This window comes from Agrobacterium sp. 22-223-1 (assembly GCF_053522385.1).
The window spans coordinates 1-55,754 of the sequence record NZ_JBNWCN010000009.1 but is presented as its reverse complement, the minus strand read 5'-3'; the positions used below and the strand labels follow the sequence as shown (position 1 = coordinate 55,754).

General features: G+C 60.6%; 55 protein-coding genes (1 of these 55 running past the window's edge). 35 read left to right on the top strand and 20 right to left on the bottom strand.

All coding sequences use genetic code 11. The features are described from left to right. The 10 genes from ACQZ60_RS25105 to ACQZ60_RS25060 form a co-directional block, all read left to right on the top strand. Positions 1-1,092 carry the 3' portion of an ABC transporter substrate-binding protein gene (locus ACQZ60_RS25105; RefSeq protein WP_020812279.1) on the top strand. The gene continues 222 nt to the left of window position 1, outside the view, so 1,092 of the gene's 1,314 nt are visible here — the last part of the coding sequence; the start codon falls outside the window, past its left edge; it ends in the stop codon at positions 1,090-1,092. A 262-nt stretch (positions 1,093-1,354) separates the two neighbouring features. Beyond that, positions 1,355-2,125 carry a galactitol 2-dehydrogenase gene (locus ACQZ60_RS25100; RefSeq protein ID WP_020812278.1) on the top strand — a complete coding sequence of 257 codons (771 nt, stop codon included), beginning with the start codon at positions 1,355-1,357 and terminating at the stop codon, positions 2,123-2,125. A 16-nt stretch (positions 2,126-2,141) separates the two neighbouring features. Next, entirely contained in the window at positions 2,142-3,152 is a 1,011-nt protein-coding gene (locus ACQZ60_RS25095) for a D-altritol 5-dehydrogenase (RefSeq protein WP_031234310.1), read from the top strand. Positions 3,153-3,268: 116 nt separating this feature from the next. Then, complete coding sequence (locus tag ACQZ60_RS25090) at positions 3,269-4,282, top strand: LacI family DNA-binding transcriptional regulator (RefSeq protein ID WP_003522707.1); 1,014 nt, start codon at positions 3,269-3,271, stop codon at positions 4,280-4,282. 260 nt (positions 4,283-4,542) lie between these two features. Next, on the top strand, positions 4,543-5,901 hold the full coding sequence (locus tag ACQZ60_RS25085) for an NAD(P)H-dependent oxidoreductase (RefSeq protein ID WP_020812275.1): 1,359 nt from the start codon (positions 4,543-4,545) through the stop codon (positions 5,899-5,901). Between the two features lie 17 nt (positions 5,902-5,918). Continuing rightward, positions 5,919-6,221, top strand: a complete 303-nt coding sequence (locus tag ACQZ60_RS25080) for a putative quinol monooxygenase (protein WP_035259684.1) — start codon at positions 5,919-5,921, stop codon at positions 6,219-6,221. A 12-nt stretch (positions 6,222-6,233) separates the two neighbouring features. Next, a complete protein-coding gene (locus ACQZ60_RS25075) occupies positions 6,234-7,136 on the top strand; it encodes an NAD(P)-dependent oxidoreductase (RefSeq protein ID WP_020812273.1) in 903 nt (300 codons plus the stop codon). A 22-nt stretch (positions 7,137-7,158) separates the two neighbouring features. After that, the gene (locus ACQZ60_RS25070; protein WP_020812272.1) at positions 7,159-8,154 is read left to right on the top strand and encodes a DctP family TRAP transporter solute-binding subunit; all 996 of its coding nucleotides are present in this window, start codon (positions 7,159-7,161) and stop codon (positions 8,152-8,154) included. 130 nt (positions 8,155-8,284) lie between these two features. After that, positions 8,285-8,836: a TRAP transporter small permease gene (locus ACQZ60_RS25065; RefSeq protein ID WP_020812271.1), complete on the top strand. Its 552-nt coding sequence runs from the start codon at positions 8,285-8,287 to the stop codon at positions 8,834-8,836. Between the two features lie 3 nt (positions 8,837-8,839). Beyond that, positions 8,840-10,120 (top strand): TRAP transporter large permease, encoded by a 1,281-nt coding sequence (locus ACQZ60_RS25060; protein ID WP_020812270.1) that lies wholly within the window; start codon positions 8,840-8,842, stop codon positions 10,118-10,120. A gap of 24 nt (positions 10,121-10,144) precedes the next feature. Here ACQZ60_RS25060 and ACQZ60_RS25055 read toward each other — a convergent pair whose 3' ends face one another. Both ACQZ60_RS25055 and ACQZ60_RS25050 read right to left on the bottom strand, forming a co-directional pair. Beyond that, on the bottom strand, positions 10,145-11,041 hold the full coding sequence (locus tag ACQZ60_RS25055) for a LysR substrate-binding domain-containing protein (protein ID WP_020812269.1): 897 nt from the start codon (positions 11,039-11,041) through the stop codon (positions 10,145-10,147). Between the two features lie 85 nt (positions 11,042-11,126). After that, a complete protein-coding gene (locus ACQZ60_RS25050) occupies positions 11,127-12,335 on the bottom strand; it encodes an MFS transporter (RefSeq protein ID WP_020812268.1) in 1,209 nt (402 codons plus the stop codon). A 123-nt stretch (positions 12,336-12,458) separates the two neighbouring features. Between ACQZ60_RS25050 and ACQZ60_RS25045 the strand changes: the two genes are divergently transcribed. Next, positions 12,459-13,313, top strand: a complete 855-nt coding sequence (locus ACQZ60_RS25045; RefSeq protein ID WP_020812267.1) for an AraC family transcriptional regulator — start codon at positions 12,459-12,461, stop codon at positions 13,311-13,313. Between the two features lie 190 nt (positions 13,314-13,503). Here ACQZ60_RS25045 and ACQZ60_RS25040 read toward each other — a convergent pair whose 3' ends face one another. After that, on the bottom strand, positions 13,504-14,400 hold the full coding sequence (locus ACQZ60_RS25040; RefSeq protein ID WP_196248047.1) for a helix-turn-helix domain-containing protein: 897 nt from the start codon (positions 14,398-14,400) through the stop codon (positions 13,504-13,506). A gap of 86 nt (positions 14,401-14,486) precedes the next feature. On the opposite strand from ACQZ60_RS25040, the gene ACQZ60_RS25035 reads away from it, so the two are divergent. From ACQZ60_RS25035 to ACQZ60_RS25010, 6 genes are all read left to right on the top strand, one after another. Continuing rightward, positions 14,487-15,758, top strand: coding sequence for an ABC transporter substrate-binding protein (locus ACQZ60_RS25035; RefSeq protein WP_448736351.1), 1,272 nt, complete (start codon positions 14,487-14,489; stop codon positions 15,756-15,758). A 257-nt stretch (positions 15,759-16,015) separates the two neighbouring features. After that, positions 16,016-16,876 (top strand): carbohydrate ABC transporter permease, encoded by an 861-nt coding sequence (locus ACQZ60_RS25030; RefSeq protein WP_448736350.1) that lies wholly within the window; start codon positions 16,016-16,018, stop codon positions 16,874-16,876. Then, positions 16,873-17,709, top strand: a complete 837-nt coding sequence (locus ACQZ60_RS25025; protein WP_137086249.1) for a carbohydrate ABC transporter permease — start codon at positions 16,873-16,875, stop codon at positions 17,707-17,709. Before ACQZ60_RS25030 ends, ACQZ60_RS25025 begins: the two co-directional genes overlap by 4 nt. Before the next feature lie 9 nt (positions 17,710-17,718). After that, positions 17,719-18,804: an ABC transporter ATP-binding protein gene (locus ACQZ60_RS25020; RefSeq protein WP_448736349.1), complete on the top strand. Its 1,086-nt coding sequence runs from the start codon at positions 17,719-17,721 to the stop codon at positions 18,802-18,804. 45 nt (positions 18,805-18,849) lie between these two features. Further along, on the top strand, positions 18,850-20,853 hold the full coding sequence (locus tag ACQZ60_RS25015; protein WP_448736348.1) for an aldo/keto reductase: 2,004 nt from the start codon (positions 18,850-18,852) through the stop codon (positions 20,851-20,853). A 316-nt stretch (positions 20,854-21,169) separates the two neighbouring features. After that, on the top strand, positions 21,170-22,402 hold the full coding sequence (locus tag ACQZ60_RS25010; protein WP_448736347.1) for a M24 family metallopeptidase: 1,233 nt from the start codon (positions 21,170-21,172) through the stop codon (positions 22,400-22,402). A gap of 8 nt (positions 22,403-22,410) precedes the next feature. On the opposite strand, the gene ACQZ60_RS25005 is transcribed toward ACQZ60_RS25010, so the two are convergent. The 3 genes from ACQZ60_RS25005 to ACQZ60_RS24995 form a co-directional block, all read right to left on the bottom strand. After that, positions 22,411-22,728, bottom strand: a complete 318-nt coding sequence (locus ACQZ60_RS25005; protein ID WP_448736346.1) for a cupin domain-containing protein — start codon at positions 22,726-22,728, stop codon at positions 22,411-22,413. Between the two features lie 42 nt (positions 22,729-22,770). Continuing rightward, complete coding sequence (locus ACQZ60_RS25000; protein WP_020812260.1) at positions 22,771-23,508, bottom strand: FadR/GntR family transcriptional regulator; 738 nt, start codon at positions 23,506-23,508, stop codon at positions 22,771-22,773. A 109-nt stretch (positions 23,509-23,617) separates the two neighbouring features. Further along, positions 23,618-24,415 carry an NAD-dependent epimerase/dehydratase family protein gene (locus tag ACQZ60_RS24995; RefSeq protein ID WP_448736345.1) on the bottom strand — a complete coding sequence of 266 codons (798 nt, stop codon included), beginning with the start codon at positions 24,413-24,415 and terminating at the stop codon, positions 23,618-23,620. A gap of 138 nt (positions 24,416-24,553) precedes the next feature. On the opposite strand from ACQZ60_RS24995, the gene kduI reads away from it, so the two are divergent. From kduI to ACQZ60_RS24970, 5 genes are all read left to right on the top strand, one after another. Further along, entirely contained in the window at positions 24,554-25,378 is an 825-nt protein-coding gene (gene kduI, locus ACQZ60_RS24990) for a 5-dehydro-4-deoxy-D-glucuronate isomerase (RefSeq protein WP_080820777.1), read from the top strand. Next, positions 25,375-26,118: a 2-dehydro-3-deoxy-D-gluconate 5-dehydrogenase KduD gene (kduD, locus tag ACQZ60_RS24985; RefSeq protein WP_078053632.1), complete on the top strand. Its 744-nt coding sequence runs from the start codon at positions 25,375-25,377 to the stop codon at positions 26,116-26,118. Before kduI ends, kduD begins: the two co-directional genes overlap by 4 nt. Positions 26,119-26,232: 114 nt before the next feature. Next, positions 26,233-27,144 carry a 5-dehydro-4-deoxyglucarate dehydratase gene (gene kdgD / locus ACQZ60_RS24980; protein ID WP_003522686.1) on the top strand — a complete coding sequence of 304 codons (912 nt, stop codon included), beginning with the start codon at positions 26,233-26,235 and terminating at the stop codon, positions 27,142-27,144. Positions 27,145-27,180: 36 nt separating this feature from the next. Beyond that, positions 27,181-28,317 carry a D-galactarolactone cycloisomerase gene (locus tag ACQZ60_RS24975; protein ID WP_448736344.1) on the top strand — a complete coding sequence of 379 codons (1,137 nt, stop codon included), beginning with the start codon at positions 27,181-27,183 and terminating at the stop codon, positions 28,315-28,317. After that, positions 28,314-29,192: an amidohydrolase family protein gene (locus tag ACQZ60_RS24970; RefSeq protein WP_448736343.1), complete on the top strand. Its 879-nt coding sequence runs from the start codon at positions 28,314-28,316 to the stop codon at positions 29,190-29,192. The genes ACQZ60_RS24975 and ACQZ60_RS24970 overlap by 4 nt, the downstream gene beginning before the upstream one ends. Before the next feature lie 41 nt (positions 29,193-29,233). Here ACQZ60_RS24970 and ACQZ60_RS24965 read toward each other — a convergent pair whose 3' ends face one another. Further along, entirely contained in the window at positions 29,234-30,160 is a 927-nt protein-coding gene (locus ACQZ60_RS24965; protein ID WP_020812254.1) for a helix-turn-helix domain-containing protein, read from the bottom strand. Positions 30,161-30,372: 212 nt separating this feature from the next. Between ACQZ60_RS24965 and ACQZ60_RS24960 the strand changes: the two genes are divergently transcribed. From ACQZ60_RS24960 to ACQZ60_RS24935, 6 genes are all read left to right on the top strand, one after another. After that, positions 30,373-31,254, top strand: coding sequence for a carbohydrate ABC transporter permease (locus tag ACQZ60_RS24960; protein ID WP_020812253.1), 882 nt, complete (start codon positions 30,373-30,375; stop codon positions 31,252-31,254). Positions 31,255-31,258: 4 nt separating this feature from the next. Next, positions 31,259-32,143, top strand: a complete 885-nt coding sequence (locus tag ACQZ60_RS24955; protein ID WP_020812252.1) for a carbohydrate ABC transporter permease — start codon at positions 31,259-31,261, stop codon at positions 32,141-32,143. 2 nt (positions 32,144-32,145) lie between these two features. Beyond that, complete coding sequence (locus ACQZ60_RS24950) at positions 32,146-33,246, top strand: ABC transporter ATP-binding protein (RefSeq protein WP_035264380.1); 1,101 nt, start codon at positions 32,146-32,148, stop codon at positions 33,244-33,246. 43 nt (positions 33,247-33,289) lie between these two features. Continuing rightward, positions 33,290-34,558 (top strand): ABC transporter substrate-binding protein, encoded by a 1,269-nt coding sequence (locus ACQZ60_RS24945; RefSeq protein ID WP_020809390.1) that lies wholly within the window; start codon positions 33,290-33,292, stop codon positions 34,556-34,558. A gap of 115 nt (positions 34,559-34,673) precedes the next feature. Next, on the top strand, positions 34,674-36,227 hold the full coding sequence (pglA, locus tag ACQZ60_RS24940) for a polygalacturonase PglA (RefSeq protein ID WP_031233593.1): 1,554 nt from the start codon (positions 34,674-34,676) through the stop codon (positions 36,225-36,227). Positions 36,228-36,235: 8 nt separating this feature from the next. Further along, complete coding sequence (locus ACQZ60_RS24935; RefSeq protein ID WP_020809391.1) at positions 36,236-37,360, top strand: glycoside hydrolase family 88/105 protein; 1,125 nt, start codon at positions 36,236-36,238, stop codon at positions 37,358-37,360. Positions 37,361-37,362: 2 nt separating this feature from the next. On the opposite strand, the gene ACQZ60_RS24930 is transcribed toward ACQZ60_RS24935, so the two are convergent. Beyond that, positions 37,363-38,625, bottom strand: coding sequence for an ATP-binding protein (locus ACQZ60_RS24930; RefSeq protein WP_448736342.1), 1,263 nt, complete (start codon positions 38,623-38,625; stop codon positions 37,363-37,365). Then, on the bottom strand, positions 38,622-39,353 hold the full coding sequence (locus tag ACQZ60_RS24925) for a response regulator (protein ID WP_003522672.1): 732 nt from the start codon (positions 39,351-39,353) through the stop codon (positions 38,622-38,624). The genes ACQZ60_RS24930 and ACQZ60_RS24925 overlap by 4 nt, the downstream gene beginning before the upstream one ends. Before the next feature lie 202 nt (positions 39,354-39,555). On the opposite strand from ACQZ60_RS24925, the gene ACQZ60_RS24920 reads away from it, so the two are divergent. The 4 genes from ACQZ60_RS24920 (at position 39,556) to ACQZ60_RS24905 (ending at position 43,829) form a co-directional block, all read left to right on the top strand. Continuing rightward, positions 39,556-40,197: a hypothetical protein gene (locus tag ACQZ60_RS24920; RefSeq protein WP_448736341.1), complete on the top strand. Its 642-nt coding sequence runs from the start codon at positions 39,556-39,558 to the stop codon at positions 40,195-40,197. Positions 40,198-40,324: 127 nt separating this feature from the next. Beyond that, positions 40,325-40,621 carry a hypothetical protein gene (locus ACQZ60_RS24915; protein ID WP_035264377.1) on the top strand — a complete coding sequence of 99 codons (297 nt, stop codon included), beginning with the start codon at positions 40,325-40,327 and terminating at the stop codon, positions 40,619-40,621. Positions 40,622-40,643: 22 nt separating this feature from the next. Further along, positions 40,644-41,867 carry an efflux RND transporter periplasmic adaptor subunit gene (locus ACQZ60_RS24910; RefSeq protein ID WP_448736340.1) on the top strand — a complete coding sequence of 408 codons (1,224 nt, stop codon included), beginning with the start codon at positions 40,644-40,646 and terminating at the stop codon, positions 41,865-41,867. A 3-nt stretch (positions 41,868-41,870) separates the two neighbouring features. After that, positions 41,871-43,829, top strand: a complete 1,959-nt coding sequence (locus ACQZ60_RS24905) for a MacB family efflux pump subunit (RefSeq protein WP_448736339.1) — start codon at positions 41,871-41,873, stop codon at positions 43,827-43,829. Positions 43,830-43,840: 11 nt separating this feature from the next. Here ACQZ60_RS24905 and ACQZ60_RS24900 read toward each other — a convergent pair whose 3' ends face one another. Beyond that, positions 43,841-44,077 (bottom strand): acyl carrier protein, encoded by a 237-nt coding sequence (locus tag ACQZ60_RS24900; protein ID WP_003520197.1) that lies wholly within the window; start codon positions 44,075-44,077, stop codon positions 43,841-43,843. A gap of 312 nt (positions 44,078-44,389) precedes the next feature. Between ACQZ60_RS24900 and ACQZ60_RS24895 the strand changes: the two genes are divergently transcribed. Then, positions 44,390-45,487: an acyltransferase family protein gene (locus ACQZ60_RS24895; RefSeq protein ID WP_448736338.1), complete on the top strand. Its 1,098-nt coding sequence runs from the start codon at positions 44,390-44,392 to the stop codon at positions 45,485-45,487. A gap of 370 nt (positions 45,488-45,857) precedes the next feature. Here ACQZ60_RS24895 and ACQZ60_RS24890 read toward each other — a convergent pair whose 3' ends face one another. The 10 genes from ACQZ60_RS24890 to ACQZ60_RS24845 all read right to left on the bottom strand — a co-directional run bounded on the left by ACQZ60_RS24890 (position 45,858) and on the right by ACQZ60_RS24845 (position 53,709). Continuing rightward, complete coding sequence (locus ACQZ60_RS24890) at positions 45,858-46,145, bottom strand: hypothetical protein (RefSeq protein WP_448736337.1); 288 nt, start codon at positions 46,143-46,145, stop codon at positions 45,858-45,860. A 548-nt stretch (positions 46,146-46,693) separates the two neighbouring features. Next, the gene (locus ACQZ60_RS24885) at positions 46,694-46,831 is read right to left on the bottom strand and encodes a hypothetical protein (RefSeq protein ID WP_020809401.1); all 138 of its coding nucleotides are present in this window, start codon (positions 46,829-46,831) and stop codon (positions 46,694-46,696) included. 96 nt (positions 46,832-46,927) lie between these two features. Then, positions 46,928-47,143, bottom strand: a complete 216-nt coding sequence (locus tag ACQZ60_RS24880) for a hypothetical protein (RefSeq protein WP_020809402.1) — start codon at positions 47,141-47,143, stop codon at positions 46,928-46,930. Between the two features lie 196 nt (positions 47,144-47,339). Further along, a complete protein-coding gene (locus ACQZ60_RS24875) occupies positions 47,340-47,549 on the bottom strand; it encodes a cold-shock protein (RefSeq protein WP_003520191.1) in 210 nt (69 codons plus the stop codon). A 281-nt stretch (positions 47,550-47,830) separates the two neighbouring features. Next, positions 47,831-48,001, bottom strand: a complete 171-nt coding sequence (locus ACQZ60_RS24870) for a hypothetical protein (RefSeq protein WP_020809249.1) — start codon at positions 47,999-48,001, stop codon at positions 47,831-47,833. Positions 48,002-48,336: 335 nt separating this feature from the next. Then, positions 48,337-49,572, bottom strand: a complete 1,236-nt coding sequence (locus ACQZ60_RS24865; RefSeq protein WP_448736336.1) for a Gfo/Idh/MocA family protein — start codon at positions 49,570-49,572, stop codon at positions 48,337-48,339. Between the two features lie 18 nt (positions 49,573-49,590). Then, positions 49,591-50,412 carry a sugar phosphate isomerase/epimerase family protein gene (locus tag ACQZ60_RS24860; RefSeq protein WP_448736335.1) on the bottom strand — a complete coding sequence of 274 codons (822 nt, stop codon included), beginning with the start codon at positions 50,410-50,412 and terminating at the stop codon, positions 49,591-49,593. 24 nt (positions 50,413-50,436) lie between these two features. Continuing rightward, positions 50,437-51,600, bottom strand: coding sequence for a dihydrodipicolinate synthase family protein (locus ACQZ60_RS24855; RefSeq protein WP_020809246.1), 1,164 nt, complete (start codon positions 51,598-51,600; stop codon positions 50,437-50,439). A gap of 10 nt (positions 51,601-51,610) precedes the next feature. Beyond that, positions 51,611-52,753, bottom strand: a complete 1,143-nt coding sequence (locus ACQZ60_RS24850; RefSeq protein ID WP_020809245.1) for a Gfo/Idh/MocA family protein — start codon at positions 52,751-52,753, stop codon at positions 51,611-51,613. 245 nt (positions 52,754-52,998) lie between these two features. Then, a complete protein-coding gene (locus tag ACQZ60_RS24845; protein WP_035264374.1) occupies positions 52,999-53,709 on the bottom strand; it encodes a TetR/AcrR family transcriptional regulator in 711 nt (236 codons plus the stop codon). Positions 53,710-53,826: 117 nt separating this feature from the next. Between ACQZ60_RS24845 and ACQZ60_RS24840 the strand changes: the two genes are divergently transcribed. Both ACQZ60_RS24840 and ACQZ60_RS24835 read left to right on the top strand, forming a co-directional pair. Further along, positions 53,827-55,116: an ABC transporter substrate-binding protein gene (locus ACQZ60_RS24840; protein ID WP_020809243.1), complete on the top strand. Its 1,290-nt coding sequence runs from the start codon at positions 53,827-53,829 to the stop codon at positions 55,114-55,116. 6 nt (positions 55,117-55,122) lie between these two features. Then, on the top strand, positions 55,123-55,754 hold a 632-nt coding region (locus ACQZ60_RS24835; protein ID WP_448736334.1), incomplete at its 3' end, for a carbohydrate ABC transporter permease.

The following is a 55,754-nucleotide window of genomic DNA, read 5'->3' as shown; positions in this document are numbered from 1 at the left end:
ACCAATGGCGGCCAGTTCGACATCATGACCATCGGCGGATACGAGGCGCCGATCTGGGGCAAGCAGGGCTGGCTGGCGCCGGTCGACGATCTCGGCGACGACTACGATTACGCCGATCTGCTTGATCCGATCAAAAAGGGCCTGACTGTCGACGGCAAGCTTTACGCCGTGCCGTTCTACACCGAAAGCTCGTTCACGCTTTACCGCAAGGACCTGTTCGATGCGGCCGGCCTGAAGATGCCTGACAATCCGACCTACGACCAGATCAAGGATTTCGCCGCCAAGCTGACCGACAAGTCTAAGCAGCAATATGGCATATGCCTGCGCGGCAAGCCGGGCTGGGGCGAGAACATGGCTTTCCTCGGCACCATGATCAACACCTATGGCGGCCGCTGGTTCGACATGGACTGGAAACCGCAGCTGACGAGCGAGCCGTGGAAAAAGGCGATCTCGGATTATGTGGCGCTGATGACCTCCTACGGCCCGCCCGGTGCGGCCGCCAATGGCTTCAACGAAAACCAGACGCTGTTTTCATCCGGCCGTTGCGCCATGTGGATCGACGCCACTTCGGCGGCGGGCCGCGTTTATGACCCCAAGCAGAGCCAGGTTGCCGACAAGACCGCTTTCACGCGCGCTCCGGTGGAGGCGACGCCGAACGGCTCGAGCTGGTCCTGGTCGTGGAACCTTGCCATTCCGAACACCACGAAGAAGCTCGAAACCGCCAAGTCCTTCGTGAAATGGGCGACCTCGAAGTCCTATGTGAAGACGGTGGGTGAAAGCGAAGGCTGGGTGGCGGTGCCGCCGGGCACGCGCAAATCCACCTATGAGCTGCCGGAATACAAGAAGGCCGCGCCTTTCGCGGATACGGTGCTGAAGGCGATCATGTCTGCCGATCCGTCCAAGCCGACCAAAGATCCGGTGCCCTATACCGGTGTGCAGTTCGTCGCCATACCGGAATTCCAGTCCATCGGTACGATTGTCGGCCAGCAGATCGCGGCTGCCCTTTCCGGCCAGCAGACCGTCGATGCTGCGCTCGAAGGCGCACAGAAACAGGTCGAGCGTGATATGACCCGCGCGGGCTACATCAAGTAGCCGCGTCCTCCCGGCGTGCCGCCCGTTCGCCTTTCGGGGGCGGGCGGCATGGGTGGGGATTGAGGGCCAGTTCTTCCCTCATTCCTGTGCCTGTCACAGGAATCCAGTCAGCCCAAGTCTTTGGGCTGGAAGGACTCTCTCGCCGCGCAGACGCGTGTCGGCTGGATTCCTGTGACAAGCACAGGAATGAGGCGAGTGAGGAAAAGCATCTAACAACAAACGGGCATGGCCAGATTACCCACCATGCATCACGGAGATCGACATGAGATTGAACAACAAGGTCGCGCTGATTACCGGAGCCGCCCGCGGCATCGGCCTTGGTTTCGCGCAGGCTTTTGCCGATGAAGGTGCGAAGGTGATTATCGCCGATATCGATATCGCCCGCGCGACGGCTTCCGCCGCCGCCATCGGCCCTGCAGCCAAGGCCGTGAAGCTGGATGTGACCGATCTTTCCGAGATCGACGCCGTGGTGAAGGCGGTGGATCAGGAATTCGGCGGCATCGACATTCTCGTCAACAATGCCGCGATCTTCGATATGGCGCCGATCAATGGCATTACCGAACAGAGTTATGAGCGGGTCTTCGACATCAATCTCAAGGGGCCGCTGTTCATGATGAAGGCGGTTTCCAATGTGATGATCGAGCGGGCGCGCGGCGGCAAGATCATCAATATGGCGAGCCAGGCTGGCCGGCGCGGCGAGGCGCTCGTCACGCTTTATTGCGCTTCCAAGGCGGCGATCATTTCGGCCACGCAGTCGGCGGCGCTCGCGCTCGTCAAGCACGGCATCAATGTCAACGCCATTGCGCCCGGCGTGGTGGATGGCGAGCACTGGGAAGTGGTCGATGCGGAATTCGCCAAATGGGAAGGCCTGAAGCCGGGTGAGAAGAAGGCGGCGGTGGCGAAATCCGTGCCGATCGGCCGTTTTGCGACGCCCGATGACATCAAGGGGCTTGCGGTTTTCCTCGCCTCTTCCGACAGCGATTATATTCTCGCCCAGACATATAATGTCGACGGCGGCAACTGGATGAGCTGAAAAGCCGGAGATGACCATGCATGCCATTCAATTCGTCGAGAAGGGACAGGCCGTTCTGGCGGAAGTTCCCGTTGCCGATCTTCCGCCGGGCCACGCGCTCGTGCGGGTCAAGGCTTCGGGGCTTTGCCATACCGATATCGACGTTCTCCACGCGCGTTATGGCGACGGTGCCTTTCCGGTCATTCCGGGGCATGAATATGCCGGTGAAGTCGCGGCCGTGGCCGCCGATGTGACGGGCATAAAGACCGGCGACCGGGTGGTGGTCGATCCCAATCTGCCCTGTGGCACCTGCCCGAGTTGCAGGAAGGGGCTGACCAATCTTTGCAGCACGCTGAAGGCCTATGGCGTTTCCCATAATGGCGGTTTCGCGGAATTCAGCCTGGTGCGCGCCGATCACCTGCATGGCATCGGTTCCATGCCCTATCATGTCGCGGCATTGGCCGAACCGCTTGCCTGCGTCGTCAACGGCATGCAGAGCGCGGGTATCGGCGAGAACGGAACGGTGGCTGAAAATGCGCTTGTTTTTGGCGCCGGTCCCATCGGCCTGCTGCTTGCGCTGTCGCTGAAAGCGCGCGGCATCGAGACGGTGACGATTGCCGATATCAACGAAAGCAGGCTGGCTTTTGCCGAAGGTCTCGGGCTTAAGGTGGCGGTTTCCGGTTCGGAAGCACTGCTGCGGCAACAGAAGTCTCTCGATGTCGTGGCCGATGCGACCGGCATTGCCCCCGTTGCGGAAGCGATGATCCCGCTGGTTGCCGATGGCGGCACCGCGCTGTTCTTCGGCGTCTGCGCGCCGGATGCCCGCATTTCGGTCGCGCCCTTCGAAATCTTCCGGCGTCAGCTGAAGCTTGTCGGTTCGCATTCGCTGAACCGCAACATACCGCAGGCGCTCGCCATTCTGGAAACGGATGGTGATGTCATGGCGCGGCTCGTCTCGCACCGGCTGCCGCTTTCGGAGATGCTGCCGTTCTTTACGAAGAAACCATCCGATCCGGCCACCATGAAAGTGCAATTTGCAGCCGAATGATCGTTTGGTGGTTGATAACCGCAGTCGACCGGCTTTTCGTGCGAAGGCCGGTCGATATAAAGTACCACATGTAATATCTCATGGGGGCAAGCACTTTGGCCAAATCTATCAGGACGATGGAAGAGTTTTCGGAATTCGTCGGCCTTTCGCGCCCGACTGTTTCGAAATACTTCAATGATCCGGCCTCGGTCCGCAAGAAGACGCGGGATGCCATCGAGGATGCGCTGAAGAAATCGGGCTTCAGGCCCAATATTTTCGCCGTCAATCTCAACCGCCGCCGCTCCAATATCATCGGCATCATCATCCCGAATTCCACCGATCCTTTCTATATGGCGCTGACGAGCCGCATCGAGCTCATCGCCAACGAGGCGGGCTTCCTTGCTTTCGTGCTGTCATCGGATGGCAAGGCGGAAATCGAAGACCGCGCCATCCGCACTTTCAAGTCGATGAATGTCGCCGGCGCGATCATCGCGCCGCTCGGGGTCAAATCCCACCGCGCCACGCTGGAGCAGCTCGCCGCCAGCATTCCGATCGTTTATGTCGATTCACCGCTGGACGAGACCTCGGCCTTTGTCGGCACCGACAACCGCCAGAGTGTCGGGCTGATGGTGGATTATCTCTGCCGCTCGGGCGAGCCGCCCTGTTTCTTCGACATGCCGCAGGTCAATACCAATGCCGCCACGCGTCGCACCGCCTATGAGGAGGCCATGCGGCGCCTTGGTTTTGAGCCGCAGGTGATCAACGTTCCGGATATTGTCACCTGGGATTTCGAGCGTTTTGCCTTCGATGAAGCGGGCAGGTTGCTGGAAGGGGCGGGGTCTCTGCCATCGCGCACCATTCTGTGCGCCAATGACCGTATCGCCTTTGGCGTCATCGCCGCCGCCTTCCAGAAGGGCATCAGGGTCGGCCATGGTGCGGATTATGACCTCAGGGTCGCAGGCCATGACGATCATCCGCTGTCGCGTTATGCCTGCCCGCCGATTACCACGGTGGCGCAGAACTATAACGAGATCGGCAGGCTGTCGATCGAGCTTCTGTTGCAGAAGCTCGATGAGGAGGCGGATGACACAACGCGGATGCGCGAGCGCATTCTCCTCAGCGCCGATCTGATGCTGCGCAAATCGGCCTGATAATTTGTTAGATAAGCTAAACAAAGAATCTGATTTTCTAAATAGAACTAATATTTGAACGCTCCTACTCTGTTCTCAAGGTTGCTTTGGGAGGCGACCGCGAGAGCCGGCGCAAAGGCGTGCCGGTATCCGGGAGGAACGTTGGATCGTCATGCCGTCGGTGCCGCGAGGGGAGCCTTCGCTGCCTCGGTGTCGCATGGCCTTCGCCGGGCTGACTGGACATTCTCGCCAGCAATTTCCCCAGCGAAGGATGTCAAAACATGAATCTCTATTCTCTTCTGTCAGAGCGTGCAGCCGGCGGCAGGCCTGTGCGGGTCGGTCTCATCGGCGCGGGCAAGTTCGGCTCCATGGTGCTGGCGCAGGCGCAGCGCATCGCCGGTTTCCACATGGTCGCCGTCGCAGACCTCAATGTCGGCAAGGCGAAGGAATCGCTGGATCGCGTCGGCTGGCCGAAGGAGCGTTACGATGCGAAGAGCTGCGCCGAGGCGCTGAAGAGCGGCAAGACCTATGTGACCGACGATGTGAACGAGCTTTTCGCCTGCGGCGAGATCGAATGCGTGATCGAGGCCACCGGCCATCCGCTGGCCGGCGCGCGCCATGCGCTGGGCGCCATCGACCACAACAAGCACGTCGTCATGGTCAACGTCGAAGCCGACGTGATGGTCGGGCCGATCCTTGCCGAGAAGGCCCGCGCCAAGGGCCTGATCTATTCGATGGCTTATGGCGATCAGCCGGCGCTGATCTGCGAACTGGTCGACTGGGCGCGCGCCACCGGTTTCGAGGTCGTCTCCGCCGGCAAGGGCATGAATTTCGAGCCGCGTTACCGTTATTCGACGCCGGACACGGTCTGGGGTTATTTCGGCTGGACGGACGAGGAAGTGGCCAAGGGCGACTTCAATCCGAAAATGTACAATTCCTTCACCGACGGCACCAAGGCGGCCATCGAAATGGCGGCCGTCGCCAACGGCACGGGGCTGGATTGCCCGGATGACGGTCTGGCCTTCCCGCCCGCCGGCCTGCACGATCTCGCCCGCGTCTTCCGTCCCGCTGCCGATGGCGGCCGCATGGCGCGCTCCGGTCTCGTCGACATTGCCGCAAGCCAGGAGCCTGATGGACGCGAGGTGTTCAACAACATTCGCTATGGTGTTTTCGTCACCTTCAAGGCGCATAATGAATATGCCCGCGCCTGCTTCAAGCAATATGGACTGCTGACTGACCCGTCCGGCTGGTACGCCTCCATGTGGCGCCCGTTCCACATCATCGGTCTCGAAACCTCAATCAGCGTGCTCTCCGCCGTGCTGCGTAACGAAGCCACCGGTTGCTCGAAAGAATTTCGCGGCGATGCCGTCGCCACGGCGAAGAAGGATATGCAGCCCGGCGAGATGCTGGACGGCGAGGGCGGATACGCGGTCTGGGCGAACGCCATTCCGGCCACCCGCAGCCTTGACATCAAGGCGCTGCCGATTGGTCTTGCGCATAATGTCAAGCTGAAGCGCGCGATCAAGAAGGACCAGATCGTCAGCTTCGACGATGTGGAGCTGGTGAACGACCTCGATGTGGTGAAGCTGCGTCAGGACATGGAAAACCGCTTCCGTCCGCAAAAAGACGCCGCTGCGTGATGGACGGAGAACGGGACATGCCGAAGGGAGCTTTCGTGGTAATCGCGGAATTTCGGGTAAAGCCCGGTTCAATGGATGCCTTTCTCGACGCCGCGCGCGATGACGCCACCCATTCGGTTCAGGATGAACCGGGTTGCCGGCAATTCGACGTGGTGCGGCCGGAAACGGGGAATAATGTGGTGTTCTATGAGGTCTACGACGACCGGCAGGCTTTCGACGATCACCTCAAAACACCGCATCTCGACCGGTTTCGCGAGGCGTTTCCCGCCCTTATCGATGAAGAACTGCCGGTGCGTTTCCTGAACCGGCAATGGCTTTGAAGGATGGGGACGATGGCAGATATTCGCCGGATCGCCGTTATTGGAACGGGTATCATGGGTGCTCCCATGGCGGCGCGTCTGGTGGAGGCCGGATTTTCCGTCAAGGTCTGGAACCGCAGCGCTGAAAAAGCTGCGGTTCTGGCGGAGAAGGGCGTGCTGGCGGCGGCAACGGCTGCCGAGGCTGTGTCTGAAGCGGATGCCCTGCTCTGCATGCTGAGTTCCGGGCCGGTCTGCAACGAGGTTCTGCTCGGCCCATCGGGCGTCGTTTCAGCCATGAAGCCCGGCGCGGTGTTGCTGGTCATGAGTTCCATTCCCGTCGAGACCGCAATGGAACAGGCGGAGGCAGCCAGGGCATGCGGGGTCAGATATGTCGATGCGCCCGTATCCGGCGGTGAAAAGGGAGCGATCGAAGGAACGCTCGCCATCATGGCCGGCGGCGAACAGCAGGATGTGGATGCGCTCCGGCCGCTCCTCGGTTGTCTGGGGCGCGTCACCCATGTCGGCCCGGTGGGCTGCGGTTCTCTGGCCAAGCTCGCCAACCAGCTGATCGTCGCCTCGACAATCTGCGCCGTCGCCGAAGCTCTCACCCTTGTGGAAGAGGGCGGAGCAGACCCGGCGCAGGTGCGCCACGCCCTGCTTGGCGGCTTTGCCGATTCCACCGTCTTCCGCCAGCACGGAAAACGCATGGTGGAAGGCGATTTCCGTCCCGGCGGACCGGCGAAATATCAGGTGAAGGATACGTCCACGGCGCTGGCCTTCGCCAGAAATCGGGGCCTCAGACTACCGGTTGGCGAGGAGGTTGACCGGCTGTTCCGCTCCATGGTCGAGCATGGCGCGGGCGAGCTTGATCACAGCGGTGTGATCCTTGAAATTAAGCGCATGAATGCGTTCGGAGGAACGCTCGAAACTGTTTGAGAGACAACAAAGGGAGGAACACATGAAAATTTCAAAACTTTACGGGCTGGCTCTGGCCGCCACCATGCTCGTGGCATCCATCGCACAGGCGGAAACGCTGACACTTTCGACACCCGATGCGGATACGTCCGAAATCACGCTCGCCGCCAACAAATTTGCCGAGATCGTTTCGAAAAAGACCGACGGCAAACTCAAGATCAAGGTGTTTCCGAACGGCACGCTTTATGGCGGCGATCCCTCGGCGGGCGTCAAGCAGCTGGCCGGCGGTTCGCTGGACATGCTGTTGAACTCGACCTCGCTTTACGCGACCTTCAATCCCAAGTTCACGGCCATCGCCATTCCTTACCAGTTCCGCGATATCGACCAGCTCAGGGTCTATCTCGACAGCGATCTCGGCAAGGAGCTTTCCACCGATCTCAGCAAGATCGGCATTCTCGGGCTCGATCTCTGGTCGCGGCCGCTGCGCCAGATCACCAATTCCAAGGCGCCGATCAAGTCGCCGGCCGATCTCAAGGGCATGAAGCTGCGCGTGCCGAACAATCCGCTCTGGGTCGAATTCTTCGGCGCCATGGGGGCGGCTCCGACGCCGATGGCCTTTGCCGAGGTCTATAATGCTCTCCAGCTCAAGGTCGTCGACGGACAGGAAAATCCGGTCAACGTGCCGGTCAGCGCCAAGCTTTACGAAGTGCAGAAGTATCTGACGATCAGCAACCATATTGCTGACGCCTGGGTGCTGGGAATGAACCCGGCCCGCTTCGAAGGTCTCGATGAGAACTTCAAGACCGCGCTGAAGGAGGCCGCCACCGAGACCGAAGCGTGGAAGGCGCAGAACGACGCTGCCGATATCGACAAGTCGCTCGAAACGCTGAAGAAGAACGGCATGGAGGTGAACACGCTGACGGACGACGAGCGCAAGGCTTTCGTGGCGGTGGCGGCCGGGCTTTCGGCAAAGTTCTCCGCACTGGTGAAAGATCAGGCGTTCTTCGACAAGACGCAGGCTTTCCTCAAGACGAACTGACGTTTTCGCACAGGGAAGGCCGGGTTTTTATCCGGCCTTCCCCAACGTCAGGCAGGGTTGTCTTGCCGTTAGGGCAGGGTGGCATTCGTTTTTACCGGATATCCGGTTTCAGCAGTGGAAGGGTATTGTCATGAACGATACGAAACCTTCGGTGCTCGGCACCATCGTTAAAGTCATCGCCGATGTGGCCGCAGGGGCGGCCTGTGCCGGCATTCTCATCGTCGTTCTTCTTCAGGTCATCGGCCGCCTTGCCGGCAGCCCGCTTCCCTGGACGGAGGAGGCGACGCGTTTCCTCTTCATCTGGATGGTGTTTCTCGGCCTCGCCGCCGGCTTCCGCACAGTTGAAAGCGCCCGTGTCGTGGTGTTTCTGGTGCTGTTTCACCGCTTCTTCCGGCGGCTGGCGGTGCCGATCTATGTCGGTTCCTCGGTATTCTTCTTCGGCATGATGGGCTGGACGGGTCTGACCCTGGTGCGCCAGCAGATCATGATGAACGAGACCGCCGCCACCTTGCCGATCCCCATGTGGACCATCGGCATTGTCTTGCCGGTCTCCGCCATCATCGCCGTGCTGGCCATCATCGAATCGCTGCGCAGCCGCCGGGAGCTCATCGCGCTTCCCGAACTTGGTCTGCCGGCGGATGAGATCGCCCATGCCGATATTTCCATTTCAGCAGGACATTGAGCCATGTCGGTCTTTCTTCTCGTCGCCTTTTTCGGTCTCAGCATGCTCGGCGTGCCGCTCGCCATCGCTCTGGCGCTCGCCAGTGTCGGCACGCTGTGGCTCTTCACCTCCATGCCCATGGACCTGCTGTCGCAGACGATGTTCTCGTCGATGAACTCCTTCCTCCTTGTCGCCGTGCCGCTTTTCATCCTTGTCGGCACCGTCATGGAACGGGGGCGTGTGGCGGAGCGCATCTTCGATTTCGCCGAGGCCATGGTCGGCTGGCTTCCCGGCGGGCTCGGCCATGTCAACGTCATCTCATCGGTGATCTTTTCCGGCGTCTCCGGCTCCTCCGTCGCCGATATTGCCTCGGTCGGCGCCATCGAGATCAAGGCGATGGAACGCCATGGATTTCCGAAGGGTTATGCCGTCGGTATGACGCTTTGCACCTCGACGCTCTCCTCGATCATTCCGCCCTCGATCCTGATCGTGATTGCCGGCTCCATCGCTAATGTGTCGATCGGCACGCTGCTGATCGCGGGTCTGGTGCCCGGCCTCTTCATCGCCTTCGCCTTTCTGGTCTTCAACCACTTCTATTCGGTGCATTACGGTTACAATCCGCCGACACCGTTCAATTTCCGCCTGGTGGTCGTCACGGGCCTGCGCGCCATCCTGCCGATGCTGACGCCGCTGATCCTCATCATCGGCATCGCCAGCGGCCTGTTCACGCCGACGGAGGCCGCAGCCATCGCGGTGGTTTATGTGGCGGTGCTCGGCGTCATCGTTTACCGCACCCTGCCGGTACGCGAGCTGCCGGAAATACTGATCTCGACGGCACGTATCTCGGGAACCATCCTGTTCATCGCCGCCACCTCGCAGCTCGCCGCCTGGGTCTTCACCTTCGATGGCCTGCCGGAACAGGTCGCTGATCTCCTGAAGGCCATGAACCTCGGGCCAATGACCGGCATGCTCGTCATCTTCGTGTTCCTGCTCATCATCGGCATCTTCATGGAAGCGATCCCGGCGATGTTCATCCTCATCCCGGTGCTGATGCCGCCGGTGGAGGCGCTGGGCATCGATCCGATCCATTTCCTGATTGTGACTGTTATGACGCTGACGCTCGGGCTGGTGACGCCGCCGGTGGGGGTCTGCCTGTTTGCGGCGGCACAGGTGGCGAATATGAAGATCGAGGATGTCATTCGCGGTTCGCTGGCGCCGATGACGGTGCTGACGCTCGCCATCTTCGCGCTGGTGCTTTTCCCGGTGCTGACGCTCGGGCCGATACGGCTGATGGGGCTTTATTGAAACGGGAAGAACGGAACTGAAAAATCAGACAACGCGACGGGCACGCCACTCGTCGCGTTGTTTTCGCATCCACTCCAGAAACAGCATGACTTTTCTCTGCCGCAGATGGGAATGCGGGCAGACGATCCATTGGGTGACGAGCTTGATGCGCGGTGCGTCCGTCACGGCCGGGATCAGCATTTTGTCCTGCAGCTCCCGCTCCATCATCAAGGTGCTTTCCAACGCCACGCCGATGCCGAGAACGGCGGCATCGATGGCCATGTGGCTGCGGTCGAACAGGACCCGCTGCCAGCGCTTTTCGGCTGTCACGCCAGCCAGCGGGAACCAGTGGTTCCATTGCGCCTGCGCCTTGACCGAATGAATCAGCCGCTGGTTCTGCAATTCCTCGGGCAGAAATTTACCCGCACCGGGATACTTCGGCGAACAGACCGGCAGGAATTCCTCCTCCACCAGCCCTTCCACGAAGAGGCCCGGCCAGCGGCCATCGCCGTGGCGCAGCTCTATATCGACAAGTTCCTGGGAAAAATCCGTCGGCTCGTTGGTGCCGTCGAGGCGCACTTCCAGTTCCGGGTGTTCCTCCAGAAACGAGCCGAGACGCGGCAGCAGCCATTTGTTGGAGATGGTCGGCGTCGCCCGGATCGTCAGCGTGGTGACCGAGCGGAAGCCGCGAATACTGTCGGTGGCGTCTGATATCTGTTCGATCTGGGCGGTGATCATCGAGAAATAGCGTTCGCCCGCTTCGGTCAATGTCACCTTGCGGCCGGTTCGCGCCATCAGGGTCGTGCCGAGCTGGCCTTCCAGCAACTGGATCTGCTGGGAAACGGCCGATGGTGTGACGCTCAGTTCCTCCGCCGCCCGGGAAATGCTGCCTGCCCTTGCCGCGGCGTGGAAAACGAGGATCGATTTTATCGGGATTTGCATGGGCAGGGCTTTGCTCAACGGAATACGGCGGTCACCTGAGTATCACAGGTGACCGCCGTGTTGAAAAGCGTTGAAGGCTCAGCTTTTAGCGGTGGCTCGGCAGTTTCGGCAGGAACACCGTGAGCAGGCCGAGCAGCGGCATGTAGGAGCAGATGCGGTAGACGAATTCGATACCTTCCTTATCCGCATAAACACCCAGAACCGCAGCGCCGATGCCGCCGAAACCGAAGGCGAAACCGAAGAACATGCCGGCGATGAGGCCGACGCGGCCCGGCACCAGTTCCTGCGCGAACACGACAATGGCCGAGAAAGCGGAGGAGAAGACGAAGCCGATGACGACGACGAGAATGGCCGTCCAGAACAGGTTGGCATAGGGCAGCAGCAGCGCGAAGGGAATGACGCCGAGGATCGAGAACCAGATGACGACGCGCGAGCCGAAACGGTCGCCGATCGGGCCACCGAAGAACACGCCGAGCGCCGAAGCCCCGAGGAAGAGGAACAGCAGAACCTGCGCATCCTGTACGCCAAGGCCGAACTTGTCGATGGTGTAGAAGGTGAAGTAGCTGGACAGGCTGGCGAGATAGGCATTCTTGGTGGCGGTCAGAACCACCAGCACCAGAAGCGTCATGATCACCGTGCCACGGGCAAGGGGAAGGGTGCGGCTGGCCGGCGCCTTGCCGACCGTTGCGCGGCGGTGGCGGGTGTACCAGACGCCAACCCAGGAAAGCACGCCAAAACCGACGAGCGCGATCAGCGAGAACCAGCTCAGACTCGACTGCCCGAGCGGGATGACGATGAAGGCGGCGAGCAGCGGGCCGATGGCCGTGCCGGTATTGCCACCCACCTGGAAGAAGGATTGCGCCAGACCATGGCGACCGCCGGATGCGAGACGCGCCACGCGCGAGGCTTCCGGATGGAAGATCGCCGAACCGATGCCGATGAGGCAGGCGCCGATCACCAGAACCTCGAAACTATGGGCAAAAGCAAGCGTGATGAGGCCGGCGCAGGTGGACAGCATGGCGACGGGCAGGGAAAACGGCATGGGCCAGCGATCCGTCACCATGCCAACGACCGGCTGCAGCAGCGAGGCGGTGACCTGAAAGGCGAAGGTAAGCAGGCCGATCTGCATGAAATCGAGCGCGTAATTCGCCTTCAGCAGCGGATAAAGCGACGTCAGCAGCGATTGCATGATGTCGTTCAGCATGTGGCAGAAGCTGGCGGCTGCGATGATCGAAAACGCCGTGCGTTGCGGATTGAACCCGGTGCTGGTGCTGGCGCTGGTAACAGTGGCCATGATGAAGTCCTCTTCGGTTCCCGGCGGAAGGCGGGAAACATGTCTTTATTTCTTCCCGCTTTTATTCATATTGTTTCTGGCCTGCATCTTTGCTCTGGACGATTTTCTTTGTGAGTGGGCCAAATGGCAAAAAACAATTCCATGATCTTCGGCTCCTTTTCTGCCGAAGACCACAACTACATGCTGAATTTGATCGATGGCACCAACGAGCCGGTGCTGGCGATTTCCCGCACCTATGCCAAGGGACATCGCGCACCGGTCCACAGCCATCTGCGGGCGCAGATCTGGCATGCTCGCAGGGGCGTGGTTCTGGTCAGCACCGCCGATGGTCGCTGGATGATACCCCCCGGCCATGGGCTGATTATTCCCGCCGGCCTGGAACACGAGTCGGAAACCATATCGACGGTGGAAATGCAATCGATCTATGTGCATCCCGACTTGTTTCAGGCGGAAGTGCCGCGGGTGGTGGAAATCACCGATCTCGCCTCAAGCCTGATTGCCGAATTGCTGGGCGAAGAGCATGAGCCACCCGCTTTCCATCGGCGCGGTCTGGTGCGGGCGCTGTTGCTGGACGAGATCAACCGCCTGCCGGACCGGCCGCTCGGATTGCCTTTTCCCGATAACGAGCGGCTGGCGGCGCTGTGTCGTGATTTCCTGAAAAAGCCGGTGGCGCGGGTGGAGATAGAGGACTGGGCGGCGGCCATGGGCATCAGCCGGCGCTCGTTTACGCGGCTGTTCCGCAAGGAATTGGGGTTAAGTTTCGTCACCTGGCGCCAGCAGGCCTGTATCTTCGCCTCCCTGCCGAGACTGGCGGCCGGCGAAGCGGTGACGAATGTGGCGCTGGATGCCGGTTATGAAAACATCCCGGCTTTCACCACCATGTTCCGGCGAATGCTGGGCAGTTCACCAAGGGCCTATCGGCAGGCGGCGCGGCAGCGCGGGGGAGCTTTTTCCGACTTGGAAGATATAGGAGACTAGGCTTAACGCTCCTCATCCCTGTGCTTGTCACAGGGATCCAGCCAGCCCAAGTCTTTGGGCTGAAAGGACTCTTCCCGCCGCGCAGACGCGCGTCGGCTGGATTCCTGTGACAAGCACAGGAATGAGGGGTGGAGATGGGACGCATCGGCACCATGTAGGTTGCTTACGGTACGGCTCCATTGGAAATACCCTAAGCCGCAGTCGCCCGCATGTCACGGCGGAAATCGGAAGGTGACATGCCGGCGATTTGGCGGAACGCCTTGTTGAAGGCGCTGACGGAGCCGAAGCCGCTTTCCATGGCGATCTGCAGGATATTGTCCTTGCCGGTCATCAGCATCGCCTGCGCACGCGAAAGCCGGAGCAGGGTCAGATATTTGATCAGCGTCATGCCGGTGGATTTTCGAAACAGGTTCATCGCATATTTCGGGTGCAGCGATGCGGCACGGGCAATTTCCGTCGCGTCGATATCGTCGAGAAAATTGGCGGCGATGAAGTCGCACATGCGCACCACGCCGATGGAGGGCGCCATGCCCTCGTCATCCTGTCTGCGTTTTCCATTCATGGCCGAGGATATGACGGAGTAAGGCTCCAGAAACATCCGCTCGACCCGCAGCAGCAATTCCTCCACCGCGTGCTGGGCTTTTGCCGGATCGCCCGAGGTGACGTAGCGAAACCAGCGGCCGAAATTTTCCGCATCCGCCCTGTCCGTCTCGGCACTCACCATCGTCGCACCGCCCATCAACTGGCTGGAGACGGCGGCCGGCAGGCGCATGCGGAAGAAATGCACGAGCGGCAGGTGCGCGCCGGCATAAAAGGAATCGTCGGAGGAATGGTCCATTTGGTGCGGCTGGCCACCCCAGAAGATGCACATCTGGCCGGCCTCGAGCGAGAGTTCATGATCGCCCATGCGATAATGCACCGATCCCGACATGACATAATTCACTTCCACCTGCGCGTGCCAGTGGGGCCTGAGCATGATGGGCGGATGATTGTGAAAAAGCTGCAGCGTCGTCGGCATGCCTTCGATGCTGCTCGCACCCGGCTGGTAGAAGGCTCTTTCAGCAATCTTACTTTCCGCCAAATCGATGTTCCCTTTTTACGAGACAGATTTCTTGCCGCCGCTAATGTGCCCATGTTCGCTGAAGAACGGCAATTGAAAAAGGGAGGTTTTCAATGTGCTTGAAATTTCTTGGCGCGTCTACGGCCATGCTGCTTCTCGCAGCCCCGGCTTTCGCGCAAACGGAAACCGTCACCATCTGGAGCTGGAACGTCGCGGCTTCCGCGCTGAAATCCACGGTCGAAGGTTTCAATAAGCAGAATCCGGATATCAAGATCGTCGTTGAAGACCTTGGAAACAATCAGGTTTTTGACAAGACGCTAGCCGCTTGCGCAGCCGGTGGCGATGGTCTTCCTGATATCGTCACCATCGAGAATTTCGAGGCGGAACTGTTCTGGAGCCGTTTTCCCGATTGTTTCGCCAATCTGACCGAGCTTGGCTATACGCCTGAGAAACAGGCGCTTTTCCCGGATTTCAAACGCACTGAGCTGGAAGTTGACGGCGTCGCCTATGCGGTTCCGTGGGATTCCGGTCCGGTGGCGGTATTTTATCGCCGCGATTTCTATGAGAAGGCAGGCGTCGATCCGGCCACCATCAAAAGCTGGGATGATTTCATCGCCGCCGGCAAGAAGGTCATGGCCGCCAATCCCGGCACCGTCATGGCGCAGGCCGATTTCAACGGCGATAGCGAATGGTTTCGCATGATCGCCAATGAGCAGGGATGCGGTTACTTTTCGACCGATGGCCAGAACATCACCATCAACCAGCCCGCCTGTGTCGCGACCCTTGAAAAGGTCAAGGAAATGAAGGACGCCGGCATCATCACGGCGGCGATCTGGGATGAGAAAATCCAGGCCAATACCGCCGGCAAGGCAGCAAGCCAGATGTATGGCGCCTGGTATGAAGGTACGGTTCGTTCCGGCTCTCCCGATCTTTCCGGCAAATGGGGCGTCTATCTGATGCCGAGCCTGACGCCGGATGGTCCGCATGCGGCCAATCTCGGCGGTTCGTCGCTGGCGATTAGCTCGACATCTCAGCACAAGGAAGCGGCGTGGAAATATATCGATTACGCGCTCACCACCAATGAAGGCCAGGTGACGATGCTGAAATCCTTCGGCCTCGTTCCGTCGCTGCTCTCAGCCATCGATGATCCTTTTGTCAAGGAAAAGCAGGCCTATTGGGGCGGGCAGGCGGTGTGGACCGATATTCTCGCCACTCTGCCGAAGATCGTGCCGAGCCGTGGCACGGCGTTCCAGTCGGATGCGGATGCGATCTACAAGGCGACGCAGACGAAATACTTCGCCGGCGGTTATCCCGATGCGAAAGCAGCGCTTGATGATGCGGCCAAGCAGATCGAAACGGCCACGGGCCTGCCCGTCGCGCAGTAAGCTGGCGGTTAGGACCGAGCGGGTGCCACAAGTTTCTTCTCCCCGAGGGGGAGAAGTCCGCGGCAGCGGGATGAGGGGGCGAGGCTAGCGATAAATCGCGAGCTAGCCCCCTCATCCGACCCTTCGGGCCACCTTCTCCCCCTCGGGGAGAAGAAATAGGCCGCACCGTTTTTGCAAAGGCATTCCCCACATTGGGGCGCGCTCTTTCTGAAGCTTTTCCATTTACCCGGTAAAACCGCCGGCATCTGGAGGTCGTCATGCCGTCAAGGAACAGGATCGCTTATGCGTTCCTTGCGCCCTATCTCCTGATTTTCGCCACCTTCTGGGTCTGGCCGATCATCAGCTCGTTCATGCTGTCGTTCCAGAATACGCGGATCAATCCGTGGCGGTTCGCGCCTTCCATGAACTGGGGGCGGCTGGTTTCCGATCCGGCCTTTTATAATGCGCTTTATAATACGCTGATCATTCTGGTCATTCAGGTGCCCGTGATGATCGCGCTCGCCACCGTCATGGCGGTGCTCTTGAATTCGCCGCTCCTGAAGGCGCGGCCGCTTTATCGTTTTGCCTTTTTCGCGCCTGTCGTTGTCGGCGAGGTGGCCTATGCGGCGGTGTTCCGGCTGATGTTCAGCGCCGATTTCGGCATCGTCAACAAGCTCATCACCTCCGCCGGCCTGTCGCCCGTCTCGTGGTTCGACAATGCCAATGCGGCCATGGCGCTGGTCATCATCGCCGTCACCTGGCGCTGGGCGGGGTATAACGCCATCATCATTCTGGCCGGGCTGCAATCGATCCCCGGCGATGTCTATGAAGCGGCGACGCTGGACAAGGTCAGCAAGCGCCAGCAGTTTTTTTACATCACCCTACCGTTGCTTAAACCCATCATCCTGTTCTGTGTCGTGCTCTCGGTCATCGGCACCATGCAGCTGTTTGCCGAACCCTTCCTCATCACCAACAGGGGCGGGCCGGGCGGCGGTACGGAAACGCTGGGGCTGTTCCTTTATCGCCAGGGCTTCACCTCGCTCAATTTCGGTTATGCCTCGGCCATTGCCTACACCATGGCGGCGCTCGCCATCGCCATTTCACTCCTCAATCTCTGGGTCGGGAGGGAGCCGAAATGAGATCGAAATCGAGATCGCTTTTCTGGCAGAAGATCGCGCTGCATGCGGCGCTGACACCGCTTGCCATCATCTGGCTGTTTCCGCTGTGGATGATGTTCGTGTTTTCGACCATGCCGGATTACGGCATTTTCAGCCCGGACATTGTTCTGGTGCCATCCACCAACTTCATCGAGAATTTCAACAACCTGCAGGCGGATACCAATTTCCTCAGGGCCATGTTCATCTCGATCACCGTCGCCGTCATCTACACGGTTCTTTCGGTGTTTCTGACATCGATGGCCGGCTGGGCGCTGGCGCGTTACCGCTTTGCCGGACGCGGGGTGGTGATCGCCATCATTCTCGGCACCATCACTTTGCCGTTTGCCGTCGTCGTCATCCCGCAATTCATCATGGTGGCGCGGGAGTTCAAGCTCGCCAACACATGGGTGGCGCTCATCGTGCCGCCGTTGTTCAACTCGCTCGGCGTGCTGTTCATGCGGCAATCCTTCTCGATGATGCCGACGGAACTCTTCGATGCGGCACGGGTGGAAGGCGTCAAGGAGTGGCAGATCTTCCTGCGCATCGCTTTGCCGCTTGCGCGGCCCACCATGGCGGCGCTGTCTATCATTCTCTTCCTGGCCTCGTGGAACAATTACCTCTGGCCGCTTCTCATCAATTCCCGCCCAGGAATGATGACCGCACCCGTGGCGCTTGGCACCCTCATCGGGCTGACCAAAGTGTCATGGGGCGGCATCATGGCCGGCGCGGTGCTGCTCACCGCACCCATCCTCGTGGTTTTCGTGGCTTTGCAGCGTCACTTCATCGCCGGCATTTCCGCCGGGGCAGTCAAGTAAGGGGGCCGCATGGCGGAACTTTCGCTCAACAACGTGGTCAAGCGTTATGGCGCGCTGGAAGTGATCCATGGCGCAAATCTGGAGGTAAAGGACGGGGAGTTCGTCGTTTTCGTCGGCCCCTCCGGCTGCGGCAAGTCCACGCTTCTCAGAATGATCGCCGGGCTGGAAGATATTTCCGGTGGCGATATCGTGATCGGCGGCAAAACCGTTAGCGATGCCGATCCAGCCGATCGCGGCATTGCCATGGTGTTCCAGTCCTATGCGCTTTATCCGCATATGACGGTGGCCGAAAACCTCTCCTTCGGCCTTAGAATGAACGGCAACCCGAAGGCGGATACGCAAAAGCGGGTCAACCGCGCCGCCGAAATCCTGCAGATAAACGAGTTGATGCAGCGCCGCCCGAAACAGCTTTCCGGCGGCCAGCGCCAGCGCGTGGCCATCGGCCGCGCCATCGTGCGCGAACCGCAGGTCTTCCTGTTCGACGAGCCGCTGTCCAACCTCGATGCGGAATTGCGGGTGCAGATGCGCGTGGAAATCTCGCGGCTGCACAAGCAGCTCGGCACCACGATGATCTATGTCACCCACGACCAGACCGAGGCGATGACGCTCGCCGACAAGATCGTTGTGCTGCGGGCGGGCAATATCGAGCAGGTCGGCGCGCCGCTCGATCTCTATGACGACCCCGCCAATCGCTTCGTTGCCGGTTTCGTCGGTTCGCCGAAGATGAATTTTCTCGAAGCCACCATCGTCGGCAGCGGCGCCGACAGCGTCACGCTCTCGCTCGACAGCGACCCTGCGGTGCGGCTGAGCCTGCCGGTCACGGCCGGTTTGAACGAGGGAGCCAGGGTGTCGCTCGGCATTCGGCCCGAACATTTTGCCGATGCGGGCGCGGGCGATGCCGATCTCACCGTTCATGTCGATGTCGCCGAACATCTCGGCAATACCAGCTATGTCTATGCCCGGACCGAAGGTGGCGAGCAGCTCATCATCGAGCGGCCGGAATCGCGCGATGTCGGCAATCGCGACCGGCTGACGGTCGGCCTTTCCGCCCGCCGGGCTTTCCTTTTCGACAGCAAGGGCGACCGCCTGCGCTGAACCCTTTCCCAAGCACCCAAGACTGATATGAAGGACGAGGATTTCATGACGACCGAACAACCGATCCGCTGGGGCATCATCGGCCCGGGCACCATCGCGAGAACCTTTGCCGATGGTATCGCCCATTCCCGCACCGGCAGGTTAGAGGCCATCGCCACCCGCAATCCGGACAAGCCCGGCCTTGCCGAGGCCTTCCCCGGTGCGCGCATCATCCATGGGTACGATGCGCTGCTTGCCGATCCCGATATTGATGCCGTCTATATCGCCACACCCCATACCGGCCATGCCGAATGGGCGATCAAGGCGATCCGGGCGGGTAAAAACGTGCTGGTGGAAAAACCCATCGCGCTTTCCGCCTATGATGCCGACGCCATTTTCCACGAGGCGAAAAAGGCGGGCGTTTTCGCGGGCGAGGCCTATATGTATCGCCTGCACCCGCAGACGGCGAAACTGCTGGAACTGGTGAAAGCCCGCGCCGTCGGCGACATCCGCATCATCCGCTCCAGCTTCGGTTTCAACATGGGCTCGTTCCGGGCCGACCACCGGCTTTTCGCCAATGAAATGGCGGGCGGCGGCATTCTGGATGTCGGCGGTTATCCGGTTTCCATGGTGCGGATGATTGCCGGCGCTGTAGACGGAAAAGCCTTTGCCGAACCGGAAAAGGTGGCGGGCGCCGCCCATCTCGGTCAGTCGGGTGTCGATGAATGGGCTTCGGCCGTACTGAAATTCGCAAACGGCATCGTCGCCGAAGTCTCATGCTCGATCATGGTGGCGCAGGACAATGTGCTGCGCATCATCGGCTCGGAAGGCCGTATCGAGGTCAAGGATTTCTGGTTCGCCGCCGGCCACAAGGGCGGTACCGGGCGGATCGATATCGTCAGGGGCGACAAGGTCGAAACCATCGAGTTGCCGGAGGATCGCTGGCTTTATTCCTTCGAGGTGGATGCGGCGGGCGAGGCGATCCGGCAGGGTAAAAAGGAATTCGATGCACCCGGCATGGCCTGGGCCGACAGTCTCGGCAATCTGCGTGTCATGGATCAATGGCGGGCTTCCGTCGGGCTCGAATACAGCATTGAAAAAGCAACGTCGCGCGTTGCCAATATCGCCGGCGGCAAGGTCGTGGCCGGAAACGCAGTGCCGAAGCGGCAGATTCCGGGCCTTGCCAAACCCGCTTCCGTGGTCGCGCTCGGTTTCGAATTCTTCCCCAATTTCGCCTCCGCATCCCTGACGCTCGATGCTTTTTACGAGGCGGGCGGCAATCTCTTCGATACGGCCTATGTCTATGGCGCAGGCAGGACGGAGGCGATTTTCGGCGACTGGCACACCAGCCGCAACGTGCCGCGCGAAGAGATCGTGCTGATCGGCAAGGGCGCACATTCGCCGCTCTGCTATCCTGACATGATCGCAAAGCAGCTCGATCAGTCGCTTGAGCGGCTGAAGACGGATTATGTCGACGCCTATTTCATGCATCGCGATAATCTGAACGTTCCGGTCGGCGAGTTCGTCGATGCCATGGATGCCGAAGTCCGGCGCGGCCGTATTCGCGGCATTTTCGGCGGCTCCAACTGGACGCGCGAGCGCATGGATGAGGCGGCCGCCTATGCTGCGAAGAACGGTAAGCAGGCTCCGGCCGCGCTTTCCAACAATTTCTCGCTGGCGGAAATGCTCGATCCCATCTGGGCGGGCTGCGTCGCGGCATCGGACGACGAGTGGAAGGAATGGCTGCAATCGCGCCAGATTCCCAATTTTGCCTGGTCCAGCCAGGGGCGCGGATTTTTCACGGACAGGGCAGGGCGCGACAAGCATGACGATGAAGAAATCGTCCGCGTCTGGTATTCCGACCGCAATTTCGTTCGCCGCGACCGGGCAATCGAGCTTGCACAGAAACTCGGCCGCCACCCGATCCACATCGCGCTCGCCTATGTCATTGCCCAGCCTTTCCCGGTCATTCCGCTGATCGGGCCGCGCACGATTGCGGAGCTGGAGGACAGTCTTTCGGCGCTGGATATCAAACTGACGGCCGAGCAGGTGAAGTGGCTGGAGGGGTGAAAGGCAATGAGACGGCGGATTTATCCGCCGCTCATTCGGATAGGGCAAGGCGTTGCGGCATATTTCTTCTCCCCGCCGGGGAGAAGGTGGCCCGAAGGGTCGGATGAGGGGGCAAGCTCTCGGTTTATCTCTACCCTTGCCCCCTCATCCCGCTGCCGCGGACTTCTCCCCGGCGGGGAGAAGAAACAGGCGGTAACCGCTCGCTCCAACTGAAGAATCTCAGGATGGAGACATCATCTTCCACCTTCTTTCCTCTCCCGGTGACTGCTAAAGCCTAGGTTCATAAACCTGCAGCGAAACAATCACCGGGGTTCCCATGAGCGATATCGATCGAAGCCGTGCCCAGCAGCTGATGTGGGAAGCGGATATCGAGGCGCTGGTGCTGTTCCAGCCCGAAGCCTTCCGTTATGCCGTCGGCGCCCATGCCGGTGTCGCGACCATGTGGGGCAGGGCGGGTTCGGCAATTGCGCTGGTGCCGGCCGATGCCGGGGCTCGGCTTGCCGCTGTCGTCAGCGATCATGCAGCCCCGCTTGTCAGAAGGGCCGCGCCGGAGATCGATCTGCGCTGCCATCGCATCTGGATCGATATGGTCGATCTGTCGGGCGCCGAAACCGTCCCGCAGGTGGACGATGCCTATCGCCGCAACAATTCCGGTGGCCCGAGGCCGGAGACATTCGATCGTACTGCCTGTTTCGGCCTGCTGGCTGATCTGCTGCGGGAGCGTGGGCTGTCGGGCGCGCGTATTGGCGCAGACCTAGAATTCATGCCCGCCGCCGATTTCCTCGCGCTGCGTCAGGCGCTGCCCGATGTCGACTGGGTTGACGGATCGGCCGTGCTGCGCCGCCTGCGCGCCGTGAAATCCGAACGTGAGATCGAGCTTCTGAGGCGCGCGGCAGCGGCGGCTGAGGCTGGGCTGGTCGCGATGGCCGCTGCCGTCAGGCCTGGCGCGGCACTCGGCGGGCTTTCCGCCGCCTGGAAGGCCGGCGCGCAGGCCCATGCCGAGAAATCCGGGTTTTCGCTGAGCGGCCTTTGGGACTACATATCCGTCGGACCCGCTTTGTCGGATATGGCGGCGGTTGTCACGCCGGGTGCGCTCATCAAGGCCGATGTCGGCACGCTGGTCGATGGTTATTCATCGGATGGCGCGCGGAGTTTTTCGTGGGGGCCGGTCTCTCCGCTCGCTGCCGATATTTTCAAGGCGCTGGAAGCGGCCTTTGCCAGTGGGCTCGAAGCGCTTCGTCCCGGCAATACATTCGGCGCGGTGCACGCCGCCATGCTGGCCTCGATGCGCAGGCAAGGTTTCAGCGAATATTATCGCGGCCATTTCGGCCATTCCGTCGGCGGTGGCGTGGGCATCGAGGAATGGCCGTTCTTTTCCCATGACAATCCGGAAACCATTCTTCCCGGCATGGTCGTGACGCTCGAAGCGCCGTTTTATGGCGAATGGCTGGGCGCGCTGATGATCGAGGACCAGTTCCTCGTCACCTCCTCCGGCGCGGACTGCATGAACAGCCTGCCGCGCAGCCTGAGGGATTTATCGGCGGACTGAGCGCCGGATCAGAGGAAATCGTCGCGGCGCGGGGTAAAGCAGTCGATCAGCTCGCCCTCTTCCAGACACAGGCAGCCATGCTCGATATGGCCGGGAATGACGAGGCTATCGCCCTTCTGAAGATCGTAGGCTTCGCCGTCGCGGTAAAAGCGGAAGCTGCCGCTGGCCACATAGGTGGATTGCACATGCGGATGGCTGTGCAGCCTGCCTTCGGCGCCGGTCTTGAAGCGGAAGGAGACCACCATCAGTTCCGGCGCTTCGGAAAGCACGGTGCGCTCCACGCCATCGTTGGGGGAAACGGTGGGGAAGGTCGGAAGCTGCTGCATATCGTTCTCCTCAGTCATGCAATGCGGTTTAAACAGGCCATCTCAGCGCGGCGCGCGCAACATGGATCGATAACGCGTCTGGCTGCTTTTCAGGTGGCTGCGCATGGCGCTGCGCGCCGCCTCCTCGTCGCCGTCCTGTATCGCGATCAGGATCGCTTCGTGTTCACCGACGAGCCGGGCGAGATCGGCGGGCGAAAGCACGGTTTCCGTACCGTTTTCGGCGACGGCGCGGCGCGGAATGAGGGTGGGGCCGAGCACCTGCAGAAACTCGCTGAAGCGGGGATTGTTGGTCGCTTCGGCAATGGCGAGATGGAAGGCGAAATCGGCCTCCGCTGTCGGCACGCCCTTAGTGGCGCTGGCGCGGAAGGCATCGAAGGCCTCGATGATCTTTTCCTCCTGCGCCGGCGAACGGCGAATGGCGGCAAGACCGGCGGCGTCACCTTCAACGGCGGTGCGCAATTCCAGCATTTCGATCAGCGACGAGACGCGCGCAAGATCGACATTGTGGAAGGGACGCCGCTCAGTGGGTGCGGGTTCCAGTACGAAAACACCCGCGCCCTGACGCGGCTCCACCAGACCGTCAGATCGCAGCGAGGCGATTGCCTCCCGCACCACGGTACGGCTGACACCGAATTCCTGCGTCATCTGCGCTTCGGAGGGCAGGCGTTCGCCCGTCTTGTAACGGCCCTTGGCGATCTGGCTGCGGAGTTCCTCCGAAACCTTCACCACAAGCGTTCTGCCTTGTGGAGCTGCCGGTTCGGAGCTTGTCGCTTTTGTCATCTTGGTCGCCGTTCTAAAAAATGTCGGTTGCGTGCACCGTTCCTCGATACGTCATTCGCGGCCTGGCATGCAATCCCGCCTTTTTAGCGGGAAAGGTCCGTGCGACATTTCACGTCTCCTTGAAGATCGGGTTGTCGACAAACACGCCACCCTGAAAGCGGACTACCGCGTCGCTCGGGTCCGGTTTGGGAGCCGTCCGCGCGATGTGCTCCCGGAAGGCCTCGGCATTGTCCTTCGGTTTCCATCCCAAAAAGCCGAGATGCGAATTGTCCCACCAGCTGGCATCATTGGCCGACGCACCCCAGACGACCGGGCAGCCGAGAACGGGTGCGCGGAACGCCGATTCGATCAGCGACACGAAATCGTCATGCGAGAACCATGTGGACAGCATGCGGTAATTGTTGGGTTCCGGGGTGCAGGAGCCGATGCGCACAAGCGCCGTCTCCTGTCCGAATTTCTCGAAATACAGGCGGGCGAGGTTTTCGCCGAAACATTTGGAAACGCCGTAGAGGCCGTCCGGGCGGAAGGGAACATCGGGACCAAGCCGTTCGGTCTGGGGATAATAGCCGATCGTATGGTTGGAACTGGCGAAAACAATTCGCGGCTGGCCGTGGGCGCGGGCGGCCTCGTAGAGATTATAAAGCCCGATGATGTTGCCCTGAAGGATTTGTTCGAAAGGCTTCTCCACCGATATGCCGCCGAGGTGAACGATGCCGTCGCAACCGGCAACCATGGCATCCACTGCGTCTGCATCCGCAAGGTCGCATTGCATGCATTCCTCATTCGGGCCTGCCGGATCGAGCGGGGCGAGATCGGCAAGGCGAATGGTCTCGGCCATCGATGCAAGGCGTTTGCGCATGACGCGGCCAAGCTGGCCCGCAGCACCGGTAACAAGAAGCCGTTTCATTGCCATTCTCCCTCAGCGTTGTACGTCCCTGGCGTGGTCGAGATATGCCTATGCCTCTTGACCTTGTCATACAGATCGTACAAAAAGCGGATAACATATATTATGTGCCATACGCAACAATCATGAAGGATGAGTTTGATGTTGACCGTCGAAACAAGGCAGGCCGTGAACCCGGAATATGCAAAAACGCTGGATACCGAAGGGCTCCGCCGGCATTTCCTCGCCAACGACATGTTTCGTTCCGGCGAAATCAGGCTGATCTACACCCACTATGACCGCTTCGTGATGGGCGGCGCGGTGCCGAACGGTGCACCGCTGACGCTGGACAAGGTGGAAGAGACCAAAACGCCGTCCTTCCTCGACCGGCGCGAGATGGGCATCGTCAATATCGGCGAGACCGGCACGGTCAGCGCCGGCGGCGAGACCTATACCCTCAATCGCGGCGATGTGCTTTATCTCGGTGCAGGCAGCGGTGCGGTGACCTTTGACGGGGCAGGGCGATTCTACATCACCTCCTGCCCGGCGCATCGCAGCCTGCCGGCGAAGCTCGTGACACTGGCCAATAGCAAGGAGGTCAAGCTCGGTGCGACCGAAACCTCCAACAAGCGCACCATCAACCAGTTCATCCATCCGCTGGTCATGGAAAGCTGCCAGCTGGTGCTGGGTTATACGACGCTGGAGGACGGTTCCGTCTGGAACACTATTCCTTCCCACATTCACGATCGCCGCATGGAGGCCTATCTCTATTTCGGCATGGATGAAAAGTCGCGCGTGCTGCATCTGATGGGTGAGCCGCAGGAAACCCGGCATCTGTTCATTTCGAATGAAGAGGGTGCGATTTCCCCGCCCTGGTCCATTCATTCCGGCGCCGGCATCGGTTCTTACACTTTCATCTGGGCCATGGCGGGAGACAATGTCGATTACACCGATATGGACTTCATCCAGCCGGGAGACCTGAAATGAAGAATCCCTTTTCGCTTCAGGGGCGTAAGGCGCTCGTCACAGGCGCGAATACGGGGCTTGGCCAGGCGATTGCGGTGGGGCTCGCCGCTGCCGGCGCGGAGGTGGTCTGCGCCGCCCGCCGCGCGCCGGATGAAACGCTGGAGATGATCGCCAGGGACGGCGGCAAGGCCAGCGCTTTGTCTATCGATTTTGCAGATCCGCTGGCGGCGAAGGACAGTTTTGCCGGCGCCGGTTTCGATATTCTCGTCAACAATGCCGGCATTATCCGTCGTGCCGATTCCGTCGAGTTTTCCGAACTCGACTGGGACGAGGTGATGGACGTCAATCTCAAGGCGCTGTTTTTCACCACCCAGGCTTTTGCGAAAGAGTTGCTGGCGAAAGGCCGGTCCGGCAAGGTGGTCAATATCGCTTCACTCCTCTCCTTTCAGGGCGGCATTCGCGTGCCGTCCTATACGGCGGCGAAACATGGCGTCGCGGGCCTCACCAAGCTTCTGGCGAATGAGTGGGCGGCAAAGGGCATCAATGTGAATGCGATTGCGCCCGGCTACATCGAAACCAACAATACCGAAGCGCTGCGCGCGGATGCGGCCCGCAACAAGGCCATTCTCGAGCGTATTCCGGCCGGCCGCTGGGGCCATTCCGACGATATAGCCGGGGCGGCGGTTTTCCTTGCCTCGCCGGCGGCGGATTATGTGCATGGCGCCATTCTCAATGTCGATGGCGGCTGGTTGGCGCGCTGATCTGTTACAGATTTCAACAATTCATCATACAACATGTATGATGAATTGTTGACAAGCATGCGGCAACCGGGTTAGGTGGCTTCCAGTCAATGAATTTGCAAAGGAATACCAAACATGAACCCTGAACAAATCAAGGCGGCGCTCGGCTCCGGCCTGTTGTCTTTCCCGGTCACCCATTTCGATTCCGAGGGCCGTTTCGCCCAGGACAGTTACAGGGCGCATGTCGAATGGCTTGCCGGTTATAAAGCGCCGGTGCTGTTTGCCGCCGGCGGCACGGGCGAGTTTTTCTCGCTGAAGCCGGATGAAATTCCGACCATCGTTTCCGCCGCCAAGGATGTGGCCGGTGAAACCGCCATCGTTTCCGGCTGCGGTTACGGCACCGAGATCGCCGTCGATATCGCCCGCTCGGTCGAAAAGGTCGGCGCGGACGGCATCCTGCTTCTGCCGCATTATCTCATCGATGCGCCGCAGGAAGGCCTTTATGCCCACATCAAGAAGGTGTGTCAGTCGGTCGGCATCGGCGTCATGGTTTATAACCGCGACAATTCCGTGCTGCAGGCGGATACGCTGGCGCGTCTCTGCGACGAATGCCCGAACCTCGTCGGCTTCAAGGACGGCACCGGCGATATCGGTCTCGTTCGCCAGATCACCGCCAAGATGGGCGACCGCCTGATGTATCTCGGCGGCATGCCGACGGCGGAACTGTTTGCCGAAGCCTATCTCGGCGCCGGTTTCACCACCTATTCCTCGGCTGTCTTCAACTTCGTGCCGGGCCTTGCCAATGAATTCTACGCCGCTCTGCGCGCCGGCGAACGCGCCACCTGCGAGCGTATCCTGACGGAATTCTTCTATCCGTTCATGGCGATCCGCAACCGCGCCAAGGGTTATGCCGTCTCCGCCGTCAAGGCCGGCGTTCGCCTGCAGGGCTTCAACGCCGGGCCGGTGCGCGCGCCGCTGAAGGACCTGACCAATGAGGAAATCGGCATGCTCGACGCCTTGATCGGCACGCACAAGCGCAAAGCCTGATTTGGAGGCCTGATCGAGACAAGCGGGAGGGGAGCCATGAAGATCACAGCGGTGCGCACGCATCTGCTCGAACATTGCCTGGACACGCCGTTCGAAAGCGCATCCATGCGTTTTGACCGCCGCGCCCATATTCTGGTGGAAATCGAATGCGACGATGGAACCGTCGGGTGGGGCGAATGCCTCGGCCCGGCGCGGCCCAACGCCGCCGTGGTTAAGGCTTACTCAGGCTGGCTCATCGGCCAGGACCCGCGTGAGACCGAGAAGATCTGGGCCGTGCTTTATAACGCCCTGCGCGATCAGGGCCAGCGCGGCCTCAGCCTCACGGCCCTGTCCGGCATCGATATCGCGCTGTGGGACATCAAAGGCAAGCATTACGGTGCTTCCATCTCGATGCTGCTCGGCGGGCGCTGGCGCGAAAGCGTGCGGGCCTATGCCACCGGCAGCTTCAAGCGCGATGGCGTCGACCGCGTTTCCGACAACGCCTCCGAGATGGCGGAGCGCCGGGCGGACGGCTTTCATGCCTGCAAGATCAAGATCGGCTTCGGTATCGAGGAAGACCTCCGCGTCATCGCCGCCGTGCGCGAGGCGATTGGGCCGGATATGCGGCTGATGATCGACGCCAATCACGGCTACACCGTCACCGAAGCCATCGCGCTCGGCAACCGCGCCGCCGACTATGGTATCGACTGGTTCGAGGAGCCGGTGGTTCCCGAACAGCTCGATGCCTATGCCCGGGTGCGGGCGGGCCAGCCGATCCCGGTTGCGGGCGGCGAGACCTGGCACGGGCGTTATGGCATGTGGCAGGCGCTTTCCGCCGGCGCCGTGGATATTCTCCAGCCCGATCTCTGCGGCTGCGGCGGTTTTTCCGAAACGCAGAAGATCGCGGCGCTCGCCACGCTGCACGGCGTGCGCATCGTGCCGCATGTCTGGGGCACCGGCGTACAGATTGCGGCAGCCCTGCAATTCATGGCGGCGATGACGCCCGATCCGGTGCGGGTCAATCCCATCGAGCCGGTCATGGAATTCGACCGCACCTATAATCCGTTCCGGCAGGCCGTGCTGAGCAAGCCGATAGAGGCGGTAAACGGCGTCGTCACGATCCCGAACGGCCCCGGCCTCGGAATAGAGATCAACCGCGACGCATTGATTGAATTCAGGATGCCAGACCCGTGAGCGAACTTGTCAGAAAACTGAGCGGCACAGCGCCCCGGCCCGCTTTCCCGAAAGGCGCCGTCGATACGCAGATGCATCTCTATCTGCGCCACTATCCCGCCCTGCCGGGTGGACCGGGCCTGCCGCCGGGCGCTCTGCCCGGACCGGAGGATTATCGCAGCCTCATGCAATGGCTCGGCATCGACCGGGTCATCATCACCCAGGGCAACGCCCATCAACGCGACAACGGCAACACACTCGCCTGTGTCGCGGAAATGGGCGAGGCGGCCCGCGCGGTGGTCATCATCGATGCCGGTACGACCGAAAAGGACATGGAACAGCTTGCCGCCGCAGGGGCCGTCGGTGCGCGTATCATGGATCTGCCGGGCGGTGCGGTAAACCTGTCCGAGCTGGAAGCCGTGGACGAGCGCGCGCATGCGGCCGACTGGATGGTGGCGGTACAATTCGACGGCAATACGCTGCTCGATCACCTGCCGCGCCTTCAGAACATCCGCTCGCGCTGGGTGTTCGATCACCACGGCAAGTTCTTCAAGGGCATCAAAACCGATGGCCCGGAAATGGCGGCGCTTCTGAAACTCATCGACCGCGGCAATCTCTGGTTCAAGTTCGCCGGCGTCTACGAAAGTTCGCGTGAGAGCTGGCCCTATGAGGACGTCGCCGCCTTTTCGCGCGTCATCGCCGCCCATGCGCCGGAACGCATTGTCTGGGGCACCAACTGGCCGCATAATTCCATCCGCGAAACGGCGGCCTATCCCGACGATGCCCGCCTTGCGGAACTCATACTCGGCTGGCTGCCGGATGAAGCGGCGCGCCACCGTGCGCTGGTGGAGAACCCGGAAGCGTTGTTCAAGCTGCCGCCAGTCACGGCGGCATAGGTCAATCCGGGATGACCGGAATCCACCGTAACAAGGCCCCGCTATGCCGGGCCCTTTTCCGTTTCAGTGGCAAGCAGCCGCTGCTGTTCGTGTTCGTCAAAGGCCATGAGATTGCCGTGCCGGCTGCGGCGTATGCGGTTCATATGGTCGCGTGGGCTTAACCCCAATGTCCGTTTGAACATGCGCGAGAAATAATAGGGATCGCCATACCCCACTTCGGCCGCCGCCGCCGAGACCGAAAGCCCCGCCTCGAGAAAATGCATGGCGCGTTCCATGCGTTTGAACTCCTGATATTTACGTGGCGTCCGTCCCACCCGTTTCTGGAATTCGCGCAGAAAATAGTCGCGATTATAGGGAGCCGCCTCGGTCGCCCGGCCGGCAATGTCGGGGTCGAGCGGATTGGCCGAAATCATGGTGATCGCCTTCATCACCGCAAGGTCGAGGCCTTCCGTCCCCTCCGGCTGGAAACTCGGGCGGTCCACCCATCCGAGGAAAGCGTCGTCGATGAAGGCGATGAGAAGCACCATGAAAAGATGGTGCTGGCCAAGCGTGACGGAGGAGGGCGGGGCGCTCTGCCGGTAGTGGCGCACCAGCGGTTCCAGCAGCGGCCAGCGGCTCAGCTTCACTTTGGGCTTCAGGTCCATCTGCGCGATCAGGTTGTGGCGGCCGTAAATATCCAGCGTGAAATGCTGCGCCACCCCGCGATAGGTGACGGCCTGCTCGTTCCAGCCGACAAAGCGCTGGCCCCGGAAAATCAGCATGGCGTCACCCGGCTCCAGCACCCGCGCCTCGCCATCGACGAGATAATGCCCACGCCCTTCCAGACAGATGATGAGATCGTCCACTTGGTTGGATTTGTCGATCTGCCAGGTGCGCGAATGCTCCATCTTGATCGTTGCGCGCGTCAGGTTGAGGTTGAGCGCCGCAGGCGGAACGGACGACAGAATGCCACCTTCGATTTCGTCCATCTTTTTCCTCGTCTTTGTTAATTCACCTTGGCGCGGAAATTTGGTTTTGTCACCGCATAAATTGCTTTTACGCGCCGTATCAATGAGGGAGGAGATCGGTCGCGGCGAGAAATTGTGCCATCACGCGCGTGCCGCCGGCCGTTCCGGGAGAATCACTTGTACGAAATTGTATTCTGTCATTCGCGTTCCACTGGGACGCGAGGAGGAGCATTATGAAATCTCAGCGCTTCCTCGGGCTGGGATATCTGACGCCTTATATCGTCGGGCTTTTGGTCTTCACGGCCATCCCGTTTCTCGGCTCGCTCTATCTCAGCTTCACCCGTTACGATCTGATGAGCGATCCCAGCTGGGCGGGGCTGGCCAATTACGAGCGGCTGTTCACCCGCGACCGCACCTTCATGAAATCGCTGAACGTTACCCTGTTCTACGTGTTTCTGACGGTGCCGCTGAAGCTTGCCTTCGCGCTGTTCATTGCGGCCATACTCAATTATAAGTTGCAATTCATCAACTTCTTCCGCACCGCCTTTTACGTGCCGTCCATTCTCGGCGGCTCCATCGCGATTGCGGTTCTGTGGCGCTATATCTTCGCAAGCGAGGGACTTGCCAATATGGCGCTGGCCGCCATCGGCCTGTCGCCGGTGGACTGGTTCGGCGATCCCGGCAATGCGCTTTTCACCATCACGCTGCTGCGCTGCTGGCAGTTCGGTTCGGCCATGGTGATCTTTCTCGCGGCGCTGCAATCCATCGACAAGTCGCTTTATGAGGCCGCCGCCATCGATGGCGCGGGCAAGGTGAGAACATTCTTCTTCATCACGCTGCCGCTTCTGACGCCGGTGATCTTCTTCAACCTCATCATGCAGATGGTTCAGGCATTCCAGGAGTTCAACGGACCTTACATCATCACCCAGGGCGGGCCGCTGAAGTCCACTTATCTCTTGCCTCTTTACATCTATGACGAGGCCTTCAAGAAGTTCAACATGGGCTATGCCTCCGCCATCGCCTGGGTGCTCTTCACCATCATCACCGTGCTGACCCTCGTGGCCTTCTGGTCCTCGAAGAAGTGGGTCTATTACGCCGGCGACAAGCGGAACTGATGCCATGACCGATATCGCAATCCTAAACGACATGCAGGCGGCCCGCCGGGCGCGGCTGAGGCTCGTCTCTACCTCGGTCCGCTACGTGCTTCTCTTCGCGGTCGGCCTCATCATGCTCTATCCGCTGATCTGGCTGGTGGGCGCAAGCTTCAAGACCAATTCGGAAATCTTCTCCGGCGCCGGCTTCATCCCCGAAAACCCGACGCTGGATGGTTATATTCGCGGCTGGGAAACTTCGACGCCCTATACATTCGGCCGGTTCTTCTGGAATTCGTTCCTGATTATCCTGCCGAAAGTCATCGGCACGGCGATTTCCTGCACCATGGCGGCCTATGCCTTCGCCCGCTTCGATTTTCCGCTGAAGAAAGTCCTGTTCGGCTCGGTCATCGCCATCCTGCTGCTGCCGAATGTCGTTACCCGCATTCCGCAATATATCCTGTTTCGCGATCTCGGCTGGCTGGACAGTTTCCTGCCGCTCTGGGTGCCGTCCGCGCTCGCCGGCGATGCCTTCTTCGTCTTCATGCTGGTGCAGTTCCTGCGCTCGCTGCCATCGGACATGGAAGAGGCCGCCCGGGTGGATGGCGCCAACAGCCTGCAGACGCTGATTTACATCGTCGTGCCGATGCTGGCCCCGGCGCTGATCTCGGTCTGCCTGTTCCAGTTCATGTGGACGATGAACGATTTCCTCGGGCCGCTGATCTACCTGTCCTCGGTCGACAAATATCCGGTGAGCCTCGCGCTCAAACTCTCCATCGACACCACCGAAGCCTTCGAATGGAACCGCATTCTGGCGATGTCGGTGCTGACGATCGCGCCTGCGCTGATCGTGTTCTTCGCGGCGCAACGGTATTTCATTGAAGGGATCTCGTCTGGCGGGGTCAAGGGCTGAAAATGGCAAGCGTTCAACTTAAAAATCTCGAAAAAATCTATGGCGGCAGCTTCAAGGCCGTGCACGGCATCAATCTCGATGTCGAGGATGGTGAGTTCATGGTGTTCGTCGGCCCTTCCGGCTGCGCCAAATCCACGACGCTGCGCATGGTGGCGGGGCTGGAAGAAATCACCGGCGGCGAAATCCTGATCGGCGACCAGCGCGTCAACGACCTGCCGCCCGGCAAGCGCTCTATCGCCATGGTGTTCCAGAATTATGCGCTTTATCCGCATATGAAGGTGCGCGGCAATCTCGCCTTCGGCCTAAAGATCGCCGGTGTCGCCAAGCCAGAGATCGAAAAGGCAATCGACAATGTCGCGCGCATTCTCGAAATCGAGCCGCTGCTCGACCGTCTGCCGAAACAGCTCTCGGGCGGGCAGGCGCAGCGTGTGGCGCTGGGCCGCGCGCTCATCAAGAAGCCCGGCGTGTTCCTGTTCGATGAACCGCTGTCCAATCTCGATGCCAAGCTGCGCGCCTCGATGCGGGTGCGCATCACCGATCTGCACCGTCAGCTGAAGGCGGAAGGCCTGTCCTCGACGGTCATTTACGTCACCCATGACCAGACGGAAGCCATGACCATGGGAGACCGTATCTGCGTCATGCAGGCCGGCCGCATCATGCAGGTCGCGACGCCGAAGGAGCTGTACAACCATCCCGCCAATCTTTTCGTCGCCGGCTTTATCGGCACACCGGAAATGAACCTGGTGGATGTGGCAATCGACGGCGCGGAATTCGTTATCGCCGGCCAGCGGCTGCCCATCGGTGCGCATCTGGAGCAACGGCTTTCGGCGAGATCCGCAGATGCCGTCATCGGAATCCGCCCGCAGCATCTTTCGCTGGCGGGAGAAGTCGATGGCCCGGCGCTGCACGCGAAACTCACCAATGCTGAATTCATGGGCCACGAGGTCTATCTGCACGCCGATCTCGGCGGTCAGAAAGTCGTCAGTGTCGTTGGCGCGGCCGAATTCGAGGCACTCGGGCGCGACGGCATCCTGCGGCTGAAGCCGGACCCTGAGAAGCTGCATATTTTCGACAAGGCCGACGGTCGCAACGTCTCGCTGTGAGGAGCGGACGGGCGTGCCTGATTTTTCGAGGAGGAGAAGAACAATGAAGACGATGACAAGAATGATGGCGATGCTCGCCGGTGCCGCTTATGTGGCGATGGCGACGGCTCCGGCGGCGGGTGCTGCGGAACTGCGCATGTCGTGGTGGGGCGGCGAAAGCCGCCACGTCGCCACCCAGAAGGCGATTGCCGCCTGTGGGGAGAAATACGGCCACACCGTCAAGGGCGAATTCACCGGATTCGACGGTTATCTGGAAAAGCTCACCACGCAGATGGCCGGCAAGACGGAGGCCGATATCGTTCAGGTCAACTGGCCGTGGCTGCCGCTGTTTTCCAAGAACGGCGAAGGTTTTGCCGATCTGCGCCAGCTGAAACCGCTCGATCTTTCGCAATGGGCCGAGAGCGATCTGGATGCCGGTTCGATGAACGGTGTGTTGCAGGGGCTTTCCGTTTCCACCACCGGTCGCGTCTTTTTCTTCAACGCCACCACCTTCGAAAAGGCCGGCGTGGAAATTCCGAAGACCTGGGACGAGTTTTTCGCGGCAACCAAGACCATCAAGGAAAAGCTCGGCAAGGACTATTACACCTTCAATGCCGTGAAGGAGACTGCCCAGCTTCTGGTGACACTGGCTGTCGTACAGAAGACCGGCAAGGATCTGGTCGATCCCAAGACCAACCGCGTGGCCTGGACGCCGGAGGAGCTTGCCGAGGGTATCTCTTTCGTCGGCAAGCTGGTCGAAACCGGCTCCATCCGCTCCCAGAAAGAGGAAGCGGCCGACGGTAATGTCAATCTCTATGAAAAACCGTCCTGGTCGGAAGGCCGGATTGCCGGCTCCTATGAATGGGATTCGACCTATTCGAAATATGCCGATCCGCTCAAGGAAGGGCAGGTTCTGAAACCGTTCCCGATGCTGAAGCTTGCCGATGCCGTGACAGAGGGCGTCTATCGCAAGCCTTCCATGGTGTTTTCGATCTCGAAAAACTCCAGGAACCCGGAAGCGGCCGCGCAAATCCTGAACTGCCTGCTGAACGAACCGGAAGGCATCGATGCGCTCGGTACCTCGCGCGGCCTGCCCGCGTCGAAAGCCGCGGCTGCGCGTCTGGGCGATAAGGGTGAGCCGGAAGTGCGGGCCGCCAACGCCATCGTCATGGCGGCATCGGGACCGGTGGTGTCACCCTTCAACGAACACCCGGAAATCCGCTCGGGCTTCATCGATACGCTTGAGGAATATGCCTATGGCCAGCTGACGGCGGAAGAGGCGGCCGAGCAGATCATCGATACGACCAACGATGTTCTTGCCAAATTTGATTGACGACAATGGCCCGCCGCCGCCTCCATGGCGGCGGGCTCCCTATCCGGCTGCCGGATGATGTGAGGCATGTCCGCTAACGGTTTGGCCGGACAGGCACCAAAGACGAGAAGAGAGCATGAACGAACCCCTTATCATCGCGTCTTCGGCGCGAACGGCAGCGCTTTGCCTTGCTGTGCCCGGCGCTCGATATTTCCTTCCGTACAAAACGGCATGGCGTCTGACGTCGGCGGATGGCGACGAACGGCGCGGCGAAACAGCGTCCGTGGTGACGCTGCTGCATGGTCTCTCCCCGGATACCCGCTATGTCTTCGAAGCGGAGGGGTTCGGGCGGCTGGAGTTCAGAACCGCCCCCTGTGCCGGGCTTGTCGAGGCTGCGGAATTCTCCCCCATGCCGGATGTTGCGCTCGATGATGAGACACGCGCGCGCGCCAATGCGCAGGCGCTGGAAAGGGCCGTGGCTGCGGTGCCGCACGGCGGCACATTGCGTCTCTCGGCCGGTCTCTGGACAGCCTTTCCCGTTCGCCTGAAAAGCAACATGACCTTCCACCTTGCCGAAGGAGCCGTGCTGCGCGCGCCCTCCACCCGCAGGGGCTGGCCGATCCTGCCCGCCCGCGATGAGGCAGGCCGCATGCTCGGAAGCTGGGAAGGCTTGCCGGATGCCTGTTTTGCCGCGCCGGTTCACGCCATCGCGGCAGACAATCTCGTCATCGAGGGCAGGGGCGTTCTCGATGGCTCCGGCGATAGCGGCGATTGGTGGAGCTGGCCGAAAGAAACCCGCGACGGCGCGCGCCGGCCGCGTGGCCTGCATCTCGTTTCCTGCCGGAAGACAAACCTGCTCGGTTTCACCATCCGAAACGCCGCCTCATGGACGATCCATCCGCAGGGCTGCGAAGACTTGATTGCCGCCGGCCTCAGCATCGTCGCACCCCATGACAGCCCGAACACCGATGGTTTCAACCCCGAAAGCTGCCGCAACGTCACGATATCAGGCGTGCGCTTTTCCGTCGGCGACGATTGCATCGCGGTGAAGGCGGGAAAGCGCGGCCCCGATGGCGAGGACGATCATCTCGCGGAAACGCGCGGCGTTCGGGTGCGCCATTGCCTGATGCAGCGCGGCCATGGTGGGCTGGTGATCGGTTCGGAAATGTCCGGCGGTGTGCGTGACGTGGCGGTTGAGGATTGCGATATGGTCGGCACGGATCGCGGCCTGCGCCTCAAGACACGGCGCGGGCGGGGCGGTACCGTCAGCAACATTGCCATGCGCCGGGTGCTGCTGGATGGCGTGCAGACCGCGCTTTCCGCCAATGCCCATTACCATTGCGATGCCGATGGACATGACGACTGGGTGCAGTCGCGAAACCCGGCGCCGGTTGATGGCGGCACGCCCTTTATCGACGGCATTACGGTGGAGGACGTCGAAATCCGCAATCTCTCCCATGCGGCCGGCGCTTTTTTAGGCCTTGCCGAAGCGCCCATCCGCAACATCGCCATCCGCAATCTCACCATCGTCTCGCGCGATCCTTCGGCCATCGCAACGCCGCCGATCATGGCCGACCGGGTGCGTCCCATGCGTCATGAGGCGATTGTTTTCGAGCAGGCGCATATAGTCTGCGATAATCCCGCCCTGTTGAGCGACGCGTCCGTTTCCATTGTGTCAGATTCCGATTGAGAAAACCGATGAAAGCCACTGAATATTTTGATCAATTCTCCAGTCGCTATAAACATTACAAGGGCGGAAGCTGGTGTTACGAGGATGGATGCGTCTATCGCGGCCTGCAGCAGCTGTTCGAGGCGACCGGGGAAGCGCGCTGGAACGACCATCTGCATCGTCTCGCCGATGCGCAGATAGCGCCAGACGGCACGCTCGCCGGGTACGATCCGCAGGAATATAATATCGACCATATCCTCGCTGGTCGTATCCTCTTTCCCCTTGTGGCGGAAACGGGCGATCCGCGTTACCTCGCTGCGGCGGAACATCTGGCGGGGCAACTGCGCAGCCATCCGCGCATCGCATCCGGGAATTACTGGCACAAGAAGCGTTATCCGCATCAGGTCTGGCTGGATGGGCTTTATATGGGACTTCCTTTCCAGATCGAATACGCTCAGGCGACGGGCCGGGCGGAACTGATCGACGATGCGGTGCGGCAGTTTTCAGCGGCGCTCGCGGCGACCGAGGATAGCGCTGGGCTCTATGCCCATGGTTACGACGACAGCCGCAGCCAGCGCTGGGCCGATCCTCAAAGCGGCAAGTCTCCCGCCATATGGGCGCGTGCGGTCGGCTGGCTCGCCATGGCGCTGGTGGACGCGCTGGCCATCCTGCCGGATGACGGCGCGACGGCGGCGCTTTGCAACAAGACGCAGTTGCTTCTGGCCGGCATCATCGCACGGCAGACTGAGGCCGGCCTCTGGATGCAGGTTCTCGACAATCCGGGCCTTGCGGGCAATTACGAGGAAACATCCGCCTCGGCCATGTTTGCCTATGCCTTGCTGCACGCAGTGCGGTTGAAGCTCGTGCAGGGCGAAGAGGTGAATGCCGCCCTCTCGGCGGGTCGCCGTGCGCTTGAGGCGCTTCTTGAAACGCGGCTGAAAGCCGATGAAGAGGGCGTGACCCGCCTCATCGGCATCGTTCATGTCGCGGGCCTTGGCGGCTTTGAGGGCAATTATCGCGATGGAACGCCGGAATATTATCTGACCGAGCCGGTGGTGTCCGACGATGCCAAGGGCGTCGGGCCGCTGATGATGGCCTATGCCGAAAGCCTGCTTCTGGCTAAGCCGCAGGCGCAGACTGTTTCAGCGGCGTGACGTCACGCCGCCCTTGCGAAGATCACGGTCTGGATCAGGCCCTGTTTCTTGTGGTTGGCAATGGTGATCGTGCCGCCGAAGCGCTCGATGATTTCCTTGGCGATGGCAAGACCAAGACCCACGCCGGGGATTGATTTGCGCCGCGCGAGGTCCACCCGGAAGAAGGGTTCGAAAACCCGCCCGATCAGTTCCTGCGGAATGCCGGGGCCTTCGTCCCTGATGGTCACGACGATTTCGCTCTCGTCTCCGGTCAGATCGATATGCGCCTTCTTGCCATGGGTAACGGCGTTCAGGATGAGGTTGCGCAGGGCTCTCTTCAGCGCCAGCGGGGCCGCCTTGATGGTCATGGCGGCCTCCGGCTCGATGAAGTCGAGTGCGCCCGCATGGCCGAGATCGGATACATCGTTGACGATTTCGCTGAGAAGCGTGCCGATGTCGATCGTCTTGACGCTATCCTGGCTGACCTCTTCCCGCACCAGAAGAATGGCGCTGTCGGCGATGGCGTCCAGCTCCTCGAGGTCCGCCAGCCATTTGGCCCGTTCCTCGTCGTTTTCGATGAATTCCGCCCTCAGCCGCATGCGGGTCATCGGGGTTCTGAGATCGTGGCCGGCGGCGGCGACGAGGCGCATGCGGCTTTCCATCGCCGCCTTCAGGCGGGTGGCGAGTTCGTTCAGCGCCCGCGCCGTGGCGCGGATTTCGCCTGGTCCGGTTTCCGGCAGGTGCGGCAGCGAACCGTCAGGCCCGATGCTGGCGGCGGCATTTTCCAGCATGTCGAGCGGGCGGGTGATCTTGCTGGCGGCAAAGATCGAAACGGCGGCGCTGCCGAGAATGATCAGCCCGATCCACATGCCGAAAATCTTCCAGCCGCCCGGCGGCGGACCCATATGCGGGATTTCCGCGACCAGCCAGCCGCCTTTTTCCAGCGCGATAGCCGCCACGGGGGCAGGATTTCCCGGCGAGCGGATGACCATCGCGGTGCGCGGCTCTCCGATACGGGCCAGCGCCTTTTCCAGAAATTCCGAGAGCATGCCGTCGAGATCGCCTTCCGGCGGCTTCTGCTCGATCTGGAAATAACCGGGCTGCTGCACGGAGGGATCGCGCTCGGCCATGGCCACGGCAAAGGCGAGGCTGCGGGCCAGCGGCTCGATGGTGGCGTCGGGCGGCGGCGGCTGCAATGTTCGGTCCGCCACAAAAGTCGCAAGTGCGATGACCGCGATGATGGAGACGATCATCAGCGCCGTGATGCGGTTTTTAAGCGAGCTCATCGCTGCACCGGCAGGGTTTTGACCTGAACCGTCATCTGGTAACCGCCATTGCGCACGGTCTTAAAGATCGGCGTTTGCGTGTCGGCGTCCAGCTTCTTGCGCAAGCGACTCATCAGCACGTCGATGGAGCGGTCGAACGGGCCGCGATCCTTGCCCTGCGTGAGATCGAGAAGCTGATCGCGGGAAAGCAGCCGGCCGGGCCTGTCGAGAAAGACTTTCAGAAGATCGAATTCCGCTCCCGTCAAATCGATCTTTTCACCGCTGGCGCGGATGACGGAGCGCTGCTCGGGATCGGCGGTGAAATCCGCAAAACCATAGGCGGCGGATGAGGGGCGGGGGGCTTCCTGCGGCGTGGCGCGGCGCAGCACGGCCTTGATGCGCGCGGTCAGTTCGCGCGGATTGAAGGGTTTGCCGAGATAGTCGTCGGCGCCGATTTCCAGCCCGACGATGCGGTCGACATCTTCCTTCAGCGCTGTCAGGAGAATGACCGGCGTGCGCGGCCGGCGGCCTTGCAGATCGCGGCAGATATCGAGGCCGGAGCCATCGGGCAGCATCACGTCGAGTACGATGAGATCGGGATCGGAGCTCGCGATCTTTTCCTCGAACTCACGCCTGTCGGCGGCCATCGACACGCGAAACCCCTGCGAGCCGAGATATTTCGCGAGCAATGTGCGTATTTCCGGATCGTCATCGACGATCAATATATGTGTCACCGAAACTGTCGTCATATCGTCCAACCTTTTGATGCCACTATACATAAGCGCCGAAAAGAAACGGCGGATTTTTGCAACGAAAGCTTTCCGGGGCCGTTCTGGCAACATTCGGTTACAAATAGGCGGTTTGCGGAAGCAGGCCGGAAACATTCGGACCAAAGCCGGAAACGCGATGCACCTATCGTCCTTTCATGTTGGAAAACGGAAGGAAGGTAAGATGAGAAACTCGCTACTGGCCACCGCCGTCATCGCGACAGCAATTATCGGCGTTTCCGCCGCCGCGCAGGCAGCGGAAGAGAATGCGCCCGCACCCCAGGCGACCGAACAGGCTGCGCCGCCGCCCGCCAATCTCGATCTCGGCCCGGGCATCGGCCCGGATCGGGGTCCGGATGAAAGGCCGCTGCCGCCGCATATGCGCAGAATGCCCGGCCCGGATGTTCTCGGGCTGGCGACGAAGCTTTCGGCGGCCGAAATCTATCTCGGCGTCACGCCGGAGCAGCTCGGTCCATGGCGCGCCTATACCACGGCGCTGATCGATCTCGTTTCCCCCGGTCCGGAGCGCAATCCGCGTCCGCCGGTGGCGGGTGAAGGCAAGGCCAAGCCCGAGCCGCGTCTTGCGGGAGAGGAGCTGGCAGGCATCATCGCGCAGAAGGCGGAAAAGGCCAAAGCCTTGCAGGACGCCGTTGCGGCGCTGAAACCGAAGCTTTCGCCGCAGCAGGTGCTGAAGCTTGCCGAACTCGAGCGTGCGCTGATGCCACCTCCGCCTCCCGGCCCGCGTCATGGCCCCGCAGCGCGCGGCGGCTTTGCTCCCCCGCATGGCGATATGAGGCCGCCGGTTCCCGAGGCGGAACGGGGCTGAGGCAACTATTCGAAGTTTCCTCCTTTAATCTGCCCCCCAGTAAAGGAGGAAATCAGCCGGCAACGGCTGGAGCCGGGGGATCGCACGCCTGCGATCCCCCGCGTGATTTTCAAGCAGGAAGACGATGATGAGATATTTCTATCTGGTGCTGGCAACGGCTTTTGGTTTGAGCTTTGCCTGGTCGATGGCCGTGGCAAAGGACAAGCCCGTGCAACAGCCGGCGGCCAAATCCCGGCAGGATGAACAGCGGCGTCAGCCCGCCTGTGCGAAGGATCAGCGCGAAAAGACGGATTCCAAACGTCTTCGCAGCACCTGCCGCAAGGCCGCGGCGCGAAAATCCGCCTCTGCCTATGAATGGATCGAGGCGGATAGGGGTTTCATCCTCGTGAAACACGAGATGACGCCGGTTTCTTCCTTCGAATGAACCGGCTGGACAGGACATCAAGATGAAAACGGCACGCAAAGCAGGCGCATTGCTGGCGGTTGTCGCTCTCGCTGTGGGCGGCTACTGGCTGTCCTCGCAATATACGCGGGCGGCCACACCCGACTACATAACCGCACCGGTGACGCGCGGCGATATCGAGCAGACGGTGCTGGCAACGGGAACGCTGAAACCCGTTCGCCTTGTCGCCGTCGGCGCGCAGGCCTCCGGCCGCATCACCGCCGTCAAGGTGGCGCTCGGCGATACGGTCAAGGCGGGCGATCTGATCGCCGAAATCGATTCCGTTACCCAGACGAACAGCCTGCGCACGGCGCAGGCGGCCCTTGCGAACGTGAAGGCGCAGCGGGTGGAGAAACAGGCGACGCTTGTTCTCAACCGCCAGAGCCTCGCCCGTCAGCAGGAGATGGTGTCGAAGAACGCCGCCTCCCGCGCCGATTTCGAAAGCGCCATCGCAGCCCTTGCCGTCACCGAGGCGCAGATCGAAGCCATCGACGCCCAGATCGAGGAAGCGCAGGTCGCGGTGGAAACGGCCGAGGCCAATCTTGGCTATACGAAGATCACCGCGCCCATCGAAGGCACGGTTCTGTCGATCGTCAGCCAGGAAGGGCAGACCGTCAACGCCACCCAATCCGCACCAACTATCGTCATTCTCGGCCAGCTCGACCGGATGACGGTGCGCACGGAAATTTCCGAGGCGGATGTAACGCGGGTCAGGCCGGACCTGCCGGTCTATTTCACGGTGCTGGGCGAGCCGCAGCAGCGTTACGACGCGACGCTCGCCTCAATAGAGCCGGCGCCGGAATCGGTGCGCAGCGATTCCAGCTTCAGTTCTTCGACCTCTTCATCCTCCAGCTCATCCTCTTCCAGCACGTCGTCATCCGAGGCGATCTATTATAATGGCGTGTTCGAAGTGCCGAACCCGGAAGGCAAGCTGCGCACCTATATGACGGCGGAGGTTCATATCGTTCTCGGCGAAGCGAAGGACGTGCTGACCGTCCCCTCGGCGGCCCTTGGCAGCATGGACAGCGACGGCAGCTATGCCGTGCGTGTGGCCGGCGCCGATGGCAGGGTTTCCGAGCGCAAGGTCGAAATCGGGCTCAACAACAAGGTCACGGCGGAAGTTCGTTCCGGCCTTGCCGAAAACGAGCGCGTGGTGACCGGCGAGCGTTCCACCGACACCACCACAAACGCCATGCCGGGGCCGGGCGGCCCGCCGATGGGGCTTTGAACCATGGCTGAACCTTTGATTTCGCTTAAATCGGTGCGGCGGGATTATCCCTCCGGTGAAGGCACGATCAGCGTGCTCAAGAACATCGACCTCACCATTGAGGCCGGTGAGATGGTGGCGATCGTCGGCGCGTCGGGGTCGGGCAAGTCGACGCTGATGAATATTCTCGGCTGCCTCGACCGCCCGACATCGGGTAGCTACAGCATCAGGGGCCGGGAAACGGGCAATCTCGATGCCGACGCGCTTTCGGCGCTGCGGCGTGAAAATCTCGGTTTCATCTTCCAGCGCTACCATCTGCTCGCCGAGCTGACGGCGCTCGGCAATGTCGAAATTCCGGCGATCTATGCCGGCAAGACGCAGGGCGACCGCAGGCACAATGCCGCAAGGCTGCTTGGCCGCCTCGGCATGGCGGAACGCCTCGATCACCGTCCCGGCCAGCTTTCCGGCGGCCAGCAGCAGCGCGTTTCCATCGCCCGCGCCCTGATGAACGGTGCCGAGATCATTCTTGCCGACGAGCCGACGGGCGCGCTCGACAGCGCCAGTGGCGACGAGGTGCTGCGCATCCTCGGCGAGCTGCATGCCGAAGGCCGCACCGTCATCATCGTCACCCATGACATGTCGATTGCCAGACGCGCCGGGCGGATCATCGAAATCAGCGACGGCACGATCATTTCCGACCGCAGGACGGATGCAACGCCCGTGCCGCAGGACGATGCCAAACCCGCTGCCGTTTCCGGTGGGTCTTCCGGTCTTGCGGGTCTCGTTTCTTCCCTGCGCGAGGCGTTGCGCATGGCGCTTCTGTCGATGCGGGCGCACAAGCTGCGCACCTTTCTCACCATGCTCGGCATCATCATCGGCATCGCCTCGGTCATCAGCGTCGTGGCGCTGGGGCAGGGTTCGCAGCAGCGGGTGCTGCAGAACATATCGAGTCTTGGCACCAACACGCTGGAAATCTTCGCGGGCAAGGATTTCGGCGACATAAGGTCGGGCAAGATCACCACGCTCGTCGTTTCCGATGCCGAAGCGCTTGCCAAGCAATCCTATGTCGCGGCGGTGACGCCGACGGTCTCGACCTCCAGCACGGTGCGTTTCGGCGCGAAGGAAGCGAATGCGCTGGTGAACGGCGTCAGCGAGCGCTATTTCGTCGCCAAGGGCACCAAGCTGTCGCAGGGCCGCTTTTTCGATGGCGGAAGCGTCGCGCAGAAGGCGCAGGAAGTGGTGATCGACGAAAATACCCGCAAATCGCTGTTTGCGGATTTCGATGGCAGCCCTGTCGGCCAGGTCATTCTCATCGGCAAGGTGCCGGCCCGCATCGTCGGTGTCACGCAGGCGCAGCAGGGCGGTTTCGGCTCAAGCCAGAACCTGTCGCTCTACCTGCCTTATACCGCCGTCCAGTCGCGCTTTCTCGGCAGCCTGTCGCTGCGCAGCATCACGGTGCAGGTGGCCGACGATGTCGATGCCTCAATCGCCGAGCAGGCGGTGACGACGCTTTTGACCCAGCGGCACGGCACACGGGATTTCTACATTCTCAACACCGACGATATCCGTCAGACCATCACCAGCACCACGCAGACGCTGACCCTTCTGATTGCGGCGATTGCGGTGATTTCGCTGCTGGTCGGCGGCATCGGGGTAATGAACATCATGCTCGTTTCGGTGTCCGAACGTGTATCGGAAATCGGCGTGCGCATGGCGGTGGGCGCGAGACGCACCGATATTCTGCGGCAGTTCCTCATCGAAGCGGTGCTGGTCTGCATCATCGGCGGTACGCTGGGCGTGCTGGGCAGCCTCGGCTTCGGCGCGCTTTTTTCCGCCTTCAGCAGCAATTTCGCCATGGTCTATTCCACGGCGTCGATCATCGCCGCCTTCGTCTGCTCGACGCTGATCGGCGTTATCTTCGGTTATCTGCCGGCGCGCAACGCGTCGAAGCTCGATCCGGTCGCGGCGCTGTCTGCGGGGTAAATCCCCGCCGGTCACGCCTTGTTTTTTTCGACGAAGCGAATGGCGTCGCCAACGGTCAGGATCGTGCTTGCGGCGGAATCTGGAATTTCCACCCCGAATTCCTCTTCGATTTCCATGACGATCTGAACGGTCTCGAGCGAATCCGCACCGAGATCGTCAGCAAAACTGGCCTCGTCCACGATGGTGGCAGGGTCTGCGCCAAGCTGGTCCACGATGATTTTTCTGATACGTTCTGCAATGGTGGACATGGTGAGACTCCGCGAAAGTTGCCTGCCGCCGAACGCCGCCCCATCTGAATTTGCGCCGAAGATATCCAAGCGAAATCAAGCTGAAGTTTCGAAAGGACAGGCCGCAGAGTCAAAGGCTCGGAAGATCGATGACATCCGGACGTAGCACGCCTTTCGCAGCGGCGAAAGGGTGTCGATCACCCGTTAGTATTCCATAATAATATGGGACGTTCGCCACGTTAAACAGTTTGTGACTGGCAGCGGTGAACCGCAACGCGGTAAAGCTCGTTGCCTGTGAACCTTAAATCCGTCAGCCACACCGAGCCTCATGCCATGGTCCAGTCGTCCCCGGAACGCTTCATATTGCTCGACGGCATAAGGGGCGTGGCCGCTCTTTTCATCGTCCACCGCCACGCCGAGGATCTGTTCGGGAAAAGCACGGCTTCGAGTTATCTCGCCGTGGATCTGTTTTTTGCGCTCAGCGGTTTTGTGCTCGCGCATGCCTATAGCCGGAAACTGGCCGAAGGGGCGATTACGCGAGGCTTTTTCATGAAGGCGCGCTTCGCACGTCTTTACCCTCTTTATGGGCTGGCGCTGGCCCTGATGGCGGCCTATTTCATCTGTCTCTACGTGCTGGGTCTGCCGACTCCGATCGACGATCTGCATCGTCCCATCGATCCCGGCGAGCTTGTTTTCGCCTTGGTAACGGGGCTGCTCTTTTTGCCGGCACCCTTCACGCTCACCCTGAACGGTGCGCTGTTTCTCGTCAGTCCGGCATGGTCGCTTTTCAATGAGCTGGTGGTGAATGCGTTTTACGCCCGCTTCGGTGTCCGGGCCACGACGAAACAGACCGCCGCTGTGCTTATTGTCAGCGCCCTTGTGCTGATGGTGGCTGCAGCCGAGTTCGGCCGTCTGCATGCCGGTTTTCGCTGGCATGAAATGTATGCCGGCATGGGGCGGGTGTTCTTCTCGTTTTTTGCCGGCGTGCTGATTTACCGTTTCCGCAATCGTGTACCGCAGTTGAAACCCTTTCAGGCGGCGCTTTGCCTTCTGCTGGTCTGTTTCATTCTGGCCGTGCCGATGTCGCGCGAGCTTCGGCCGTTCTTCGATCTTGCGGTCGTCCTCGTCGTCTGGCCGCTGCTGCTGTTCGTCGCCAGCAAGACCGTTCCGGGGCGCGGGGTGGGAATGGTCTCGGCGTTTCTCGGCACGGCGTCCTATGCGGTCTATGTGCTGCACATTCCGCTTCTGGCCTGGACGGAGCTTCTGATCCCCGCGGTGCACCGGGAAAACCTCGCTTTGCCGGCCGGCATTGTTTTCCTCATCGGCACGACGTGCCTGTCATGGTGGCTGACGGTCTATTACGATCAGCCCGTTCAGAAATGGCTGAAGGACCGGTTGAGAAAGCGGAGCGAAATCCGCCAGCCGGTATGACCCTGCCTCGCGGCTGAAAACCTCAATAATGGGCGAAAATCGGGGCAGTCAGCACGAAAGCTGCGACGAGGCTGATGATCGTCAGTTTCGCCGCTCGCATGCGGCGCATTTTGCGGCCGCTCCAGTCATACGTCATACTCACCTCCACGCAGACGCAAAACTTACCGGCATGGGAAACAACCGAAGCCTGGCGAAGACCGGTCATGGTCTCGCAACGCCTCGGATGCACATTCCATACCCAAGCTTCCCGGGACGCGCCTGATCGCGCGCGGGACGCTCAATTTCAGTGTTGCCTGATATACGGCTTTTGCCAAGCCGTTATTTTCATCGGTGATTTTGAAGGCCGCCATGAAAAGGGCGGCAAGCCCAATCACCGGTAAAGAGGCGGCAGGCCCTGAATGGCGTAACGCGGCAGCGGTTTCCACGGTTTGACGCGTTCATGTTTGTGAACGCCGAACAGGAACAGCATTTCCTCCGAAATGTCGGCAGGGTCGGTCAAGCCATCCTGAAAGAGCTCGATCACCTTGCGGGCGGCACTGTTGTAGAGAATGACTTCGTCGTCCATGGTGTGGCTATCATAACCGAGACCTTCCAGCACTGACTGGAGCATTTTGAGGTCCTGCGATGTGATGATGCAATTTTCATATGCGGAAGACATGACGTCCTCCTTTCCTGTGGGGTTCACAAAAGCCGGAGCGTCGCGCTACCGTCCAGAGGCGGTGCGGGGACGCTTCAACGCCTTGAAACGCGGGCGACGTCAGGGAAACCGTTTCCGGCCCGTGCCGTCATGCATGTCGCGTGAATTCCGGATCGTTCCCGCCGGGCAACGGGCGGGACAGGGCTGGGGGTGCAACAGGCCTGACGGCGGCAACGCCCTTTAATTACCGATGAAAAAGCCTGCGCTGATTAAGGGGAATAGGCAAGTTAATTCCGTTGACAACGGCGGAAGATGCGGCAGCCGCTGCCGCAGGCAACAAAAAAGGCCGGGGCAATATTGCACCGACCTTCCTCATATCGCTCTCAACACCCGTGCCAGTACATCCGTGGTCAAAAGTCTGAAGCGACTAAAACAACTGCGAACGTCGATTTCATTCGCGCTCACCAGCAGTTGCCATGTGAGCTGTCTAAATGGGCAATGTGGCCAAAACAAGTCCGGTATCCATGGTGATACTTTTATTCGCCATGACATGCCGGCCCGCACGACGCTTATTTCTTTTTGGCATCCGCTGTCGTGGCGTTTGCGAATTTGACCTGCGAACCGGCGGGCGGCGCGGCAGGTGCTTTCGTCTTGTCCTTCTTCGGTTTGCGGATTTCCTTGTTGCTGCGCAATTGACCCTTGGCCATGGTGTCCTCCTCCTGTTGGATTGATACGGCCTCGAGCGGCTATGAGATAATCCGTTCAAGGCCCGTTCGACCGGGCGATGCTGGAGATCCGGCCAGTCAGTTCTTGCCGGATCGTTTTTTTGCGGAAACCGGCGCGTCGGCGATAATCGTCGCTTCCTGTGCTTCGCGAAGCTGGCGAAGGCGTTCCGTTTTGCGGGCGCGCTGGTCGGCCTCGGCGTTTATGATCTGCTTTGCGGCGTTATCCGTCAATGACGCCCTGTCCTGTGCGGATAGTTTGCCGGGTTTGAAAAAAGTTTCCTTTGACGCGGCCATGGCATTCTCCTTTATGGAAGAGCGGTATCGGACGGCTGGCGGGGGCGGGTAACCTTTTTGGCGGCAGGCAGCAGCCCTTCGCGGACGCGCTTTTTCCCTGGCCCAAAAACAAAAGGCCGGGCTTTGACCCGACCTCTCACAATCATTCTAACCTGCAGCCAGTACATCCGTGGTCTGCGGGGTCAAATGACGAATATCAAGCTGCCTGAAGGTTATCAGCCGAGCTCTTGCCGGACCGACGGTCCTGGACGATCTCGTAGCTGATCTTCTGGCCGTCGTTCAGCGAACGCATGCCAGCGCGCTCAACAGCGGAAATGTGAACGAAAACGTCCGCGCCGCCATTGTCAGGCTGAATGAAGCCGAAGCCCTTGGTGGCGTTGAACCACTTTACAGTACCAGTGTTCATAACGATTTCCTTTCGTAGAATCGTTGTGGTTCCCGCGATACCTTGCGGGATAAGATCGATTATTTGAGAGGAAATCCGACGGGGAACACAGCGTTCCAGAACGACGTCACAAGCAATGGTCGATGAGGAAAATATAGGCGCAATTTTTGATTTTGCAATGGGCCCTGAAGGAAAAAGCACCGGCGAGCGACCGCTCATCGGCTAAGTATCTGGTTCACGGCGCTATTTACCGCTGATCCAAACGTGCGCCCGGTCTGGCGCGGCCTTTGGTCTCGCGCGCATCAACCTCCGCCGGGAGACACGTCTTTCGCGCCGTCGTCCGGCAGGCTGCCTGCGCCCGGCGTCTTGTCATAGTCGGTCAGGGAAGGTTTGGCGTGCGGGCCGGCGGGAGGAATGTCGTTCGGGCTGGAAGGCCCTTTGTCGACTGTTTTCGGCTTCGTTTTCTTCGTCATGTCGCGTCCTCCTTTTAAAAGGAAAACGCAGGGGAAAAGGTGCGGGTTCCGTTTCCACGCCGCGCGGGCGCGCTTTTCCGCCGTCAGCGGCGGGAACGCGGCTTTTTCTCTTCCCGGTTCATATCTCGCCCGACCCATTTGAAGAATACGACGAGGCTGACGCCGATGATGATGAGCGGAACGAAGGATTCAAAACTGGACATGACTCACTCTTTCTTCCCCCGGCGACCATTTTACCGGCATGGAAGAAGCGCGTAATCTACGGAATATCGTCCGTTCTTTTTTGGCAATTGCCGTCTGCGGCCCAGCTGCCGATGGGCCGCAGACGAAGGCGGTTAAACCGGCAGCGATTTCACCGCCACCGTGCCGCCTTCACGGGCGCTTTTCAGCGCCGCCACGCCTGTCAGAACGGACATGGCGCCGGCGCGCGAACCCGCCCGCTGCCGCAGCCGGTCGTTGGAGCCGGGCTTGAAGATCATGTCGCGCATGCGGTTGTCGCCGCCATAATGGCCGCCGGGCTCATGCGGCACCCAGATATGTTCGACACCGCCGCCGAAGCTTTTCACCAGCAGGATTTCATCGGCCGGCGGTTCCGTCCAGGGCTGCTTTTCATACTGGCGCATCTCGATGCGGCCCTTATGGCCGTTGAAGGCGATGTGGTGGCCCTCGATCGGCATATAGGTGTTGAGCGAATAGGAAACCTGCACGCCGCTGGCATAACGGATCGAAGCGCTCATCGTGTCGGGAATGTCGATCTCCTCGCGGAAGACGCAGGCATCGCGCATATAACCGTCCACCGTCGAAGGGTCTTCATAAAGCGCATCGAGAAAAGGATCGGCCCCGAGATCCATGAAATAATCGCACTCGTTCTTGTGCGGACAGGTGCGACAGCGCGTTCCCCGGAACGGACCGTTCTTGCCATAATGCAGCAATTGCCCGAAACCCTTCACCTCCACGGGATCGGAATCGAGATACCAGTTCAGCAGATCGAAATGGTGTGTGGCCTTGTGCACGAACAGGCTGCCGGAATGCTCGGTGAAGGCATGCCAGCGGCGGAAATAATCCGCGCCATGCTGGTTATCGAGATACCAGTGGAAATCGACCGAAGTGACGGTGCCGATGGCGCCTTCGTCGATCAGCTCCTTGATGCGGGCGGCGGTGGGAGAGAAACGATAATTGAAGGAGACGTCGACCCGGCGGCCGCTTTTGGCCTCCGCCGCGCGAATGCGGTCGATCTTTTCCGGGGTGGTGGTCATGGGCTTTTCGCTGATGACATCGGCCCCGCCTTCGAGCGCCCGGATGATGATGTCGTCATGGGTGTCGTCAGGTGTGCAGACGATCACCAGTTCGGGTCGCTGCTCCTCCATCATCCGGTCGAAATCGTCGTAAAGCGGCGCGTTCGATCCCATCATGGCGCGGGCGCGCTCGGCGCGCATCAGGTTCAGGTCGCAAATGCCGACCAGTTCGACATAGTCGCTCCAGCCGGCCAGCAATTCGCGGCCCCACATGGTGGTGCCGCGATTGCCGGTGCCGACCAGCGCATAGCGTTTGCGTTTCACCTTTTCAGGCATCGTCTCTCTCCCGGATAATCAACAAACAGTCTTGAAACGCTCGACCACGGTGGCGAGGACCTCGTCCATCGGGCGCGCCTGCCAGCGATGCGAAAAGATTTCCACTTCCTGCGGGCCGTGGAAGCCGGCGGCTTCGATCATGGCGCGAAATGCCTTCAGGTCAATCACGCCGTCGCCCATCATGCCGCGATCGTTGAGCGGATCGGTGGTCGGCACCAGCCAGTCGCAGATATGGTGGGCGAGAATTTGCCCGTTTCTGCCTGCACGCGCCACCTGTTCCTCCAGTTCCGGATCCCACCAGACATGGTAGACATCGATGGCGACACCGGTGCCGGCACCCAGCCTGTCGCAGAGATCGAGCGATTGTTTCAGCGTGTTGTAGCAGGCGCGGTCGGCGGCATAGAAGGGGTGCAGCGGCTCGATGGCGAGCGGTACGCCGGCAGCCCGCGCATAGGGAAGAAGCTCGGCCATGCCGTCCTCCACCATCTGCCGTGCGCCTTTCAGGTCACGCGAGCCAGCGGGCAGGCCGCCCACGACCAGCACAAGGCAATCGGCCTTCATGGCGGCTGCCTCATCGACCGCGCGTTTATTGTCCTCGATGGCGAGGCGGCGGCCTTCGGCATTGGGCGCGGGGAAAAAACCGCCCCGGCAATGGCCGCTGAGGCGCAGCCCGTTCTGCTCGACAATGCGGGCGGCTTCAGCAAGGCCAACGCCATGCACCTGCTCGCGCCAGGGCGAGATGGCGGTGATGCCATGGGCAAGGCAGGCATCGACGATGGCGCCGAAGTCTCCGCCCTGACGCACGGTGGCGAAATTGATGGAAAGGCCTTCAAGGCTCATCTCTGTATCTCCCCTTATTTTGCTTCACCCGATGCCACGGACGGCCAGAAACGCCTTCATGCGATGCGTCGCCAGATCAGGCTCGGCCAGCACATTGGCCCTGTCCGCCAGTCGGAAAAGTTCGGCGAAATGCTGCGTGGAGCGGGTGCTTTCCTGCCCGCCGACCATGGTGAAATGGTCCTGCAACCCGTTCAAATAGGCGAGGAACACCACGCCGGTCTTGTAAAAGCGGGTCGGGGCCTTGAAGATATGGCGCGATAACGCCACCGTCGGCTCTAGAATATCGAAGAATTCGTTGTCCGCCCCGCGCTTCAGGCAGGCCAGCGCTTTCGAAGCCGCCGGCGCTATGGCGTCAAAAATGCCGAGCAGTGCATCCGAATGGCCCTTTTCGTCACCGGCGATCAGTTCGGCATAGTTGAAATCGTCACCGGTATACATGCGAACGCCTGCGGGCAGGCGGCGGCGCATGACGATTTCCTTTTCCTTGGAGAGAAGCGAAATCTTGATGCCGTCGATCTTGTCTGCATTCTCCTCGATCATGGCTAGGCAGGTTTCCATGGCCTGCATGTGGTCGCCGGAACCCCAGTAACCCTCAAGCGCGGGATCGAACATCTCACCCAGCCAGTGGATCACCACTTTCTGGTCGGCATGGGAGAGAACCCGCGCATAGGCCTTGAGATAATCATCCGGGGAACGCGCCGCCGCAGCCAGTGCACGACTCGCCATCAGGATCACACGTCCGCCTTCTCCCTGAACAAAATCAAGCTGTTCGAGATAAGAGTCGACAATCTGGTTCAGGTCGTAGCCGCTGCCATTCAGATGGTCGGTGCCGACGCCGCAGGCGATCAGCGCATCCTTGCGGCTGGCCGCCTCCTTCAGCGAACGGGAAATCAGTTCCTGCGCCTGCGGCCACGCCAGCCCCATGCCGCGCTGCGCCGTATCCATCGCCTCGGCGACACCGAGGCCGAGATCCCACAGGCGGTGACGGAAACGCAGCGTCGCGTCCCAGTCGATGGCTGGCGTCAGCCATGGGTCATTATCGGCAAGGGGGTCGGCCACCACATGGGCGGCGGCGAAGGCGACGCGGTTGAAATCCGCGGCACTGCGTTTCTCAACCGCGACTGGCGTGCCTGAAAGCCGGTAGACCTCGATGCTACGGTCATCCTTCGGAAGCTTGAGTTCGCTCACCGTCGCCTCCTTACGAAATAGCGGGAACGTCGAGCCACCGGCGTTCCTTCCACGATTTCAGTCCAAGCTCCGCAAGCTGCACGCCCTTCACGCCTTCCATGAGGCCATAGGGCCACGGATCGTTGTCCACCAAGTGGCGAACGAACATTTCCCATTGAGCCTTGAAGCCGTTGTCATAGACGACATTGTCCGGCACCTCCTGCCAGGTCTTGTAGAAATCGATGGTCTGCGGCTGGTCGGGGTTCCATACCGGCTTCGGTGTGTTGGTGCGGTGCTGGGTAAAGCATTTTGTCAGGCCCGCCACCGCCGAACCAAGTGTGCCGTCCACCTGAAAGGTCACGAGGTCGTCGCGGCGCACCCGCACTGCCCATGAGGAGTTGATGTGGGCGATCACGCCGCCTTCCAGCTCGAAGGTGGCATAAGCGGCATCGTCGGCATCCGCCTTATAGGCTTTGCCCTGCTCATCGAAACGTTCCGGAATATGGGTCGCGCCGAGGCAGCTCACCGATTTCACCGGACCGAACAGGTTGTCGAGCACATAACGCCAGTGGCACAGCATATCGAGAATGATGCCGCCGCCATCCTTCAGACGGTAGTTCCAGGAGGGGCGCTGCGCCGGCTGCCAGTCGCCTTCGAAAACCCAGTAACCGAACTCGCCGCGCACCGAGAGGATTTTGCCGAAAAAGCCGCTGTCGCGCAGCATGGCGAGCTTGCGAAGGCCCGGCAGGAACAGCTTGTCCTGCACCACACCGTGCTTGATGCCGGCGCTTTCGGCCAGCCGCGCAATCGCCAGCGCCTCTTCCATCGTGTCGGAAATTGGCTTTTCGCAATAAACGTTCTTGCCGGCCTTGATGGCTTTCTCCAGCAGGCTGCCGCGCATCTGCGTCGTGCCGGCATCGAAGAACAGCGTATCGTCGGGGTTCGCCAGCGCCGCATCGATATCGGTCGTCCAGCGCGCGACATTGTGCTTTCTGGCGATTTCCTCGATTTTCGCGCCGTTGCGTCCGACCAGAATGGGGTCGAGCATGACCCTTTCGCCGTTCTTCAACAGCACGCCGCCCTGATCGCGAATGGCGAGAACGGAGCGCACGAGATGCTGGTTGTAACCCATGCGGCCGGTGATGCCGTGCATGATGACGCCGATACGTTTCATGAATTTCCTCCCAAGGCGGCCTCTTCCCGAAAGCCGCTTCCGTCAAACATGGCAATTTGTAACCATTTGGTTATTTGTGGTCGTGAAGGATGCGATCTGTCAAGGTGTTTTTGACAGGAAAAATTCGTGACCTGACGACGGTTGCGTTTTTGTGTTTCCACCGCGCCGCAAAAGAAAACGACGCGCTTCGCGGATGCGAATGGCGCGTCGTCGCTGTTGTTAAAGAGGAATTCGGTTTGACTGGCTCAGACCGGCCGCACTGCAGCAAGCAGGGTATCGACGATATGCTGGCCCCAGCGCTCCAGCTCGGCGGGATCGGTCAGGTCGCGCTGGAAGATCGTCGACAGCGTGAACCGGTTCGAAAGATAAAAAGCGCCGAGCGAAGCGATGGTCAGATAGACGTCGATCGGATCGAGACCGTCACGGAATTCGCCGGCGTCGCTGCCGCGCCGCAGCACGTCCTCAAGCTCGGAAATGAAGTTCGAATGCATCGCCGTAATCGTCGGGGATTGCCTGAGATAGCGGGCTTTATTGAGGTTTTCCGTGGCCAGAATGCTGAGGAATTCCGGATGGTCGAGGAAGTAGTGCCAAGTGAAAAGCGCAAGCTCGCGTAAGCCCTCCGAAGGGGCCTTGCGGGCCAGGTCAAGCCGTCTTTCGGTGTGGCGGATATGGCGATAGGCGTCTTCCAGAACGGCGAGATAAAGCGCATCCTTGTCGCCGAAATAATGGTAGATCATCCGCTTGTTGGTGCCGGCGCGCCGGGCGACGACATCGATTCGTGCCCCTGCCAGCCCCTTGGCGGCCACCTCGCGGCGGGCGGCTTCGAGAATGGCGGCGCGCGTTCTTTCCGGGTTTCGCACCTGTGTCGTCGCGCGTTTGCGCTTGGGTGACGGCGTTTTCTCCATGGCCGCATCGGGGGCCGGATCGGACGGCTGGTTTTTTGTCGTTTCTTCCATTTCAGCACCCGCTTGACAATGTTTGCGATCAGTGTTCCCATGTAACCAATTAGTTATAAAACGGCAAGTGTCGTTTACGTTCATCATCAATTGGCAGTCAATAGGGAGGAGTTGCCAATGCCCGTGATGCTTCAGAGGAGAGGTGTGCTTTCAGCGGGGCTTGCGGCCCTGTCGCTTGCAACACTGGGAGGTGGTTCAGCGCAGGCCCAGGCCGCGCGCCTTCGCATGTTGTGGTGGGGTTCGCAGGAGCGCGCCGACCGCACCAACAAGGCGATAGCAGCCTATAAGCAGGTCAAGCCGGATCTCGATATTGCCGGTGAATTCGCAGGCTGGAGCGATTATTGGCCGCGCCTTGCTACGCAGGTTGCGGGCCGCAATGCGCCCGACCTGATCCAGATGGATTATCGCTATATCTTCGAATATGGCCGCCGCGGCGCGCTCGCGCCGCTGGACGACTATATCGGCAAGGGCCTGAAGATTGAGGATTTCGGCAAGATGAACATCGATTCCGGCCGGGTCGATGGCAAGCTTTACGGCATCAATCTCGGCGTCAATTCAAGCGCCGTCTTCTTCGACAAGGCGGCCTGGGAAAAATCCGGTGCGACGCCGCCGGCGATCGGCCAGACCTGGGAGGAGTTTGCCGAAAACGCCGCCAAGCTCAGCAAGAACAAGCCGAAGCCCGGCTATTATGCCACGGCCGATGCCAGCGGCGTGGAGCCGAGCTTCGAAAACTGGCTGCGCCAGAACGGCAAGTCGCTTTACACGCAGGATGGCGGCATCGGCTTCGATCCTGCCGATGCGACCAAGTGGTTCACTTTGTGGGCGGATCTGCGCAAGAGCGGCGCCTGTGTGCCGGCCGATGTGCAGGCGCTCGACCAGCTCAACATCGAAACGAACCCTTTGACGACGGGCAAGGCGGCAACGGCATTTGCCCATTCCAACCAGTTCGTCGGTTATCAGAAACTCAACAAGTCCAAGCTTGCCATAAGCTCCTATCCGAAGAGCACGAAGGATGGCCCTTCCGGCCATTATCTGAAACCCTCCATGCTCATCAGCGTCGCCAATGGCAGCGCCGGCATCGAGCAGGCCGTCGGTTTCATCAACTTCCTTGTGGCTGAACCGCAGGGCATCGATATTCTCGGCGTCGAGCGCGGCGTTCCTGCTTCGGAATCCATGCGTAGCCAGTTGAGCAGCAAGCTCGACGAGGTCAGCAAGACGATGGTGGACTATATTGCCGAGATTACCCCCGGCGTCGGCGATCTGCCGCCGGCGCCGCCTCCGGGCGCGGGCGAATTCGCCTTCGTCCTCAAACGCACGGCGGAGGAAATCGGCTTCGGCAAGATAACGCCGGAAGAGGGCGGTGACCGCCTCGTCAAGGAATCCGAAACCGTTATCAAACGGAAGTGATGGTTTATGGCCTTTCGATCTGAAACTCTTGTGGGGGAGAGCCGTGGCGCGGCTCTCCCGAAGCGGGGCGGCGTTAAGCGGATTTTCGACCGCAACATTCACGCCTACCTGTTTCTGCTGCCCTGGCTGATTGGCTTTTTCGGCCTCACCCTCGGTCCCGCGCTTGCGTCGCTTTACCTGTCTTTCACCAATTACGACCTGTTGCAGTCGCCGGACTGGGTGGGGGCGGCAAACTATGTGCGCATCGCCACGGCCGACCCCAAATTCGCCGCAGCCATGCAGGTCACCTTTACCTATGTGCTGCTGTCGGTGCCGCTGAAGTTGATCTTCGCGCTGCTGGTCGCGCTCGCCTTCAACCGCGGCATCAAGGGCCTGACGCTCTATCGGGCGATCTTCTACCTGCCGTCGCTGCTGGGTTCGAGCGTCGCGATTGCCGTGCTCTGGCGCCAGCTTTTCGCCTCTGACGGTCTCGTCAACATGATCCTGTGGCAGGCCTTCGGTTATGAAGGGCCGAGTTGGATTTCCAATCCGGATTATTCGATCTACACGCTGGTCATCCTGTCCGTCTGGCAGTTCGGTTCGCCGATGATCATCTTCCTCGCGGGTCTGAGACAAATCCCGCAGGACATGTATGAGGC

What these genes read in the sequence shown, in the direction of transcription:
- ACQZ60_RS24870 (WP_020809249.1), bottom strand. Translation starts at nt 48,001, where the DNA reads ATGACGAAGAAAACGAAGCCGAAAACAGTCGACAAAGGGCCTTCCAGC.
- ACQZ60_RS24995 (WP_448736345.1), bottom strand. Translation starts at nt 24,415, where the DNA reads ATGAAACGGCTTCTTGTTACCGGTGCTGCGGGCCAGCTTGGCCGCGTC.
- ACQZ60_RS25065 (WP_020812271.1), top strand. Translation starts at nt 8,285, where the DNA reads ATGAACGATACGAAACCTTCGGTGCTCGGCACCATCGTTAAAGTCATC.
- ACQZ60_RS24860 (WP_448736335.1), bottom strand. Translation starts at nt 50,412, where the DNA reads ATGAGCCTTGAAGGCCTTTCCATCAATTTCGCCACCGTGCGTCAGGGC.
- ACQZ60_RS25090 (WP_003522707.1), top strand. Translation starts at nt 3,269, where the DNA reads ATGGAAGAGTTTTCGGAATTCGTCGGCCTTTCGCGCCCGACTGTTTCG.
- ACQZ60_RS24915 (WP_035264377.1), top strand. Translation starts at nt 40,325, where the DNA reads ATGAGATATTTCTATCTGGTGCTGGCAACGGCTTTTGGTTTGAGCTTT.
- ACQZ60_RS24960 (WP_020812253.1), top strand. Translation starts at nt 30,373, where the DNA reads ATGAAATCTCAGCGCTTCCTCGGGCTGGGATATCTGACGCCTTATATC.
- ACQZ60_RS25075 (WP_020812273.1), top strand. Translation starts at nt 6,234, where the DNA reads ATGGCAGATATTCGCCGGATCGCCGTTATTGGAACGGGTATCATGGGT.
- ACQZ60_RS24975 (WP_448736344.1), top strand. Translation starts at nt 27,181, where the DNA reads ATGAAGATCACAGCGGTGCGCACGCATCTGCTCGAACATTGCCTGGAC.
- ACQZ60_RS24880 (WP_020809402.1), bottom strand. Translation starts at nt 47,143, where the DNA reads ATGGCCGCGTCAAAGGAAACTTTTTTCAAACCCGGCAAACTATCCGCA.
- ACQZ60_RS24890 (WP_448736337.1), bottom strand. Translation starts at nt 46,145, where the DNA reads ATGTCTTCCGCATATGAAAATTGCATCATCACATCGCAGGACCTCAAA.
- ACQZ60_RS25085 (WP_020812275.1), top strand. Translation starts at nt 4,543, where the DNA reads ATGAATCTCTATTCTCTTCTGTCAGAGCGTGCAGCCGGCGGCAGGCCT.
- ACQZ60_RS24920 (WP_448736341.1), top strand. Translation starts at nt 39,556, where the DNA reads ATGAGAAACTCGCTACTGGCCACCGCCGTCATCGCGACAGCAATTATC.
- ACQZ60_RS24950 (WP_035264380.1), top strand. Translation starts at nt 32,146, where the DNA reads ATGGCAAGCGTTCAACTTAAAAATCTCGAAAAAATCTATGGCGGCAGC.
- ACQZ60_RS25035 (WP_448736351.1), top strand. Translation starts at nt 14,487, where the DNA reads ATGTGCTTGAAATTTCTTGGCGCGTCTACGGCCATGCTGCTTCTCGCA.
- ACQZ60_RS24865 (WP_448736336.1), bottom strand. Translation starts at nt 49,572, where the DNA reads ATGCCTGAAAAGGTGAAACGCAAACGCTATGCGCTGGTCGGCACCGGC.
- ACQZ60_RS24875 (WP_003520191.1), bottom strand. Translation starts at nt 47,549, where the DNA reads ATGAACACTGGTACTGTAAAGTGGTTCAACGCCACCAAGGGCTTCGGC.
- ACQZ60_RS25010 (WP_448736347.1), top strand. Translation starts at nt 21,170, where the DNA reads ATGAGCGATATCGATCGAAGCCGTGCCCAGCAGCTGATGTGGGAAGCG.
- ACQZ60_RS24910 (WP_448736340.1), top strand. Translation starts at nt 40,644, where the DNA reads ATGAAAACGGCACGCAAAGCAGGCGCATTGCTGGCGGTTGTCGCTCTC.
- ACQZ60_RS25005 (WP_448736346.1), bottom strand. Translation starts at nt 22,728, where the DNA reads ATGCAGCAGCTTCCGACCTTCCCCACCGTTTCCCCCAACGATGGCGTG.
- ACQZ60_RS24905 (WP_448736339.1), top strand. Translation starts at nt 41,871, where the DNA reads ATGGCTGAACCTTTGATTTCGCTTAAATCGGTGCGGCGGGATTATCCC.
- ACQZ60_RS24840 (WP_020809243.1), top strand. Translation starts at nt 53,827, where the DNA reads ATGCCCGTGATGCTTCAGAGGAGAGGTGTGCTTTCAGCGGGGCTTGCG.
- ACQZ60_RS25015 (WP_448736348.1), top strand. Translation starts at nt 18,850, where the DNA reads ATGACGACCGAACAACCGATCCGCTGGGGCATCATCGGCCCGGGCACC.
- ACQZ60_RS25100 (WP_020812278.1), top strand. Translation starts at nt 1,355, where the DNA reads ATGAGATTGAACAACAAGGTCGCGCTGATTACCGGAGCCGCCCGCGGC.
- kdgD (WP_003522686.1), top strand. Translation starts at nt 26,233, where the DNA reads ATGAACCCTGAACAAATCAAGGCGGCGCTCGGCTCCGGCCTGTTGTCT.
- ACQZ60_RS24945 (WP_020809390.1), top strand. Translation starts at nt 33,290, where the DNA reads ATGAAGACGATGACAAGAATGATGGCGATGCTCGCCGGTGCCGCTTAT.
- ACQZ60_RS25025 (WP_137086249.1), top strand. Translation starts at nt 16,873, where the DNA reads ATGAGATCGAAATCGAGATCGCTTTTCTGGCAGAAGATCGCGCTGCAT.
- ACQZ60_RS25095 (WP_031234310.1), top strand. Translation starts at nt 2,142, where the DNA reads ATGCATGCCATTCAATTCGTCGAGAAGGGACAGGCCGTTCTGGCGGAA.
- ACQZ60_RS24900 (WP_003520197.1), bottom strand. Translation starts at nt 44,077, where the DNA reads ATGTCCACCATTGCAGAACGTATCAGAAAAATCATCGTGGACCAGCTT.
- ACQZ60_RS25000 (WP_020812260.1), bottom strand. Translation starts at nt 23,508, where the DNA reads ATGACAAAAGCGACAAGCTCCGAACCGGCAGCTCCACAAGGCAGAACG.
- ACQZ60_RS24845 (WP_035264374.1), bottom strand. Translation starts at nt 53,709, where the DNA reads ATGGAAGAAACGACAAAAAACCAGCCGTCCGATCCGGCCCCCGATGCG.
- ACQZ60_RS25080 (WP_035259684.1), top strand. Translation starts at nt 5,919, where the DNA reads ATGCCGAAGGGAGCTTTCGTGGTAATCGCGGAATTTCGGGTAAAGCCC.
- ACQZ60_RS24850 (WP_020809245.1), bottom strand. Translation starts at nt 52,753, where the DNA reads ATGAAACGTATCGGCGTCATCATGCACGGCATCACCGGCCGCATGGGT.
- ACQZ60_RS24895 (WP_448736338.1), top strand. Translation starts at nt 44,390, where the DNA reads ATGGTCCAGTCGTCCCCGGAACGCTTCATATTGCTCGACGGCATAAGG.
- ACQZ60_RS24955 (WP_020812252.1), top strand. Translation starts at nt 31,259, where the DNA reads ATGACCGATATCGCAATCCTAAACGACATGCAGGCGGCCCGCCGGGCG.
- ACQZ60_RS24935 (WP_020809391.1), top strand. Translation starts at nt 36,236, where the DNA reads ATGAAAGCCACTGAATATTTTGATCAATTCTCCAGTCGCTATAAACAT.
- kduI (WP_080820777.1), top strand. Translation starts at nt 24,554, where the DNA reads ATGTTGACCGTCGAAACAAGGCAGGCCGTGAACCCGGAATATGCAAAA.
- pglA (WP_031233593.1), top strand. Translation starts at nt 34,674, where the DNA reads ATGAACGAACCCCTTATCATCGCGTCTTCGGCGCGAACGGCAGCGCTT.
- ACQZ60_RS25060 (WP_020812270.1), top strand. Translation starts at nt 8,840, where the DNA reads ATGTCGGTCTTTCTTCTCGTCGCCTTTTTCGGTCTCAGCATGCTCGGC.
- kduD (WP_078053632.1), top strand. Translation starts at nt 25,375, where the DNA reads ATGAAGAATCCCTTTTCGCTTCAGGGGCGTAAGGCGCTCGTCACAGGC.
- ACQZ60_RS24965 (WP_020812254.1), bottom strand. Translation starts at nt 30,160, where the DNA reads ATGGACGAAATCGAAGGTGGCATTCTGTCGTCCGTTCCGCCTGCGGCG.
- ACQZ60_RS25030 (WP_448736350.1), top strand. Translation starts at nt 16,016, where the DNA reads ATGCCGTCAAGGAACAGGATCGCTTATGCGTTCCTTGCGCCCTATCTC.
- ACQZ60_RS24885 (WP_020809401.1), bottom strand. Translation starts at nt 46,831, where the DNA reads ATGGCCAAGGGTCAATTGCGCAGCAACAAGGAAATCCGCAAACCGAAG.
- ACQZ60_RS24930 (WP_448736342.1), bottom strand. Translation starts at nt 38,625, where the DNA reads ATGAGCTCGCTTAAAAACCGCATCACGGCGCTGATGATCGTCTCCATC.
- ACQZ60_RS25050 (WP_020812268.1), bottom strand. Translation starts at nt 12,335, where the DNA reads ATGGCCACTGTTACCAGCGCCAGCACCAGCACCGGGTTCAATCCGCAA.
- ACQZ60_RS25045 (WP_020812267.1), top strand. Translation starts at nt 12,459, where the DNA reads ATGGCAAAAAACAATTCCATGATCTTCGGCTCCTTTTCTGCCGAAGAC.
- ACQZ60_RS25070 (WP_020812272.1), top strand. Translation starts at nt 7,159, where the DNA reads ATGAAAATTTCAAAACTTTACGGGCTGGCTCTGGCCGCCACCATGCTC.
- ACQZ60_RS24925 (WP_003522672.1), bottom strand. Translation starts at nt 39,353, where the DNA reads ATGACGACAGTTTCGGTGACACATATATTGATCGTCGATGACGATCCG.
- ACQZ60_RS25020 (WP_448736349.1), top strand. Translation starts at nt 17,719, where the DNA reads ATGGCGGAACTTTCGCTCAACAACGTGGTCAAGCGTTATGGCGCGCTG.
- ACQZ60_RS25055 (WP_020812269.1), bottom strand. Translation starts at nt 11,041, where the DNA reads ATGCAAATCCCGATAAAATCGATCCTCGTTTTCCACGCCGCGGCAAGG.